This is a genomic window from Bacillus cereus group sp. MYBK195-1, from assembly GCF_051916605.1.
Taxonomy (GTDB): Bacteria; Bacillota; Bacilli; order Bacillales; family Bacillaceae_G; genus Bacillus_A; species Bacillus_A cereus.
The window spans coordinates 1,663,497-1,721,167 of the sequence record NZ_JBQAGZ010000001.1; the positions used below are offsets into that span (position 1 = coordinate 1,663,497).

Genomic DNA, 57,671 nt, shown 5'->3' on the forward strand with positions numbered 1-57,671 from the left:
GCCCGTTGGATTACCTCGTTTATCCCGCTCAATTAAGCAGCCTGGAGGGTCTGGTGTATCTTTTGTATATCCCAGTGCATGCAGCCCAGCACGATTTACAAGTGCTCTATCGTAAAGATGTAGCACAAAGACAGGAGTGTCTTCAGAAACGGCATTAATTTCTTCCAAAGTTGGCAACCGTCTCTCTTTAAATTGAAATTCAGACCAACCTCCAACTACCCTTACCCACTGAGGAGCAGGTGTACGCCTTGCCTGTTCTTTGAGCATTTCTAGAGCAATAAAAAGTGATGGCACGCCTTCCCAACGTAATTCCATATTATAATGTAGACCACCACGAATAACGTGTATATGAGAGTCATTCAGGCCTGGAATAGCTCTCTTTCTTTTAAGGTCTATTTTCTTTGTTTTTTCCGTGGCACTATTAAGAAGCTCATCTCCACCTACTGCAGTGACTAAACCATCAGTTATGGCGATAGCAGATACCTCAGGCTGAGAAGGGTCAAGGGTAGTAATTTTTCCGTTATATAAGATCATATCCGGTAAAGTCATGTTCACACCTCGTCTACTTTCTATTATTTTGTAACCATGGATGAAATAATTTACCGAAAATCGGCATGACTACCCATGATAGCAAGGACACTATACATACAGAAACGAAAAAAGCGGACATAATAGGATTCATATGTTTTATAATAGGTCCTATCACTTTAGGAACTAACATGCTAAGAGGCCATACACCCAGAAGGGTAACGATAGACATTTTCCATTTTGGCGGTGGAACTGGCGTTTTCGGAGTAACAAACCAATAAGCCAAACTACTTTCAGTTTTGTAACTTGGATTAGTAGCTTGAAATTGTTCTGCCGTTTTTAACAAATCCCGGCGAATGTCTGATTCTTGCCAAGCACGTAGATGCTCATACGTATCAAATCGAAAAATAACAGTATACTCTCTCGATTCGTTATTTGGAACTATTAGATTTACACCTAAATGCCCTGGGAATTTAGTAGCGGCAGCTTCGATTTCATGTCTCCATGTTTCAAACTGTTTTTCTCTACCTTCTTGAATTTCCCATGTAACAATCGTTGTTACTGGATCAGCAGCATCCATCGTGTTCCCTGTATAAGTCTCTTCGACAGCTACTCCTTCTTGTTTCATATTTTCCTGCTTGGAAGCGCCCCGTGCACCATAGTATATGCGTATTCTACTCCTTGACCATAAGCGCCAGTGTGCTCCTTTACAATTTCCATTACAGCATCATAAGTGTCTTTGTGTGCCCAGTCACGTTGGTATTCAAGTAAAACTTGAATTGCTGTCACTGGAATTGCACCAGCTTGTTCTACACGACGCATAGCAGCATTATGTGCTGTCAGACTAGTACCACCTGAAGCATCATCAACTGCATACACTTCATAGCCAGCTTTAATTGCTTCAAGCACAGGGAATGCAAGGCAAACTTCAGTCCAAAGTGCTGCAAATATTAATTTCTTTCTACCTGTTGCTTTAACTGCTTCAACAAATTTTGGATCTTCCCAAGAGTTCATTGAACTGCGTTCTATAATTTCATGGTTTGGGAATATATCAAGAATTTGTGGCCAAAAATAACCAGAAAAGCTGCGTGTCTCAACTGTAGTAAGAATAGTAGGTACGTTAAAAGTTTTTGCTGATTTAGCAAGTAGCATAACGTTATTAATCAATGTTTGTCTATCAATACTTGCAACCCCAAAAGTCATTTGAGGTTGAAAATCAATTAAAATTAAGGCACTGTTCTCCGGATTTAACAATTCTAAATTACTCATAATAAAACGCTCCTTTTTTAATTGTTTAAAATCAAGTTTTTGAAAGTAATATATTTTCTATTGACTAAAGCTGTAATCATAAAAATAAAAGCTTTGTTGTACTGTTTAATTTAAAATTTAGTGCCGATTTAATCGGCACTAAATTTATACTAGAAACTTTTTAAAAAGTGATAATACATTTATGCATTTTGTTTACTAAGATCGCGCTGAGCTCCCATATAGCTTCCAATTATATTTTGATAGCCTGGAAGATTGCTAGCAAGCAAATTGCCAAAACCTTCGACATCGTTGCGCCAATCGCGTTGTAATTCGCAAGCTACGCTAAACCAGTTCATAAGTTGCACACCACTATGTGCCATACGAGTATTGGCAGCATCTGCAACTTGTTTACTGAAAGTTCCTGAAGCATCAGTAACAGCAAATACTTCATATCCAGCTTTTATAGCGGAAAGTGCCGGGAAAGCAACACAAACGTCCGTAACTACGCCTGCGATGATAAGTTGTTTTTTTCCAGTGTCTTCGATTGCTTTTACAAAATCATCATTATCCCATGCGTTAATTTGTCCAGGTCGAGCTATTTTTGGTGCATGAGGAAAGAGATCAACCAATTCTTGCATTAAAGGTCCATTAGGCCCGTTTTCAAAACTTGTTGTTAAAATAACTGGTAAATCAAAAAACTTAGCAGTATGAGCAAGAGCTAAAACATTGTTCTTGAATTCATCAACACCATAGTCACGTACTAGTCCAGACATAAGACCAGTTTGATGATCTACTAAAAGCACGACAGCATCATCTTTGTTAATACGAGAATAGAGATCAGTCATTATGTATTCCTCCTAAAAATTAAGTAATCGAAGAAAGTTTTATTATAAGTTTCTTCGTTTATAACTAAGCTGACCAATAATATTGGTTATAGCAGCATTCACAGAACATGAAGTGCTATACAAATTTATAGTATTTGAAAATTGATTCGTTAATCAATTCTAAAATATCTATAATTTGTATAGGTCGTAACTATAGTTGTTTTCACTATAAAATAGATTGGTTTTACCTATACATCCTATAGATAGAACAATATTGATAGTCACCTATTTTTGTTATTATAATTGAATATGAGGAATGTTCAGAAATTATCTTATGATGAAAAAGGTATTAGAGGGGGAATTGTCCAAAAGGAGAAAATGAATTCTTTGGAATAATAGAGTTTCATACTTAGAGTTCACAACATAAACGTGCATGAATAGGTTATGAGATTCATCTGGATTATTGAAAAAAGGATATATATTAGAATATTTTTTGGAGGTAGAAGCATGGCTAAAATTACTGTAGGAACTGAAAATCAAGAACCAATTGAGATATATTATGAGGATCATGGCACAGGAAAACCAGTTGTACTCATTCATGGCTGGCCGTTAAGTGGTCGATCTTGGGAATACCAAGTTCCAGCTCTTGTTGAGGCTGGATACAGAGTTATAACATATGATCGTCGAGGATTTGGAAAATCATCTCAGCCATGGGAAGGGTATGAATATGATACCTTTACTTCTGATTTACATCAACTATTAGAACATTTAGAGCTTCAAAATGTTACACTTGTTGGTTTTTCTATGGGTGGAGGCGAAGTAGCCCGGTATATTAGTACGTATGGAACAGATCGTATTGAAAAGGCTGTTTTTGCTGGAGCAGTTCCTCCATATTTATACAAATCAGAGGATCATCCTGAAGGGGCATTAGATGATGCAACAATTGAAGCATTCAAAAGTGGTGTGATTAATGACCGACTTGCATTTCTTGATGAATTTACTAAGGGATTTTTCGCGGCTGGTAATCGAACAGATTTAGTTAGTGAGCCATTCCGTTTATATAATTGGGATATTGCAGCCAGTGCATCACCTAAAGGAACGCTTGATTGTATTACTGCCTTTAGTAAGACAGATTTTAGAAAAGACTTGGAGAAGTTTAATATACCTACTCTTATTATTCATGGTGATTCAGATGCAACTGTACCATTTGAATATAGTGGGAAATTAACACATGAAGCAATTCCTAATTCTAAAGTAACGTTAATAAAGGGTGGTCCACATGGGCTAAATGCAACGCATGCCAAAGAATTTAATGAAGCACTCCTATCATTTTTAAAGGACTAATTACAACTATATAATTGTTAATTGATAAATTATAAACAAGTAAAAATAAATCTAAAAAAAGATGCTCTTGGATAAATCCAGGAGCATTTTTTAAATGGTGATATTGAGATGTTAGGTTGATAAATCTCCATTAATTTTGGATTGAATACTCTTCTTAACAGCTAAAATATATTGATTAGAGTTTTTTAGATTTCTTAGAAGTATTGTTATATTACTATCAAGATAATATTTTGAATAATCCTCAAAACAAAGAAATATACATTTTTTTGAGGAAGAAATATCTTGTCAGAAAACAATAAAATCTTATTAATTTTTATAATTGGTAGAATTTTTGTGGAAATAATTCTCTTAATATATTAAAATAACATCGTATTATGTCAGATTTTAATTAGGGGAGAGAAATTTTATGTTGAAAAAAATCATTCCAGTTGCTTTAGCATTAAGTACAGTTACTTTTACTAGTGTATTTGCTATGCCTTCAGCCCAAGCAAGTACAGAACCAAACCGCTACATAGATGTACAAATGCTCGGTATTAACGATTTTCATGGGCAACTAGACACTGTAAAAAAAATTAACAATAAAGATGCAGGGGGAATTGAGTACTTAGGGGCTTATTTACGTGATCGTGAAAAACAAAATCCGAATACATTAAAGGTACATGCTGGAGATGTTGTTGGAGCAAGTACTCCTGTTTCAGCATTATTACAAGACGAACCTACGATTGAATTTCTAAATGATTTGAAATTCGATGTTGGAACGATAGGAAATCATGAATTTGATGAAGGTGTTGAAGAAATGAACCGCCTTATTTATGGTGGATACCATGAGAAAACAGGAAATTTTAAAGGAGCAAAATTTCCATATGTTGCTGCAAATTTCTATAATAAATCCACCGGTCGTTTATTTTTACCACCATTCACTATAAAAAAGGTACAAGGAGTTCCTGTTGGATTTATCGGAGTCGTAACAACGGATGTTCCTAACCTTGTTATGCCTACTATGCTAAAGAATGTAGAAATTACAGATGAAGTTGAAGCTATTAACAAATCCGTAAAGCAATTGAAAAAACTAGGCGTTAAATCTATCGTTGTTCTTGCACATAACGGAGGTATAACAGATGGGGACGGCGTAACAAATGGTGATATCGTCCGATTAGCAAATGAGACTGATCCAGAAGTCGATGTTATTTTTGGTGGCCATAGCCACACTTATGTAAATGGAACTGTTAATAATAAACTTGTCGTACAAGCAAATTCATATGGTATGGCTTTTGCTGATGTTGATGTAAAGATTGATCGTAAAACACAAGATATTGTTGAGAAAAAAGCAGAAATTGTTACAACTTATCATGAAGGCATAGAGCCTGATAAAAAAATAAAGAAGAAGATGGAGAAATATCAAGCAAAAATCGCACCTCTTGTTAATGAAGTTGTAGGTAAGTCTATTGCGCCACTAGATCGCAAACTCAATACGGCTGGTGAATCTACTCTTGGAAATTTAGTTGCTGATGCCCAGCGTACAACAATGCAATCCCAAATTGCACTTATGAATCCTGGTGGTATTCGTAATGACTTAGATGCTGGTGATATTACATGGGGAGAGATATATGGTATTCAACCATTCGGAAATCAATTAATAAAAGTAAATTTAACAGGTCAAGACATTCGTGATATTTTAAATCAACAATGGCAAAAAGACATAACAAGAATGCTTCAAATTTCAGGGATCCAATACACTTGGGATGCGAACAAGCCCAATGGAGAAAAAGTAACAAGTATTCGCTTAACAAATGGAGAAGAAATTATTCCTTCTAAAACTTACAGCGTCGTTGCTAACGCATTTCTAGCTTCAGGTGGAGATGGATTTGTATCCTTTAAAAACGGTAAAGATGCTGAAACAGGACCAACTGATTTTGAAGCATTAGTAGATTATATAAAAAAATCAAAAGAACCAATTCAGTCTGTTATTGATGGAAGAATTCAAAAAATAAATTAGGTTTTTATTAATCTCAAAAACAAATAGATTACCTGTGCACTATACTTTTTCGTGTGCAGGTAATCTATTTTTTTGATTTGAAATAGTCTAACTGTGGCCAATGGGTATACCGTCTAGATGCAGAGTGCCGAAAAAAATGAAGTGAACAAAAAATAACCCCTAAATTAACTCTATGATAAAGAGACTACAAACAATCAAAATTTGGAACTTCATATTAACCATATATTAACTACGTTAATAATACATACTGAAATTGAATACTTTAGATAACATCATTTATAACGAATATCTGTACATTATAATGTTATGCAATGAGGAATTTACAATACAATGAATTGAAGCTTATTTAGTTTTATATTCGTATAAGTGAATTAAGAATTTCTTAAGAACCTATTAAGAAATAAGTGAGTTTTAGGAACTAGAATAAATGTATCTTAACAGTAATAAGAAAATGAATGTTTTAAACGGAAGTTGGCAGAGTATGTAAAAAAGCTATAAGTAAATATTTCAGGAGGTTTTTTATGAAAAAGAAAATAATTATTGCAATTGTTGCTTCTGCTATAACAATGACTCATTTTGTAGGAAATACTTATGCAGATTCGAAAACAGAGGTTTCTGTTACAGCTCCCTATAATACAAATCAAATAGCGAAATGGTTAGAAGCACATGCAAAGCCTTTAAAAACAACTAATCCAACTGCATCTCTTAATGATTTGAAACCACTTAAGGATATGGTAGGTTCAGCTTCAATTGTAGGTTTAGGTGAAGCTACGCATGGGGCTCATGAAGTTTTTACGATGAAACACCGCATTGTTAAGTATTTAGTATCTGAAAAGGGCTTTACCAATCTAGTTTTAGAAGAGGGATGGGACAGGGCCTTGGAACTTGATCGATATGTTCTTACTGGTAAGGGAAACCCAAGCCAACATCTAACACCTGTATTTAAGACGAAAGAAATGCTAGATTTACTTGATTGGATTCGGCAATATAATGCTAATCCAAAACATAAATCGAAAGTACGTGTCATCGGGATGGACATTCAATCAGTAAACGAAAATGTTTATAATAATATAATAGAATATATTAAAGCGAACAATTCAAAACTGTTGCCTAGAGTAGAAGAGAAGATAAAAGGGCTTATTCCTGTAACAAAGGATATGAATACTTTTGAAAGCCTTACGAAAGAAGAAAAAGAAAAGTATGTTTTAGATGCTAAACAAATTAGTGCTTTATTAGAGGAAAATAAAAGTCATTTAAATGGAAAATCTAAAGAGTTCGTATGGATAAAGCAAAATGCTCGTATTATTGAACAGTTTACTACAATGTTAGCGACACCTCCTGATAAACCAGCGGATTTTTATTTGAAACATGATATTGCAATGTATGAAAATGCGAAGTGGACTGAAGAATATTTAGGAAAAACCATTGTATGGGGACATAATGGACACGTTTCGAAAACAAATATGCTTTCTTTTATATACCCTAAAGTAGCAGGGCAGCATTTAGCAGAATATTACGGAAAACGGTACGTATCTATTGGAACGTCAGTTTATGAAGGACAATACAATGTGAAGAATAGCAATGGTGAATTTGGCCCCTATGGAACATTAAAATCGGATGATCCAAACAGTTATAACTACATTTTTGGACAGGTCAAAAAAGATCAATTTTTTATTGATTTACGTAAGGCGAACGGCGTGACAAAAACTTGGTTAAACGAACAACATCCAATTTTCGCTGGAATAACTACCGAAGGGCCTGATATACCAAAAACTGTTGATATATCATTAGGTAAAGCGTTTGATATACTTGTTCAAATTCAAAAAGTGAGTCCATCTCAAGTACATCAATAAATTTAGAATCATGTGCCTTAATGACAAATTTCATAGTGTGTCATATAACACTATGAAATTTGTTTTATATAACAAGAAGAATAATCGCATTAGAAAAAATCAGCAGTTTAACCTGTTAAGAGTAAAACGAATCTTACAATATGTAAAGCGCAAAAACACTGAAGCGAAAAGCATCGGTGTTTTTTGCGCTTTCGGGCACAGATGCTACTTCAATCCTATTGTAGAAGTGATTTTGTATGTAAGGAATTTGTAAGGAATAGGTAAGAAAAAAGAGATTTTCATTGTGTAGGATAAAAATATAAGGAGGCATGAAGGGGGGAACAAGTACGGCCTACATATAAAACAAATAATCAGTAACAAGAGTGTTTTAAGGAAAAGAAGTAATTTCTATGGTTAATATGTATGTGGAAAAAGAGTGATTTAGAGATTGTTAGAACACAATGGTGTTTGTGAAAATAATGATTAGTACGTTGATTGTAAATTCAGTGTTGACTTTTATCATTAGGAGAGTTGATAGCTGTGTGGTTAGTATATGAGACAGCTATCAGCCATCAATACAATTTAAATAGAAGAGAGGAATTCTTTATGAAAACACGGAGTAAAATTACATGTGCAAGTCTAGCACTTTTAATAGGTGGAAGTTCCCTGTTATACATAACACCAACATTAATTATAAAAGCAGAACCTACGCAAAATGTATCTAGTTCGTTACAAACAAGTACGCAAAGCGATCGTACTTCCGTTAAGAAAGCAATGCGAGATGAACTGCAACTTGGATACCCGGGAATACTCGCTAAAATTTCTAAGGGGGGTAAAACTTGGAGTTATACAGCTGGGGTAGCGGATCTGAAAACTAAGAAACCAATGAAAGCAGATTTTCGCTTTCGCATTGGCAGTGTGACGAAAACGTTCATTGCAACAGTTCTACTTCAATTATCTGGAGAGAACCGTTTGAATCTAGACGACTCCATTGAAAAATGGTTACCTGGTGTTATTCAAGGAAACGGATATGATGGTAACCAGATTACGATCCGGCAAATATTGAATCATACAAGTGGTATTGCTGACTATATAAATTCAAAAGACTTTGATATTACGGATATAAAAAAATCGTATACGGCTGAAGAATTTGTAAAGATGGGGATTTCACTTCCCCCAGACTTTGCTCCAGGAAAGGGTTGGTCTTATTCAAATACAGGATATGTAATACTAGGAATCCTTATTGAAAAAGTAACAGGAAACAGCTATGCGGAAGAGGTTGAAAATCGGATTATTGAACCGCTTGATTTGTCAAATACATTTCTACCTGGTAATTCAAGCGTGATTCCAGGCACCAAGCATGCCCGTGGTTATTTGCAACTAGACGGAGCGAGTGAGCTAAAAGATGTTACTTATATTAACCCAGGTAGCTCGGATGGAGATGTGATTTCTACTGCTGACGACTTAAACAAATTCTTCTCTTGCTTACTAGGTGGCAAATTACTGAAGGAACAGCAGTTAAAACAAATGCTTACTACAGTTCCTACAAATAGAGAGGGAACCGGATATGGTCTTGGAATACTTGAAATTAAGCTTCCGAACGGTGTCTCGGTATGGGGACACAGGGGGGCCGTTCCAGGGTTTTCCACTTTTGCTGGTGGAACACTTGGAGGTAAACATACACTCGCTATCAATTCGAACAGTTTAAACCTTAATAACCCGGAAGTTTTTAAAAACATTTTACTTGCTGAATTTAGAAAGTAGGAAAAACGGATAAATTTTTTCATTTGTAATTTCCATCGGAATGGATTACCGCTTGAAAGAGTATAGAGGGATTAAGTATCTATAATTGTGTAGGAGGAGCATTTGCAAAATTAGAAATTGAAATAGATTCAACCATTAAAGATAATATTAGCGGGAAAAAATTGAGGGACATTAAGGATTTTGTGAAGAAGACTTCAAAAATGAACTGAAATCTAATAAACAACGTAAAAGCTAAAAGATTTTCACTGTGAGAACATCTCAAAATATTAAATTGATGGTAACTTTGTTGTAGCTCTTTAAACATACCTATATTAAAACCCAAATATCTCAGCATTAAATTGAGAAATTTGGGTTTTTCTAAAGGAATCAATTTTTTAAAAAATTTTTAGAAATTTAAAGATAAAGTATTGTATACATGTAAGTATGATTAAAAATGAAAAGTTGTAAATGCTAAATTTAATTAAATATGCCTTACTCTCTTTAACATTGGCCTGAATGAATAGTTTATAGGAGATTACACTGGCTAAAGATGCGATAATTGTTCCAAGTCCTCCAATATTTACTCCTAGTAATAAAGCTTTCCAATCAGAAGTAAAGTTTGATAGAAGAATTGAAGTAGGAAAATTGCTAATCAATTGACTCAAAAATATGGAACTAAAGAAGACTGAAGTATCTCCTCTTAAATTAGCGCGAGCAAATGTCCCCAGTGCATCGGAATGGGAAATGTTTCCGATAAAAATAAAAAAACAGACAAAGGTTATTAGAAGAAAGTAATCGATCTTAAATAGTAAGTTTCTATCTAACGTAAATGCTGCTATCAGTGTGACTATTAGCGCAATGTAATAATTAATGACACCAAAAATAGATGCAATGATAGTGATAAGTATCAAAATCCAGACGGTAGCTTTTTTTCGATTTTTCACGGTAATAACAGGTAGTTCTATTTTCAAATCTGTTTTTTGAAGTTTTTGAGTAAATATAAATAATAAACTAATTCCAAGTACAGCTAAAAGCAGAATTGAACCTAAAAATGGGATGAGCTTAATTCCATAGTAAGAATATAGGTATAAATTTTGTGGGTTTCCCATAGGCATCAAGCTACTACCGATGTTTGCTGCAATTGTCTGCAGGATGATTGTATCCATCATGTTCATTTGTGTTTTTTTACTAATGACAAGTGTTATTGGTACAAAAGTGAGGAGAGCAACATCATTTGTTACAAACATGGAGCAAATAAAGCATAACAAAATTAGAATAATAGATATTGACCTGCTGTTATTGCATTTATTTAAAATCACAACGGCAAGTTTGTCTAATATCTTTAGCTGTTCCAAGGCCTTAATGGCTACCATCAGATTAAATAAACTAATTAACACTTCAAAGTTAATATATTCGATCTTTGGCGAATGTATTAAGCAACTGACAATTGCTAGTATCAGTGAAATGGTAAGTACTAAATCCTTTTTAAAAAATTCGAATTTCATAAGGAGTCTTTTTTTATTTTGAACAAATACTATTTCTTTCACAATACACCACCTGTAATTTATGTTAGTAAATATACGTTTTTGGGATAACTCGATATTGCTAGAAAAGAGGATGACATAAGGTCCTAAATAAGAGTTTTGTAATGTTTCATCCCTTCAACAAAATCCTTTTTTTCTTAGTGTCTTTCATGTTGTAAATATGTGCAATATAGACGAATCCAGCTAGGGGGATTAATTGAGAAAACAAATGTTTTTTGTATGATACCATAAATAAATTAAATGTTTTATTTTTTAAATATTCCTATAATATTCCGTTGATTCTTGATTTCAAATAATTTATATGAACTTCTAAAAGAGAAAAAGTATGCATGTTTATATGAAGAAAATAGAGGCTTGTCAAAGGTTAGGTAGAACAGCATCCGCGACGTTTGGATACTGTATAAAATTCACAAAATCTCACTGTTTTTTTAGATGAAAAATCTTAAAAATTTTTTTGTTTTTATAAAAATCTGTACTTTTTCGTAACATTCTGTACTTTTAATTATAAATTAAAGACAAGCTTCTCTTAGTTGAAGATTGAAAGCGCTTCATAGTTTTTCTATAAATTTTTTATCTAGCCTATTTTTGAGATTAGTAGTGAGAAAGGAGATACTTTCATGTTCTTGAGAAAATTAACAAATAACCAGTTAATCACTATTGATTTTAGGATTTAAATGTAAATCACCGGTAAACGAAACAAACATAATAGTACAACAACATTAGTGGATAAGAATATTAGTTTTACAGAAGGGAATAGAGCAACGGGTGTATAAACGTTAAGTTCTTCAAAATTTCAGCTTTACAGTTACATGTTGTGATGTTTGCTTAACAGGTCAATCCTATTAATATAGAAAACTTTTATCCTTGTTGTATTTGAATATGAAAGAGGTATTTATACCAGGAAATATAGGTGATTTTATATAGATTATGATATAAAAATTTTGGCATGGAGTGATGATATGGAAAGGTTTTTTGTAGAGTTAGTCGGATCAACAAATGATTTTTTATGGTCTAAATTGTTAATTATTATGCTTGTTATTTGCGGAATTTATTTTACATTTAAATTGAATTTTGTACAGTTTCGAATGTTAAAAGAGATGGTCCGTGTATTAATGGAGGGGAAAAGTGGTTCTAAAGATCAAATCTCTCCTTTTCAAGCGTTTTGTATTGGTATGGCAGCCCGCGTTGGAACAGGGAATATTACAGGAATTGCGATTGCAATTGCATTAGGTGGTCCTGGAGCTGTATTTTGGATGTGGATTATTTCTATTATTAGCTCGGCCTCCAGTTTTGTCGAAAGCACATTAGCACAGATATATAAAGTAAAAGATAAAACTGGTTTCCGCGGTGGTCCATCCTATTATATGGAAAAAGGGTTGAATAAACGTTGGATGGGAGTATTATTCTCTATTTTAATCACAATTACTTTTGGTCTTGTATTCAATTCAGTACAATCAAATACAGTTACAATTGCTTTTCAAAACTCATTTGGTACAGATCGTCTAACAGTTGGGATAATCATGGCCATTGCTTTCGCTGCGATTATTTTTGGTGGTGTACAACGTATTGCAAAAATGGCTGAATACAAGGTGGTATTTTTAGCAGTATTATACATTGGAGTTGCATTATTTGTTGTAGTTACCAACATATCAAAAATGCCGGAAGTTCTTTCTCTTATTGTTCAAAACGCATTTGGTTTTAAACAAATAGCAGGCGGTTCAATTGGTGCAGCACTTATGAATGGAGTTAAACGCGGTTTATTCTCAAATGAAGCTGGTATGGGAAGTGCACCAAACGTTGCCGCAACAGCAACAACAAGTCATCCGGTGAAACAAGGACTGATTCAAGCATTTGGTGTATTAACGGATACACTAATCATTTGTACTAGCACTGCCTTTATTATTTTGCTGTCTGATGCATATAAACAACCGGGGTTAAATGGTATTGCACTTACACAAGCAGCATTAAGTGAACACATAGGTCCTTGGGCATCGGGTTGTCTTGCTATCTTTGTTTTTTTATTTGGATTTGGTGCGTTGATTGGCAACTATTATTATGGTGAAACAAATATTCGCTTTTTACATACAAGTAAAGTGTGGTTAATGATATACAGAATAAGTGTGTTGGCTATGATTGTATTTGGTTCTGTTGCAAAGATTCAAATTGTATGGGATTTAGCGGACTTATTTATGGGCTTTATGGTTATTATTAATTTAATTGCTATTACCTTACTTTCAAAAGTAGCATTTGCGGCGTTACAAGATTATATAAACCAGAAAAAAGCTGGTAAAGATCCTATTTTTTATAAAGAAAACATTAAAGGGCTTGAAAATATTGAATGTTGGGATAGTTATGAGAAAACTTCAAAAAAGAAAAGTGTGTAATAAGAAGGATATTCAGACTGCAATATGTCTGAATATTTTTCTTGGTTCTAGTGCAAATATTATTGATTATAGTAAAGAAAAAATCATTCTATATAAAGTTAATAGTACGGGGGAATATGATTAAATGATAAAGGATTCTAGCGTTCAAGTTGAGGGGCAAGAAAAAGTTTGCTTAGATCAATGGGTAGCTCATTATCGAGCGTATGCAGCTAAGGGACGAAGCGCCAGTTATATTCCCGCTCTGGGGGAAATAAATGTATCGCAGTTAGGTATTTGTATAGTAAAGCCAGATGGAACAATGATAAAATCAGGAGATTGGGAGATACCTTTCACATTACAAAGTATATCAAAAGTAATCGGTTTTATAGCCGCTTGTTTAAGTCGCGGTATTTCTTATGTATTAGAACGAGTTGACGTAGAGCCAACTGGAGATGCCTTTAATTCAATTATTCGTTTAGAGATACATAAACCAGGAAAACCTTTTAATCCTATGATTAATGCTGGAGCGATTACGATAGCTTCACTTTTGCCAGGGACATCGGTGCAAGAAAAATTAGAATCTCTATACCTATTAATTGAAAAAATGATAGAGAAGCGTCCCGTTATTAATGAAATAGTATTTCAATCAGAATGGGAAACGGCTCATCGTAATAGAGCATTAGCATACTATTTAAAGGAGAATGGTTTTCTAGAATCAGATGTGGAGGAGACACTAGAGGTTTACCTAAAACAATGTTCGATTGAAATAAATACAGAAGATATTGCCTTAATAGGGCTTATACTAGCACATGATGGATATCATCCTATTCGCAAAGAACAAGTGCTCCCTAAAGAAGTAGCTAGGTTAACAAAAGCTTTAATGCTAACTTGTGGAATGTACAATGCTTCTGGAAAATTTGCTGCTTTCATTGGATTACCAGCTAAGAGTGGGGTATCCGGCGGAATTATGACACTTGTTCCCTCAAAATCTAGGAAGGATTTATCGTTCCAAGATGGATGTGGTATTGGTATTTACGGACCAGCCATTGATGAATATGGGAATAGTTTACCAGGAATTATGTTGTTAGAACATATTGCAAAAGAATGGGATTTAAGTATATTTTAAAAAGGAGCACAGATATTTTGGTGTTAGAGCGAGTCCAAAAGTGTTCAGACCTTATATTGTGTCTGAACATTTTTGAGTTATAAAGTATCTTTCTAAAGTAGAAGGGTGTAATGAATACTCACAATCTATAATGCTTTCGTTTATATCTTATTTATCAGTTTTTGAAAAAAATAGAGTAAGTATTGTATTAATGCAAATAGGTTTGTATACTGACTGTTAGGCGAAAGTGAGAAGTGATTATTTTGAATCTTAGTAATTTAGTAAAAAAAGACATCTATATTCTCGTTTTAATGATACTTACAGTACCCTTAGTAGGTGAAATAAAGTCATTTCCTTTAAATGAAACATTTAGAATGAGCTTTGGCGCACCAACATTTTTCTTTTTTTTGTTATTGTTTCGACGAATTCCAGCATTTTTACCGGGTTTTTTAACAGCGATAGTCGTGGTAGTATTTCGTATCTCAATGGATGTCATTATAAAGGGAAATATGGATTGGCTAGCCGCTTTTCATACTCACTATCCTAGTTTTTTCTTTTATTTTACTTATTCGTATCTCTTTCATTTAGCAAAAATCAAACGTTTTTATCATCAACCACTAATGATTGGTTTTATTGGTTGCATGATTGAAATACTGTCAGACTGTGTGGAATTAATGATTCAATATTTTGTATTAAAAACATCAATCACATCCGAGGCAATAAATGAGATCATTGTTATCGCATGTTCCCATAGTTTTATAGTTCTAAGCTTTTTCAATATGATGAAATTGTATGAAGCGCAATCAAGGGAGAGACACATAAAGAAACAAAATGAACACATGCTCATGCTTATCTCTAATTTATATGAAGATGCTGTTCATTTAAAAAAAACATTACAAGATGCTGAGAATATAACAAAAAAATCCTATGATTTATATAAAACCTTAGACTCTTTTGAGCACAAACAGATGGATTTTCAGTTTGGGGATTTAAGGCAACAGGCATTACAAATTGCTGGTGAGGTCCATGACGTTAAAAAGGATAACCAACGTATTTTTGCGGGACTTTCAAAACTAATTTCTGATGAAAGTTTTACAGATTATATGTCTGTACATGAACTAGTAAATATCATTATACGGGCAAATACGAAATATGCACGCTTGCTAGAGAAAGACATCCAATTTTTGTATAAAATTGATGGTGTGCATCCTCATTATCATATTTACACAATCTTATCTATTATAAATAATATCGTTACAAACGCTGTAGAAGCTATCCAAGGTATGGGAACCATCACAATTGACATTAATAAAGACCACCATTTTGTTGAATTTCAAATAGGCGATAATGGTCCTGGTATTTCTTCAAAATATAAAGATTCAATTTTTGAGCCTGGGTTTACTTCTAAATATGATGATTTAGGCAACCCATCGACAGGTATCGGATTATCGTATGTTAAAGAAATGGTCGAACAACTTGAAGGTGATGTTACGCTTGAGGACAGAACCGAAGGAAAAGGATCAATTTTTATAATTAGATTAGGGATTGATCATATAATTTCGAAAGGGTGATTCTATGTATTTTTATATAGTAGATGATGAAAAAGCGGTTCGCTCAATGTTGGCTCAAATTATCGAGGATGAAGATCTTGGGGAGGTTATAGGAGAAGCTGAGGATGGTTTATCTTTAGAGCAACAAATGCTAATCCTTAAAAATATAGACATTTTATTTATCGATTTGTTAATGCCGATTCAAGATGGAATAAAAACAATCCGTCAAATAAAACCTTCGTTTAAAGGGAAAATCATCATGGTCTCTCAAGTAGAATCAAAAGAATTAATTGCTGAAGCTTATTCGCTTGGTGTTGAATACTATATTATTAAGCCAATTAACCGGATTGAAGTATTAACAGTTGTTCGGAAAGTCATTGAACGAATTCGTTTGGAAAAATCGATAAAAAACATTCAAGAATCGCTTAATATGGTACTAAAATTGGATAGTAATTCAAGTGCACAAGAAAAATACCGTAATGAAAAACATTTAAATACTTTTAATCATTTTCAAAATTCCATTCATTTTCTTTTGTCTGAATTAGGAATAGCCAGTGAAAGTGGAAGTAAAGATTTAATGGATATGCTAGATTATTTATATAAATATGAACAAGATAACACGTTGGAACAAGGCTTTCCCTCACTAAAAGAGATTTTTATGAATTTGGCTCAAAAAAAACTTGGGGATTCAGCTGAAGATGCCGAATTAAAAAGGTTCATAGAAGCTTCCAAACAACGGATTCGGAGAGCAATTTATCAATCATTAAACCATTTAGCATCCCTTGGACTTACTGATTTTTTAAACCCGAAGTTCGAAAATTATGCTTCTAGATTTTTTGATTTTACTACCGTAAGGAGAAAGATGACAGAATTGAATAATGAACCAACATTACCTGCTCGTATTGATACGAAAAAATTTATTCAAGTTCTTTATTTTGAAGCAAAACGAATACACCTGGAATTAAGATGATAAATGCTTGCTAATTATTATTTTCGATTAATAGATTGATAATTGTTTTCATGTTATTGGTTTTATATAGTTTTTCTAAGAGAGGATTTTCCTTTATTTCATATTGGTTTTAAAATCAGAAAATTCCGTATCGATTCGGTAGAAATGTACTAACTTAAAACAAAAGAATATGTATTTTTTACACATTAATATTCATTTAAAAAAACGAGTATTTCCACAATAAAATATAAATACATAGTAAGTTGAATTTAAAAAAAGATGCTATCTTCTAGCATCTTTTTTTCTTTAAGAGGAAATATCATTAATACTTATATTATTTGAAATTCAAATGCAGGCATATAAATAAGGGAAAAGGAGATAATATTTAACAAATTATAATTGGAAATGGTATTTTAGGTCAGAAATGTTTTTATACTAACTAGGTTATTTGTACTAAATAAGCATAATGTCTCGCTTTTCTGCTCTTTAATCTTATCGTTATTTTTTATTAAGTACATATCGTTTTTTAGAAATCTCAATCCTAGCAGAGTATATAAATTGGGTGATAAAAATGTGGAACATAATTACTTCTTATCTTCCAGATTGGAAAGTCTTTGTACAAGCTTTTATCTTGTTTTTAATTCCGTATACTATCTCAAGATTTTTTCATTGGGTTCGTATGTCAGAGAAAGAGTGGGAAGAATGAGTTGGTGGAAGTCAAGAGACAAACAAGTGAAAAAAAATAATATTCAAAGTAAAACGAAACAAGAGCATAAACCATCTCAAAATGCAAACGTTCATTTCACAAATGATTTTGCCTCTAACTTAGAACTTATAAAGCAACAAATCGGACATAATTCTGATGTTCGCTTTCGGAAGTTTAATATTGGACGCACAGACATTCAGGCTGGGATCGTTTTTGTTGATGGTCTATCAGATAAAGAGATAATTGACAAACATATTATGAAATTACTAATGGATGATTTTTCTGATGAATATAAAAATGAATCTTCTTATGTGGAGGGGACTGTTTCAAAAGAATATATTAAAAATAAAGTTCTTACAATTAGTGAAGTAGCAGAAGTCCATTACATAAAAGATTTAATACCCAAAGTATTGATAGGTTCAACAGCTCTTTTAATTGATGGTTTAGCAGATGTGTTTATTCTTGGTACAACAAAAGCAAATAAACGAAATATTGAAGAACCAGTATCGGAGGCATTAGTCAGAGGGCCACGGGTCGGTTTTACTGAAGTATTAAGTGATAATACCTCACTTTTGCGACGACACTGTGCGGATGAGAACTTATCATTAGTAAAGCTACCAGTAGGAGAACGTGCAAAGAAAGAGTTAGTTGTCGCATTTATTAAAGATCTTGCTAGTACAGAATTGGTGGATGAAATAAAAAACAGAATTCAGAAAATTGACATAGACAGTGTACTCGAATCTGGTTATATAGAGCAACTTATTGAAGATAATTATCTCAGTCCTTTTCCGCAGATTCAAAATACAGAACGACCTGATCGTGTTATTAGTGCTTTAATGGAAGGTCGAGTAGCTATTTTGTTAGATGGAACACCATTTGTTTTAATTGCGCCAGTTACATTTAGTATGCTGCTGCAATCACCAGAAGATTATTATGAAAGGTGGCTTCCTGGTACGCTTCTCCGTTTATTACGCTTCATGACAGCTTTTGTTTCATTATTTGCTCCAGCACTGTATATTTCTTTTATTTCATTTCATCCAGGATTAATTCCCACTAAGCTCGCTATTTCTATTATCGGATCGCGAGAAGGAGTTCCTTTTCCCGCTTTAATAGAAGCGTTAATTATGGAAGTAGCTATCGAAGTTTTGCGGGAAGCAGGTTTACGTCTGCCTAAACCAATTGGACCTGCAATGGGAATTGTGGGCGGTTTAATAATTGGTCAGGCTGCCGTAGAAGCAGGAATTGTTAGTCCAATAATGGTTATCGTTGTTGCGGTAACAGCTATTTCTTCTTTTACTATTCCGCAATATAGTGTGGGAATTACGTTACGCATTCTTCGTTTTATAGCTATGTTTTGTGCTGCGATATTTGGCTTGTATGGAGTTATTCTCTTCTTTCTTTTACTTTGCAGTCATTTAGTGAAACTGAAAAGTTTTGGCGTTCCTTATACCAGCCCTGCTGTTCCATATCGATTCAGTGACTGGAAAGATTTTATGGTTCGCATGCCATTAAAAATAATGAGACGTAGACCGAAAATAATGCATACCAAAAAAAATATCCGCAAAAGGTAGCTGATGACGAAAGGAAGTGGCCTTCAGTGATTACGAAACCTAAAGACCGAATAACAACTTCACAAGCAGTTGTTATTATTGTAAATTACATACTTGGGACAGGAATTCTCACTCTGCCCAGAGCATCTGTAGAAAAAGTGAAAACACCAGATGTATGGCTAAGTGTGATATTAGGTGGGATACTCGCAATGGTTTCAGGAGTAATTATGGTCAAATTAAGTCAACAGTTTCCAGGTAAAACATTTTATCAATATAGTCAAGATATTGTAGGGAAATGGATAGGCAGGTTGCTTAGTTTTCTTATTATAGGGTATTTTCTTACAACTTCAGCCTTTCAAATTCGTTCAATGGCAGAAGTAATAAGCTTTTTTTTGCTGGAAGGAACCCCCACATGGGCTATTGTTATGCCTTTTATGTGGATAGGTCTCTATTTGATTATGAGTGGTATTAATTCAATTGCACGGATGTTTGAAATAATATTTCCTATTACTTTTTTTATTTTTTTACTCATTTCCTTTATGAGTATCGGAATATTCGAGATAGATAATCTCCGTCCCGTATTAGGTTTAGGAATTAAACCAGTGTTAGATGGGATAAAAACAACCTCTCTCGCATATACAGGTCCTGAAATTATGTTGATTCTTTTGGTGTTTATGGAACAACGAAAGAAAGCAGTAAAAGCTATTTTAGTTGGAATTTCAATTCCGTTAATCTTTTATGTAATAACAGTTGTAATAGTCATTGGTGCATTATCAATTGATGGGGTTGTAACAAGAACATGGCCGACAATTGATCTTATGCGCAGTTTTGAAATTTCTGGATTGATATTTGAACGTTTTGAATCTTTATTGCTTGTAATATGGATTATGCAAATATTTGCTACCTATACGATTAGTTATTATGCAGCTGCATTAGGATTAGCACAACTCTTTAAAAAGAGAATTCATCCGTTTATTTTTGCTTTGATTCCAATCATTTACATCATTGCTATGACTTCGAAAAATATAAATGACTTGCTTAAATTGGGGGATATGCTCGGTAATGCTGCTTTATTTTTATTTGGTTTACTGCCACTGCTTCTTCTTATTATTACGCGATTAAAAGGAGGAGTAGTGTGAAAAATAAATTTAATTATATGCGGTTCTATTTGGCTTTGTTATGGACGCTTTTGCTTCTATTTTTAACAGGATGTTGGAGCAGTAAAGAAGTAGAAGAGTTGAGTTTAACTGCAGGTATAGCACTAGATAAAGGGAAGGATTCAACAATTGAGAAAGAGGATGAGGAAGGAGGTTATCCTAAAAGAAATCTTATAACAGCTACTTATCAAATTGTTAGTTCGCAAGCACAAAGTAAAGGAAATGGACAACAAAAACGTTATATAAATGTTTCTGAGACCGGTGATTCCATTCATCAAATTGTTCGTGAGTTTTCATTGAAAAGAGAGAGCACAATGTTCAGCCCACATTTAAAAAACATTGTTATTAGTGATAGTCTTGTACGTACATTCAGTTTAGAACAATTACTTGAACAGTATCTCCGTGACAATGAAGTTCGGCTTAGCTGTATGCTCTTAATTAGCAAGGGTCTAGCGAAGGAGGTACTGGAATCAAACAAAAAAGGAGAAATCCCAGCATTTCGTTTGTCTGGAATTGCAGATAATAGAAATAGAACAACAAGGATTTTACCTCCTGTATCGCTCGCTAAATTGGAAGGAAAGATGCGGTCAGGGTCCAGTTTTCTTTTGCAAAATGTAATCTCGATAAAAGGAGAAACAAAATTTGCAGGAGCTGCTGTAATTAAAGGGAAGACAAAAAAGTTGATGGGCTTTTTAAATGAACAGGAATTGGAAGGAGTAGTATGGATAAACGGAAAAAGGAATGGTGGTGTGGTAAAAACTTTTGATAAAGAATCAAAGAAACTCATTATATACGAGATAAAGTCAATAAAAAGCAAAATCATACCACATGTTAACGGAAATAATATTTCCTTTGATGTAAACATTGAATCAGAAGGGCGTTTGTCTGAAAATTGGATGCAATCAGGAAAAGATTTTGAAAATGAATTTTTAAAAAGGGAAGAAAAAGCTATTGAAAAAGAAGTAAAGCACTTAGTACATCATGTTACAAAAAAAATACAAAAAGAATACCAAGTCGATATTGCGGGTTTTGGCAACCAATTAAGAATTAAACACCCGAGAACATGGGAGAAAGTCAAAAAAGATTGGGATCAAACATTTAGTAAAGTACCGATTAAATATCATATAAATGTAACTATACAAGATTATGGAGCGTCAAGTTTAAAAAGGTGAGATACATTAATTGAAATTATATTTACATCAAAACAAAAAGTTATAAAAGTTTTAATTTGAAAATTTTTGTAACTTTTTGTTTTTTTATGTCCTTCTTATTATAGATTAAAGAAATGATTTTACCCTATACATTTCTTTTGCGTTATAAAAGTAAATCACAATAGTTACTATTGGCGTGTTATTTAACGTTAGGAAAGAGGAATCGCTATATGTCTTGAATAGGAGGGAGTTTGAAGTGCAAGCGAAAGCAGTGCAAATAGAAGAAATCTATCAAGAAATATTAGACGGTAAAAGAAGTAGGTTTCCACCGAATACATGGAAAGAAGATAGCAATAGAGAGCTATCTAAAAGGGTCACAAAATATTTAATTGAAACAATTTTAAAATGGAATGAAGAGGATATTAAACAAAAATGGAATACGCCTTTAATTATAAAATATCGATTACTCGGCGCGCTCAAACATAGTTATGATAATAGTCCCTATAAGATGATTGAAGACTTATATCCCAATAGATTTAAAGAGTGGGAGTTTGGTATGGCACCATTAAATTTTTGGACTAAAGAAAAAGCTCTTGAAGCATTAAAATGGACTGTTGAAGAAAAAGAAAAGCTAAGTAAAGTAGAACTACTCAAATTCTATAGTAAAAAATGGTTAGAGAAAAATAAACTCAGTGCACCATTAGTTATGTATTGGAATGGTAGTCCTTATGCAATGATAAATTCTTTATATCCTAATAAATTTAAAGAGTGGGAATTTAGTATGACTCCTAACAATTTTTGGACTAAAGAAAAAGCATTGGTAGCATTAAGGTGGACTATTGAAGAAAAAGAAAAATTAACTTCTTTTCAATTATTACAAGTTTACAGTGTAAAATGGCTGACTATTCATAATTTAATTTCTCCTTGTCAAATATTCTGGAATAACAGTCCGTACGCCATGATCAATGACTTATATCCTGGTCAAAATAAAGAATGGGAATATAAATTCACACCTACCGGATTTTGGACTGAAAAAAAAGCATTAGAGGCGCTGAAGTGGACTATTGAAGAAAAGGAAAAACTAACAGAGGGGCAATTACTATCTATTTACACACAAAGATGGTTGATTAAACATAAGTTATGGACACCATTAAGAAGATATTGGAAGGGAAGTCCATACAATATGTTAAATACTTTATACCCCAATCGTTATGCAAAAGATATGTTAAAAGGTTATAAAAATAAATAATGATTATATTAGAAGTCTTACTTATATCATACAATATCAAGTTTAAGATAGAGTTAATGAACTCTTAACTTAATTATAGGAGCGAAATTATATGTCACCTTTACGAGATGAAGCATTAAAAATGCATAAAGAAAAACAGGGGAAGATTGGTGTTTATTCTAAAGTTAAAGTACAAAATTCAACAGATTTAAGTCTCGCTTACTCACCAGGTGTTGCTGAGCCATGCTTAGAGATTTATAAAGATGAAAGCAAAGTATATGATTATACAATGAAAGGGAATCTAGTTGGAATTATATCTGATGGAACTGCAGTATTAGGTCTTGGGAATATTGGACCTAAAGCAGCTATGCCAGTGATGGAGGGAAAAGCTTTACTTTTCAAATCATTTGCTGAGATCGATGCTTTTCCTATTTGTTTAAACACTAATAATCCGGATAAGATTGTTGAGGTTGTTAAATTATTAGAACCAAATTTTGGTGGGATAAACTTAGAAGATATTGCGGCACCTCAATGCTTTGAAATTGAGGAGCGCCTAAGAAAATCTTGTGATATTCCTGTTTTCCATGATGATCAACACGGTACAGCTATTGTAACGATTGCTGGCCTAATTAATGCACTTAAGTTAACAAATAAAAAAATTGAAGATGTTCAAATCGTTGTAAATGGCGCTGGTGCTGCTGGGATAGCCATTGTTAAGTTGTTACTCCATATGCATGTGAAAAATATTATTTTGTGTGATACAAAAGGGATAGTATATGAACAGCGACCTATTGGAATGAATGCGCTTAAAGAAGAAATAGCTCGTATTACAAATATAGAACATAAGCGGGGAAGATTAGCAGAGGCCCTTATTGATGCTGATGTATTTATTGGCGTATCAGCTGCAGGTGTAGTTGATGAGGATATGGTTCGTTCTATGAATCATAATCCTATTATTTTTGCCTTGGCTAACCCTACACCTGAAATTATGCCTAATAAAGCAAAAATAGCAGGAGCACTAGTAGTTGGTACAGGACGTTCTGACTTTCCTAATCAAGTAAATAATGTATTAGCTTTCCCTGGAGTTTTTCGTGGAGCCTTAGATGTACAAGCAAAAGAAATTAATGAAGAAATGAAGCTAGCAGCTGTTTATGCAATAGCTGATTTAATTTCAGAAGAAGAGCTTCATGTCAACTATGTCATTCCAAATCCGTTTGATCCTAGGGTGGTGCCACATGTAGCATATGCTGTCGCACGTGCTGCAGTAGAAACCGGTGTTTCAAGAAAAAATATCAGCATGTCTGAAATTAAAAACAATCTATTCAGGTTAACAAAAGAGACAAATATATTAAAATAAATATTTTTCTTAAGAAAATATTATGTAGTAAAGGTTATCTACTTAGTTCTTAGCGTATAAAAAGTTAAATTATGTATACCTCCCTTTCTGATATTGGTAAAACGCATATATTTATTCCTTGTGAAGTATGAAAATTAACAAAATTTTAAAAGGAGCGAGTTTAAAAGATGATTGTTCTTCAGGTAGTTTTAGCAATTTTTATTGTAGTAGGGGGATTCATAAAAATTTTCCGTATATCTTTTCAGGTAGAACATTGGCAACAATATCAATATTCATTATGGTTTATGTCTATAATTGGTTTTGTTGAAATTGTTGGAGCAATAGGTATAATCGGTGGTATTTGGAATCAATACTTAGCGCTAGGAGCAAATACATTAATAGCAGTTCTCATGGTCGGAGCTATTCATGCTCATATGTTTCGAGCAAAACAATCTATTTTAATGGCAATTCCTGCATTACTTTGTTTCATACTATCTATGGGGATAATTATTTGGAATTTAAATACATTTTCTTAAGCTTAACTATAAATTGTTAAAATAAGTAATTATTAGAGGGATGTGTAAGCTCTATTTAAAATGTTGAATAGTTAAAGATTATTAATTCATAAAAATTATCACCATTTTACTCTCGTTTTTAATAGTTCTATGAATAGAAAGTCTCTTCATTTTTTTAATGCATGCTTGTAAACGAAATACGAAAACATAACTCATTATAGGAAGGAGAATTTTGAAATTCTATTGATAAACCAAGTAATTGTAATAGCCCTTATTTAGAATAATAATTTCAAAATCAATAAAATTTAGAGTAGAAGGAGTAAGAGCAAATTATTATGAATAAACAGATAGGATTCATCGGATGTGGAAACATGGGTATTGCTATGATAGGTGGGATGATTAAAAAAAATATAGTTTTTCCAGATCAAATAATTTGTTCAGATTTAAATGTCATTAATTTAAAAAATGCTAGTAATGAATATGGCATAACTATAACTACTAACAACAATGAAGTCGCTAACAGCGCTGACATTTTAATTTTATCAATCAAACCAGATTTATACTCATCGGTAATTAACCAAATAAAAGATCAAATAAAAAATGATGTAATCGTTGTAACTATTGCTGCAGGAAAAAGTATTAAGAGCACTGAGAATGAATTTGGTAGAAAGTTAAAAGTTGTTAGAGTAATGCCTAATACACCGGCACTTGTTGGAGAAGGAATGTCTGCGTTATGTTTTAATGAAATGGTTACAGAAAAAGATATAAAAGAGGTACTGGACATATTTAATATTTTCGGCCAGACGGAGGTCATAAATGAAAAACTAATGGATGTTGTTACATCTATTAGTGGTTCTTCTCCAGCATATGTGTATATGTTTATAGAAGCCATGGCAGATGCTGCTGTACTTGGCGGTATGCCGAGAAAACAAGCTTATAAATTTGCGGCTCAGGCTGTATTAGGTTCTGCAAAAATGGTATTGGAAACAGGAATACATCCAGGTGAATTGAAGGATATGGTTTGTTCTCCAGGTGGAACGACGATAGAGGCTGTAGTAACGCTAGAAGAAAAAGGTTTAAGAACAGCTATCATTTCAGCTATGAAACGTTGTACGCAAAAATCTATGGAAATGTCTAGTTTAACTAGTAAGTGAGAAGCGAATTTATATAATATTTTAAATCTATTTAATGTAAAAGAAATATTATGAGGCTAGTTAATAACTAAGTAAATTTATATACAACACTAACGAGAAGAATAAACCTTATTTTAAAGGGGATACAGAAAATATGAGTAATTTACTAAAAAAGAAATCCGTTACACAATTGTTAGAGCATAATCAAAGCAAGACTTTAACGAAAACATTAGGAGCATTTGATTTAATTATGTTAGGGGTAGGCTCGATAGTTGGAACGGGCGTTCTTGTGTTAACTGGATTAGTAGCAGCAAGAAATGCTGGTCCAGCAGTTGTTTTTTCATTTATACTTGCGGCAATTATATGTGGATTTATAGCATTATGTTACGCGGAAATTGCTTCTACACTCCCGGCGTCTGGTAGTGTATATACGTACTCATATGCAACAATTGGTGAGTTTGTTGCTCATCTAGTAGGTTGGTCATTGCTATTAATATATATCGTGGCAACAGCGGCTGTCGCTGCTGGATGGACAGGCTATTTCCACAATTTAATAAAGGGATTTGGATTAGAGATACCTAAAGCTCTAGTAACGATTCCTTCGCATGGTGGTATTGTGAATCTACCAGCAGTAATCATTACATTGATATTAGCATGGATGTTATCCCGTGGTACGAGGGAAAGCAAACGAATCAATAATACAATGGTATTGATTAAAATTGGAATGATTTTGTTGTTTATTACGGTTGGTATATTCTATGTAAAACCAATGAACTGGATACCAATTGCACCATACGGTTTAAGTGGAGTTTTTACGGGTGGAGCAGCTATTTTATTCGCTTTTACGGGATTTGATATATTAGCAACTTCAGCAGAAGAAGTAAAAGATCCGAAACGTAATCTTCCGATCGGTATTATTGCATCATTAATCATATGTACAATTATTTATGTTATGGTATGTCTTGTTATGACAGGAATGGTTTCCTATAAAGAATTAAATGTTCCTGAGGCGATGGCTTATGTAATGGAAGTTGTAGGACAAGGAAAAGTCGCTGGTGCAATTGCTGCAGGTGCTGTAATTGGCCTTATGGCTGTTATTTTTTCCAATATGTATGCGGCAACACGAGTATTCTTTGCAATGAGTCGTGATGGATTGTTACCGAAATCATTTGCGAAAGTTAATAAGAAAACTGGAGCACCCACTTTTATAACTGGATTGGCAGGAATAGGGAGCTCTATAATAGCTGGGTTTATTGATTTGAAAGAATTAGTTAATTTAGTTAATATCGGTAGTTTGGTGACGTTTGCGTTAGTTTGTCTATCAGTTATTATTCTACGTAAATCACACCCAAATTTAAAACGTGGATTTATGGTACCTTTTGTACCTGTATTACCATGCGTTGCAATTGTATGCTGTGTGTTTTTAATGCTAAATTTACCGTTAAGGACATGGGTGTACTTTAGTATTTGGATTACTATTGGGGTAGTAATATATTTCCTTTATTCGATAAAACACAGTAATTTAAATGAGGAAACGATCTCGAAATTACATGATAAAATTGCGAGATAATAACGATAGAAAATTTTATTAATAATCATATTGATAGTTGAGGAACATAGAAACAGTTTTTTGACATTTAGCAAGAGATAAAATAAGAGATGCTAGGGCAGCTAAGTACTTTTTTAGAAACCTTGCTTGTTTTTTACGATTTAAAACTGCTAAGGAGAGAGAAGTATGAGTGAATTGCATTTTATGAGTATAGAAGAGTTAGATAATAAATTGAAAAAATCTGACAGTGGTATTTATTTCATTAAAGATTATAATGACAATATTATTTATGTAGGCAAGGCTTTTAGTATAAAAAGTAGAGTATTAGCTCATTTTAATAGTTATTCCAATATTGAGGAATATGTACATTTATTTAATAAAGTAGCGTATCTCATTGAAGATAGTTTGTTAAAACGCTCATTGTTACAAGTTACTTATATGATTAAATATAAACCAGTATTAAACAAAGAAGTACAAAAAGAATTCCCAGAGTTGTATACTCAATACATTAAGCAGACAAATAAAAAATCTATGTTGTTAGAAATTGATGAAGCTAAAGAAAAAGGGGATGAGTTAAAGAATAAATTAGTAAAATTAGTGGGTGGAAAAACTATGTTTTATGACATAATTTCTCTGTTAAACAATGGATATAACTATCATGTCCTCGCAAAAGTATTGAACATAGAACTTCAAACTTTAATTATAATAAAAGAACACCGAAATAAATTCCCGATACCACATAATTATAAGAGGACAATAAAACATCAAGATATAATGTATGCTTTATCTGGAAAAAAGAATTTAAGTACTTCAAGGTTAAACACTTAACTTTAAAATAGTAAATTCGTTGCTTTTGTAGCTTTTATTGTTATATTGAAATGCAATGTACATTTGTGTTTCAAATTTAATTGGTGGAATAAGGGGAGGGAAAGGGTTCCTATAAAAATACTGGAATAAATTAGGTTGCTCATGCATAAATAGCATAATTAGGTACATGTTATTTATAAATATTCAAAGATGCGAAAGTAATACAAATGAAATTCTTATTTCTGCTACTACAAGTACTATTGAGCAAATGAAGTATGAAATTGCTTTTGAACTAGGAGTCACACTGGGACCTGATACATCACATCATCTGCAAATGGTTCGGATCGGTGGAGAGATTACAAAACGCTTAGTTCGAATGGCTGAAAAACAGTTCACAGGTCAATACAGAGTACACTAAGAAAATAATCCGTATATATATATGGATTATTTTTCCTTTAATTTACAAAAAAATAAATTTCGGAATTGAAAAAACCTCTCAGATTCCTTTGTAATAAACTTTTTTAGTTGTGTTAATGACATAGGTATCAAAAGATAATAAACCTGATATGAACGATGTATGATCCTTTAAAAGAGTTTTGGTGTTATTTGCAATTTTAATTTCATAATACTTAAGCCGATATAATAAAATGTTTTATGTCTAAATTGATATAAAGTAATAATTATTAAGTGATATTTCTTTTTTATAGAATAAGTAAAAACTGATACTGTAGTAATTACTGTTTTGAGGTCAATTTACTGTGCACCTTAATTATTGAAGTTTTTTTGTTGATTAACAACTATTGTATTTGGAAATTAATAATAAGTTTATCCCGCTATTTGCCGGGCAGTAAGACCTCCACCTCAAAATTCAGCGGAAGCAAAGAAGTTAGGTGGGGGGCGGGCTGCCCGTAAAAGCCCGATTGGTGAGGGCTAATAATCAGTGGGGATGAACAAAACCCCCACTGATTAAAGTTTCACTTTATGTGATGCGGTAATAAAACTATCTAGTTTGCTATTCTTAGTATTTGTAAAGTCTATATATTTTTTCCTCTTTTGTGGAAAGTAAAACTATTGTTACGACCAGTAATATAGTGTCATTTTTTTGAATATTCCATTCGTTTTTTATTTTTAGTTGATGAAAAGACCTTTCTCTCAATTAAATGTTTAATTGAGTACTTGAATTTCCTCCACCTTGTACTTTTCAAAGTATAGTGCTTCAAAAATAGCCGTATCGCTTTCATCTGTTTCCAATTTCACAACTTCTTTATTATCTTTTTCTAAAATTTGGAGCAAAATAGTTTTTCAGTTTCACATTTAAATTAGCAGTATTTATTTTTTGAATTCAATTTGTATAAATGATTGAATTGGAACTTTGACTGTTGTTTCTTGCGGTGGTACAGTACCTCTTTTTACTTTCGCTTTATTTTAAATCTTATTCCAGCTTGGTCCTCGCATTGACTACCACTGTATTTTGTAGTACTTCACTGTTTTCTCAAGTTCAATAATATATCTTGTAGAATTAAGAAAAGAACTTAGTGTATTTCCTTTACTTATCTACTCTGATATTTAGATGCTAACTACAATTAAATAATATATGATTTTTATAAAAAAGATATAGTAATATTTTGTTGTGAATTGTACTAATTTGATATTTTATAGTATTATTTGTCGTGAATTATTTATAACAGAATATATTTTATGGATCTATAAAGGAGAATGTAATGAATACTTCCATCGATATACAACACTTGTGTGATCTTGCACATAAAGCATTTAATGCCCCTGTGCATATTTTGTCTACAGACAGAAAAATTTTATATCATTCTACATCTGATAATGTTTGTAGTCCTTTTTATTCTTCAAAAGAAGAACATCTTAGTGATATTTATCAAGAAAACGATCCCTTTAACTTGCCACTTTTCCGAAGTAACAACTATCTTGAAAATTTTGTTCTAATTCATATAGAAAATCATGATGATATTAAAGGGACTATTATAATCGGTCCTACTATACATTCAAAAGATTCAGATGATATGATCATAAAATTTCAGAAAGAATTTAAATCAAATGATAACATTCAAGAAAGACTTGCCTATTATCAGTGTTTATCTGAGATTAAAAAAACTACATTAATTGATATGGGAATTTTATTACATTACATGATTTTCAATGAAAAGTTAGATGTAGATATTGTCTTGGAAAAAAATAAAGTACTAGAGGAAACTCCTAATAAAAATGTGAAACCTGATTTATATATTTTAAAACGTCGACAAAACAAACCTAAAACGCACAATATGGCATTAGTAAATGATTTCTTTTCGACTATCAAAGAAGGAAATAAAAAAAAGTTAATACAGTATATGTATGCGGTTTCGCAAGAAGATGTTGAACTTATGCTAGTAGAGGATCCGCTCAGGAATCAAAAAAACCTTGGAATTATTGCGATTACCTTAGCCACTCGATATGCAATAGAAGGAAATCTGCCACCAGATATTGCTTTTGCCCATAGTATTTTATATATACAAACCCTAGAACAATTAGATAATGTAGAATCTGTAAAGCGATTATCAGGGGACGCTTTACGTACCTTTGCAGATCGTGTGAAAGAATACAATGCAAAAAAGTATTCTTACGCGGTTACTACATGTATAAAACATATTAATAAAAATGTTTACGATGGAATATCTCTGAATGAACTTGCTAATCATTTAGAAATTACGCCTACTTATCTGTCTAAACTATTTAAAAAAGAAATGGGAATTACTTTAAGCGAATATATTCAAAGGGAACGAGTGGAAGAAGCAAAGAAATTATTAACCCTCACTACTTATTCGTTATCAGATATCTGTGCTTGGCTTAACTTTAATGACCAAAGTTATTTTATAAGAGTTTTCAAAAAAATCACTAGCATGACTCCTAGGCAGTACCGTGAAAAATATACAATAATATAAGCTTGTTATTTGCTGTCTCCAATGTAAAGACTTAAACATGGGTGTAAGTATCCCAAAAGATGAAAATACTGGACTTATTACTCTAGGAAGAGTTTGTGATTTGTCTAGAAAAAGAACTTGTATTCAAATAGACGTATGAGATTAACCAGATATTATCTTGTTAGCGGAACAGTTTCAATTTTTAGGAGTTAGAAAAATAATGGAGAAACAAAGTATATCTATTTTTTTAATAACAATCATGTGCTGAATTTATCCCGCTATTTGCCGGGCAGTAAGATCTCCATCTAAAAATTCAGCGAAAGCAAAGAAGTTAGGTGGGGGGCGGGCTGCCCGTAAAAGCCCGATTGGTGTGGGCTAATAATCAGTGGGGATGAACAAAACCCCCACTGATTAAAGTTGCACTTTATCGGTATAGTTCTGAATCAGATAAACTAGTCTGATGTCAGCTCAAACAAATAGCTCTTGAAGACTTTATAAACACATATGTGAGCAAAAGCTCAATGGAAATCTTTGTACCATATTGTTAATTTGAAAAAATACACTAACCGTTATTTTGCAAAAGGGAATAAAAATACAGAAGGCTGCAAAGTGTTCCAAGGAAGCTTTGCAGCTTTTTTGTAATTTAAAACCTATGTTTATAACGAAGATAAGTTTATAGACTAATATCTTCATATTAGATATTTATTAATAATGATATTAGGATTTTTTTGTGAAAAATCAACAATATAACATATATTACTAAATATATCTACATTTTATGCAATTATACATAAGTAAATAAAGGTAAAAAAGTATAAAAAGACCTATTATATTATTCTATAAGTATTTTTTCTAAAATAAAATTTCTTGGTTGAGCTAAAATAGTTATTTTTAACCGTATACACATTAATTTGTAATCATTCCAATTACAGAAATGAAATTTACGAATAACTATATTTATATAATTTTTTTCGGGACATATTTTTATTTAACAGTGAATTATCGAGCTTAATCGACAAAATTTTTCTATTTACGCATTAAAAATTTAATGTTTTAATGAACAACATAACTGGTATGACCAGACAGAAAGGAGAAGGTTACGCTAATAGGAATTATAGTGAAGTTGTAAGTAACATTATGTTGGAAATGTTTTTCTGAATAGTCTTTTTGTTTACGAGAGGTCAAGAATCAAATTGGTAATAAACGTGTTCTAAGTTTCTGCATAACAAAAGTGAAGTTATTCCGCAATAAAAGTATAAGCAATGTACAGTATAATTTCACCTTTTGTTGTCTAGTAAGGAGTTTGCTGACAAAACTAAGAGGGATATTAACAAATTGAAATTAAACAATGTTATGACAAGATTAACTGTAAGCATTGGTTTATTGATCCTCACGATTCTGTAAGTTAAACCGCAACTTTAGGAAAGAATTAATAATTTACTACTCATAAGGTGCCTGATTCAAATATAGTTAATAAATTTTTGTTATTTATATTTAAAAAAATAGAGTATCGAAATGAGAGATAAATAAAATCCTTACATCCTATTAGAAGTAAAAAACAACGATATTAACGTATCTGAAAGATTTCTCCTTCTTATCCAGTTTACAAAGAGAGCGGTCGTACAAGTTATATGAATTAAGTTATAAAAACAATGGTAAAGGAGTGTACGGAATGAAAACTAAAATAATGACAGGATTTTTAATAACATCCATTGTAACTGGAGCAACTATTCCTATCAATACTCTTGCAACACCAATCGTTCAAGCAGAAACTCAACAAGAAAACATGGATATTTCTTCATCATTACGAAAATTAGGTGCACATTCTAAATTAGTCCAAACGTATATTGATCAATCTTTAATGAGTCCTAATGTACAGCTAGAGGAAGTCCCAGCTTTAAATACCAATCAATTCCTAATCAAACAAGATATGAAGGAATGGTCATCGGAACTCTATCCACAGTTAATTCTATTAAATTCAAAAAGTAAAGGATTTGTAACAAAATTTAATAGTTATTACCCGACATTAAAATTGTTTGTAGACAATAAAGAAGATAGAGAAGGGTTTTCGGATAGACTTGAAGTACTTCAAGAAATGGCTATGACGAATCAAGAAAATGCGCAACGACAAATCAATGAATTAACAGATCTTAAATTACAGCTTGATAAAAAATTAAAAGATTTTGATACTGATGTGGCAACTGCGCAAGGCATACTAAGTACAGATGGAACAGGAAAAATAGATCAGTTAAAAAATGAAATATTAAATACCAAAAAAGCAATTCAAAATGATTTACAACAAATTGCATTAATACCAGGAGCTTTAAATGAGCAGGGATTTGCTATATTCAAAGAAGTTTATAGTCTTTCAAAAGAAATTATTGAACCGGCTGCTCAAGCAGGGGTGGCAGCGTATAACAAAGGAAAAGAAATTAACAACTCTATTCTAGAAGCGGAGAAAAAAGCGGCGCAAGAAGCGACAGAACAAGGTAAAACTGCTCTAGAGATTGAATCAGCAAAAAAAGCAGCTCGTGAAGCAATTGAGAAAAGCAAACAAGGTGAAATAGCAGCCGCAGCCGCAGCAAAAACACAAGAGTATGACCTGATGAAAGCCATTGATACCGAAAAGATTAAGAAAACATTTGGCGTTTTTGCTGAAGTAAATAAATTAACAGCAGAACAGCGAGCATATTTAGATGATTTAGAGAAACAAAATCAAAAAATATATGATTTAACAACGAAATTATCAATAGCTGATTTACAAAAATCAATGCTTCTTCTTACACAAAATGATTTGCATACGTTTGCAAATCAAGTAGATGTAGAACTTGATCTACTAAAGCGCTATAAAGAAGATTTAAATCTAATAAAAAATAGCATTACAAAATTATCTACTAATGTTGATACAACTAACGAGCAGTCTCAAAAAGATACATTAAGACAATTAAAAAATGTAATAAGTTACCTTGAAGAACAAGTATATAAATTTTAATATTGCGTTTTTTGGGAATTCATAAAGATTATAAGCATTTAGCGAAAGAAGGAGAATAGTCATGAAAAAATTTCCATTCAAAGTACTAACTTTAGCTACATTAGCAACTGTTATAACTGCTACTACCGGTAACACTATTCATGCATTTGCACAAGAAACGACCGCTCAAGAACAAAAAGTAGGCAATTATGCATTAGGCCCCGAAGGACTGAAGAAAGCATTGGCTGAAACAGGGTCTCATATTCTAGTAATGGATTTATATGCAAAAACAATGATTAAGCAACCAAATGTAAATTTATCTAATATCGATTTAGGGTCAGAGGGGGGAGAGTTGCTCAAAAATATTCACCTTAATCAAGAGCTGTCACGAATCAATGCGAATTACTGGTTAGATACAGCGAAGCCACAGATTCAAAAAACTGCTCGTAATATTGTAAATTACGATGAACAATTTCAAAATTATTACGACACATTAGTAGAAACTGTACAAAAGAAAGATAAGGCAGGTCTAAAAGAGGGTATAAATGATTTAATTACTACAATCAATACAAATTCAAAAGAAGTTACAGATGTGATTAAGATGCTACAAGACTTCAAAGGGAAACTATATCAAAATTCTACAGATTTTAAAAATAATGTTGGTGGTCCAGATGGGAAAGGTGGATTAACTGCAATATTAGCAGGTCAACAGGCAACGATTCCACAACTTCAAGCTGAAATTGAGCAACTTCGTTCTACTCAGAAAAAACATTTTGATGATGTATTAGCATGGTCAATTGGTGGTGGATTGGGAGCAGCTATTTTAGTTATTGCAGCTATTGGAGGAGCGGTAGTTATTGTTGTAACTGGCGGTACAGCAACACCGGCTGTTGTTGGTGGACTCTCGGCTCTTGGTGCAGCTGGTATCGGTCTAGGAACAGCGGCTGGTGTCACAGCATCTAAGCATATGGACTCCTATAATGAAATTTCTAACAAAATCGGAGAATTAAGTATGAAAGCAGATCGTGCTAATCAAGCAGTTCTTTCGCTTACTAACGCGAAAGAAACATTGGCATATTTATATCAGACTGTAGATCAAGCGATATTGTCTCTAACAAATATTCAAAAGCAATGGAATACAATGGGTGCAAATTATACAGATTTATTGGATAATATCGATTCTATGCAAGACCACAAATTCTCTTTAATACCAGATGATTTAAAAGCCGCTAAAGAAAGTTGGAATGATATTCATAAAGATGCAGAATTCATTTCAAAAGATATTGCTTTTAAACAGGAGTAGAACTGAAATTTAAAACCTAAATTGGAGGAAAATGAAATGATAAAAAAAATCCCTTACAAATTACTCGCTGTATCGACGTTATTAACTATTACAACTGCTAATGTAGTTTCACCAGTAACAACTTTTGCAAGTGAAATTGAACAAACGAACAATGAAGATACAGCACTTTCTGCAAATGAAGTGAGAATGAAAGAGACCTTGCAAAAGGCTGGATTATTTGCAAAATCTATGAATGCCTATTCTTATATGTTAATTAAGAATCCTGATGTGAATTTTGAGGGAATTACCATTAATGGGTATGTAGATTTACCTGGTAGAATCGTACAAGATCAAAAGAATGCAAGGGCACATGCCGTTACTTGGGATACGAAAGTAAAAAAACAGCTTTTAGATACATTGAATGGTATTGTTGAATACGATACAACATTTGATAATTATTATGAAACAATGATAGAGGCGATTAATACAGGAGATGGAGAAACTTTAAAAGAAGGGATTACAGATTTACGAGGTGAAATTCAACAAAATCAAAAGTATGCACAACAACTAATAGAAGAATTAACTAAATTAAGAGACTCTATTGGACACGATGTTAGAGCATTTGGAAGTAATAAAGAGCTCTTGCAGTCAATTTTAAAAAATCAAGGTGCAGATGTTGATGCCGATCAAAAGCGTCTAGAAGAAGTATTAGGATCAGTAAACTATTATAAACAATTAGAATCTGATGGGTTTAATGTAATGAAGGGCGCTATTTTGGGTCTACCAATAATTGGCGGTATCATAGTGGGAGTAGCAAGGGATAATTTAGGTAAGTTAGAGCCTTTATTAGCAGAATTACGTCAGACCGTGGATTATAAAGTAACCTTAAATCGTGTAGTTGGAGTTGCTTACAGTAATATTAATGAAATGCACAAGGCGCTTGATGATGCTATTAACGCTCTTACTTATATGTCCACGCAGTGGCATGATTTAGATTCTCAATATTCGGGCGTTCTAGGGCATATTGAGAATGCAGCTCAAAAAGCCGATCAAAATAAATTTAAATTCTTAAAACCTAATTTAAATGCAGCGAAAGACAGTTGGAAAACATTACGAACAGATGCTGTTACATTAAAAGAAGGAATAAAGGAATTAAAAGTGGAAACTGTTACTACACAAAAATAGGGAAATATTAATTCTGTTGTAAAGTGAACTAAAACATAGAAAGTCTATGATTACACTGTTAAACAGAAAAGTAATAATTAATAAATCCTTATATAACAGAAAGGCGGAGTCTCATTAAAGACTTCGCCTTTCAATTATATATAAGTATGATTCGAATAAAAAATAACCTTGTAGTTTAATTGCTTTTTTAAAATTTGCAACAGAATCGGTTAATTTGAAGCAGATTATATACATTTTCTTTAATACTTAATGATTTGAAGGCTGCTAAAGAAAGTTCAAACGATACTGATAAAAGATGTAGAACTCATTTTGAAAGACATCGCTTTTTAATAAGATTAGAACTTGAAACCATACCTTATATAGGAGGAAAACGAAATGATGAAAAAAATCCCTAATAAACTACTCGCTGTATCAGCGTTTTTAACTATAACAACTACTTATGCAGTCATACCACTAGAAACTTTTGCAATTGAAATTGAACAAACGAACACTGAAAATATGTCTCTTTCAGCAAATGAAGAACAGATGAAAAAAGCTTTGCAAGATGCTGGTTTATTTGCAAAAGCTATGAATGAATATTCTTATTTGCTAATTAATAATCCAGATGTGAGTTTTGAAGGAATAACTATTAATGGAAATGCAGATTTACCTAGTAAAATTGTACAAGATCAAAAGAATGCAAGAGCACATGCTGTTACATGGAATACACAAGTAAAAAAACAGCTTTTTGATACATTGACAGGCATTATAGAATACGATACAAAATTTGAAAATTATTATGAAACATTAGTAGAGGCGATCAATACTGGAAATGGAGATACTTTAAAAAAAGGGATTACAGATTTACAGGGAGGAATTCAACAAAATCAAAAGTCTGCAAAAGCATTAATAGAAGAATTAATTCAATTAAAAAATGCTATTGGAGAAGATGTTAGAACATTTGGAAGTCATAAAGAGACATTGCAATCGATTTTAAAAAACCAAGGTGCTGATGTGGAGGCTGACCAAAAGCGTCTAGAGGACCTTTTAGGACAAGTAAAATATCAGAAAGACATAGAATCTAAGGGGTTAGACATGGTGAAAATCCCCTTTATTCCAACCTTGATTGCTGGTGGCATAATGATAGGTGATGCAAGAGGTAAGTTAGGTTGGCTAGAACCTGAATTAGCAAAATTGCGTCAGACTGTAGATTATAAAATAACATTGAATCGTGTAGTTGGAGTTGCATTTCATAATATTAGTGATATGCATAGTATGCTTGATAGTGCTATCACTGCTCTTACTTATATGTCTACGCAATGGGAGGATTTAGATTCTCAATATTCGGGTGTACTGGGACATATTGATAAAGCTGATCAAAAAGCTGATCAAAATAAATATAAATTCTTAACCCCTAGCTTGAATGCAGCGAAAAACAGTTGGAAAACATTAAAAACAGATGTTGTCACTTTGCAAGAAGGGATAAAAATTGCAGAGAAAAAAGAACAGGATTTTTTGAATCAGCTTCGTCCATCAAACGTTTTCTACTTTTATAAAAAAATTCATAACGCATACACTTTTGAAATAAAGACTGGAACAAATGCGCCAAATGCGTCTTATAAAGTTATGAATTTAACTAAAAACACTGTTCATAATATGTGGAGTGGAGGGGCTAATACTAACATGTGGGCTGATTGGCTTTCATTCAATCCAAATGATGAATTTGCGGTAGTAGCAGTAGTGGATGGTAAAGAATATGTTGTGTATAAAGACAAAGTACAAAATATAATGAACTGAATCTGAAAGTAACGAAGTAATTGGAGCTGGAGAATAAACTAGACACCAAGTTAATTGAAAAATCTCCTTATATCCTAGAATATTTTGCTCAAGAAAAAGAATTTGTTCAGCGAAAAAGTAAATATTGAATCCAAGGAGTTAGTTGTATTATGTGTATGGTTTTACCGAAAGGTTTCAAGTACATTACTCATACAATTATGTAGTTATCCTGAAGCATCTACAGGTGTTCTTATCGACCTTGAAGAACTACTTAGCTTCCTAAGTGGAGTGATTTTATGCAAAATTAAGTGAACGTTTTTGTACATAGATTAGTTGACATTTATATAGTTTTTTTCCATTTTCATAGATAGTTTTGTTTTTTATGTTATTTTTCAAAAATGACTGCTGAAATTTCTATATTCATGACTCAGTATATAATCATTGTTTGATGAAATGACATACCATGTCCCTTAGAGTTTCAGACATATTACGATAACTTAAAGAAAAAAGATAATAGTAGTCAACGGTTACTATTATCTTTTTTGAACTATTTTTCATTAAAATATCTCATCTGCTGTGCCCCTTATTTATTTTTCTAGATTTTATCCTAGTTTAAAATTTATGCATTTGAACTGTTTATACAATTTGTAGGATTTTTAGCTTTTTTGTCGAATACACTTAATGCAAGGAGGGACATTACATGATTATTAAAGATTATTTCATCAACCTTTCTATTTTTTCTTTATTAGTTAGCGCAGCAATATTTATTCAAGTGTTTACAATTAATTCTAGTCGACATTTCGAAAAGCTCTATGGAGGGATTATTGCAGTTACGTTAATGTTCTTTTCTTTTCCATACATGGGATTTTCCTACGATCTTCGAGTTGTTCCTCTTATTCTATCTTTTATTTACTTTGGTCGTATTGCTGGTTGGATTACGTTAATTAGCATAATTGTAATGCGTATCTTTTACACTGGAGGGTACTGGGAACCTCCTGTGATTGCTTATTTAGGTATGGGGATTCTATTTTCTACCTTTAAAACTTATTTTAAAAAACTACATCCTTTTAAAAGTGCATCGTTATATTTTTCTGTTTTTATTGGAATAAAGTGGTTAGTTGGCGTATTATTTAATACTACATTACTTTACACAGGAGGCTTATTATATATAGCATTAGGACTTTTAATTGGGCTATTTCTTATGGAAGCCTACCAGAGATTGTATTATTTAACACAGGACTTATCTAAAATGAATCGAGAATTAAAAAAATCGAAGCAAGAACTTGCAGATACCGTACATGAGCTTCAAGGAGGAATTTTTAAATTTAAAAAAGTAGGTAAGCACTTTATACACACTTTATGTGATGGACAGTTTTATTATCAAAACGGATTTTATTCTGAACAGGTGGTAGGAAAAAGCTTACGTACTATTGATGCTTCTATTGTTCCTCCACATTTAGTTCCACAATTGATGAAGTACTATCTTCAGGCATGGGAAGGAAAAGAAATTATATTTGAATTACCTTGGCCAAATGATAAAACTATTATTCTTATTGCGCTTAGGCCGATTAAACGAAATGGACAAGTTATTGAAGTTGTTGGTTCTACAGTTGATATAACCGAAAGGAAAAAGGTAGAATCAGAATTAAGCGCTACCAAAGAATTATTGGAATCATTTATAAAGCACAATCTAGATGCTATTACCATTTCTGATCGAGAAGGGCATATTTTACAAGCGAATAAAGCTTATGAAAAGATATTTGGGTGGTCATCACAAGAAATCATAGGTAAGAGATTACCTTGTGTACCAGATTTTTTAATGGAAGAATCGCTTAAAAATATTCAGAAAATTCTAACGGGTGAATCTGTGGTTACTAGATTAGAAACTGTTAGACAAAGGAGCGATGGGAGTCTTCTTGATGTCAGTCTGACAGTTTCTCCTATACTAGATGTAAGAGGAAATGTGATAGCTTTATCAGCAATATGTAGAGACATCTCTGAAAGAAAACAAGCAGAAAGAGAACGACATCGATTACACCAGCAATTAAGAGATAGTGAAATGAAGTACCGTGCACTAATCGAACAAGCAACTGATGCGGTATATGTAGTAGAGCTGAATGAAGATAATGCTCCAAGTCGATTTATTGAGGTAAACCCTGTTGGGTGTAGAAGATTTGGATATAGTAGAGAAGAGTTGCTCTCATTATCATTTTCAAATATAGTACCACAAGATTCTCAAATGATCGTAAGGCTATTAGAAAAAATTAAAAAGGGACAAACTTCCTTCACTTTGCAAGATGAATATGTTTTTCCAACAGGAAAAGTAATAACAACTGAGTTTAGTGTTCGTGTTTTTAACTTAAATGGGAAAAAAGTTTTCCTAAGTATTTCTCGTGATATCACTGAACGGCTAAAAACAGAAGAATTATTACGAAAATCTGAAAAACTTGCTGTTGTAGGACAATTAGCGACTGTAATGGCTCATGAGATTAATAATCCATTAACTGCAATGAAAGGGTTCATGCAATTACTAAAATCAACGGAAAATGAAAATAATCAAGGTTATATAAATATAGTATCATCAGAGATTGAGCGTATAGAGAGTATTACAACTGAATTTATGGCGGTAGCCAAACCACAGGTGGTAAAAATAAAACCTAATGATATTAGTGTGCTAATGGATCAAGTTTTAATGCTACTACAACCTCAAGCAATGATGAATAATATAAAAATTAGAATCGATCTTAACCCTGGTATTCCATTGATTTCATGTGAAGGAAATCAATTAAAGCAAGTATTTGTTAATATATTGAAAAATGCAATTGAATCTATGCCGATGGGAGGAGAAATTCTCATTCAATTAAATATACTTGATAATAATCAATTAAGTATTCGTTTTATCGATCAAGGGTGTGGGATTCCAAAAGAACGTATACCATACCTCGGAGAACCTTTTTATAGTATTAAAGAAGAGGGGATTGGCTTAGGGTTAATGATCTGTTATAAAATCATTGAAACACATCAGGGAAAGGTATTTATTGAGAGTGAAGTGAATAAGGGAACTACAGTTGAAGTCACTCTCCCTATTTGTACACTTCAAAATTAATATGTTCTTTTATTGAAATTTTTTAAGAAACCATACAAAATGTAATGCTATTAAACAAAAACTGAATAGAACTTTCTATCGTTGTTTACAAGAGGAAATGACAAACGTAATAAGACATGGAGAAGCAGGAAACGATACAAGTCTTGTTACAATATCATACAAATCATGTAATACTTCCAAAACAAGATTGTTTGTATATGTCGAAGAGTTATATCCATATACGTCTCCCGATACACTTAATCAATTGATTATAGAAGCTGGTGAATAAAACGAAAATGCAAGTATCATAGGCATCATTTTCTATCTTCGTGTGTATGGTTAATCAACAAATCTCTTACTTAACTGCGAAGTCAGTTTAGAAATCATAACAGGGATTTTATTAAGCTTGGAGGGAATTAATCGACACTTTAACTTAGCTTCTGCAGCTGTCTACTGTTCAAAAAATAATTTCTGTATGTTATACCAAAAATAAAGAATGTACTTTTAGAATTTATAAAAAATATAATTAGGATTAAATTAAAACCTTCCAAAAAGCATGTTATAAAAACATCCTTTCTTTAGAACCAAAAGAAAGGATGTTTTTAATATCGTAACTATGTTTAAAAAAAATTCTTATTTTTACTTTTAATACATTTTTTAACTAATTTTGGTTAAGTTATTTTCAAAGAGGTTATTGCTAATTCGATGGATATATCTATATATCACTATGCCTGATTTTTAAAATAGAAATTTCTTAAAAACTATATGTAACTTCTTTCTGAAAGGAAGGTATTATCAATTGAAACCGTATGGAAAAATACCTGATAACTCTATAAAATCTTTACAGGATTTAATGCAATTACTAAAAAAATCTAAAGATTTTATAACGTTGGAAATTGCTTCTAATAATTCCTCTATAGTCATTTCATATTTTAGAACCTTAATCGATGTAAATATATTTCATGAAGAGGTTTTGACTTATATAAAAGAGAAGAGCTTCAATTCGTTACAAGATATTCACTCTGTCTTACCTTTTGAGAATTCAAAAATAACAAATCAAATTGAAGATATTCAGGATAGTATTTTAAATGGCTATATACTTATTCAGTACGATACAGATAAATTAAATTGTTTGTTAGTAAATGTGTCAAAGAAAGAAAAAAGGGATATTACAAAAGCTGAAATTGAATACAATATTGTGGGTCCGCAAATCGCATTTGTCGAAGATTTAGATGTGAATTTAAATTTAGTACGTAGAAAGCTTCCAACACCGTATTTACAAATGAAAGAATTGAAAGTAGGATCTCTCTCTAACACAACTGTTGCGATTGTATTTATTGAGGGAATTGTAAATGATCAAAATCTACAAGAAATTATAAAAAGGGTAAGTCAAATAAAAACAGACCATGTTTTAGATAGTACTTATTTGATGCAGTTAATTGCAGACAACCCGAATTCTATATTCCCTCAATTTTTGAATACAGAACGTCCGGACCGTGTGGCAGCTGTATTAGCAGAAGGGAAAATTGCACTTTTTGTAGATGGCTCGCCTTATGCCATCACTCTTCCAACAACATTAATTGATTTTTTTTCTACGACAGAAGATTACACCATGCCTTGGATTATAGCCTCTTTTTTTCGTCTATTAAGGCTTTTTGCTTTTATATTTTCTGTCTTAACGACTCCATTATATGTCTCGATCTTAACATATCATTACGAGCTTATCCCAAAAGAACTTCTTGAAACGTTAATCATATCGAGAAGTAAAGTACCTTTTCCTCCATTAATTGAAGCACTTTTTTTAGAAATAACAATTGAATTACTGAGAGAAGCGGGGGCACGTTTACCAACTAAAGTGGGTTTAACTGTCGGTATAGTAGGTGGTATTGTGATTGGACAAGCATCGGTAGAAGCAAGTCTTACAAGTAACGTACTTATTATCATTGTTGCACTTTCAGCTCTTAGTTCATTTACAGCACCAATATATCGTATTGGTAATACAATTCGAGTAATTCGTTTTCCTTTTATAATATCTGCACACCTATTGGGCTTATTAGGAATTGTTTTAACAAGCTCTTTGCTTTTAGCACGCTTATTACGTACAGAATCATTAAGACGTCCTTATTTGTTTCCTTTTTATCCTACACGCCCTACAGATTGGAAAGACAGTATTATACGTATGCCGATCTCAGCGATGTTTCGACGTCCTATTTTTTCAAGGTCTAAACAGCGTTTTCGCTTTAATCCAGAAGAGGTAGAGAAAAATAAAATACTATCAAGAAATGATTTCGATGATTGAATTTAACAGGGAGGAGCATTATGAAACAGATCCCAATTGAGTATCAAGTCTCTCCATATATGGTATTTTTTTTAATTATTACTATACAGATGGGAGTTGGTATGCTTGGTTTTGAAAGGATTAGTGCAAAATTAGTTGGAAATGATGCGTGGATTAGCACGCTACTTTTTGGAATATCTGTTAATGTTATGATTTGGATCATATATCAGATTTTAAATCAGGGTAATGGAGACATCATTGCAATCAATCAAAACGTACTTGGAAAATGGATTGGTGGATTGCTCAACTTCATTTTTTTATCCTATATTGTATTGTTAGGTGCAACAACACTACATACTTATATCGAAGTAGTACATGTTTGGATGTTTCCTTCAATTTCATCTTGGGTTATAGCGGGGGCTTTTTTGGGTCTATGTTATTACATTGTTACTGGAGGATTTCGTGTAGTTGCCGGAATCGGCTTCTTTGGAATCGTTATCCCAAGCATTCTAATCTTCACATTTTTTTATCCTTTGCAGTATGCAGATTTCCGGAATTTATTTCCAATTGCACAGCATTCATTCCTAGAAATTATGAAAGGAATGAAAGGAAATATGTTTAGTTTTTTTGGATTCGAAATGTTATTGTTGTACTATCCATTTATTAAAAAGGCAAGAACGTCTCAAAAATATGCGCACTATGCAAATTTAGTAACGACTATTGTCTACACATACCTTATGATTTTAACTCTTGCATTTTTTAGTGAAAAGCAACTTGCGAACGCGATATGGGCATATTTAAGCATGATTAAAATTATACAATTTCCCTTTATAGAGCGGTTTGAATACATTATTGTTTCTGTTTGGGCTTTTTTTATATTACCCAATGTTTCCTTTACATTATGGGGAGTAAGTCGTGGTATAAAAGAGGCACTGGGAATAAAGCAAAAATATGTTTTGCCAGTTATCATCCTATTCATCTTTATTTTGTCATTTTTCTTGAATAACCGTAATAAAATTAACTTATTAAATACTTGGACAGGTCAAATTGGCTTTGTATATATATATGTATACCTACCTGTACTATGGCTAATTCAAACGGCCAAAATAAAGTTAAGGAGATAAACATGAAGCGATGGATACTTTTCCTTATATTAAGTGTCTTCTTAATAGGTTGTGCTAAAACGAAAATTGTGGATGACATTGACTTAGTTCAGGTTGCGGCATATGATACCGAAGCAGAAGGTAAGCTAAAAGGAACCTTTGCGATTTCAGCTTATAAAGGAGGTGGGGAAGGTGAAACAAAAATCTATTCAGCATCAGGCCAGACTGGTAGAGAAGTTCTTGCAAGAGCATCCGAAAAATCTTCTGGACCTCTAGAGTTGGGTCAATTGCGTGTTATTATATTTAATGAAAAAATAATTGAAAAGGGAATGCAGGAAATTTTAGAGACTTTGAACCGAAATCCTAGTGTAGGAAATGCAATTTATTTAGCAATTACAAATGTAAAAGGGGAATCACTATTAAAGGGGAACTATTCTAAAGAAAAAGAAATTGCTTCTTATCTATCCTCTTTACTGGAGCAAAATATGAACAATGGGACGCAACCAAAAACAAACTTTTTTATGTTTTTAAATCAACTTGATGATGATGCGAGAGATTCCTATTTACCGATGATATCTAAAAAAGGGAATGTGTTGGAGTTAAATGGAATAGCACTTTTTAAAAGATGTAAAATGGTTGATAAAGTGAACCCTAAAGATTTATTTGTATTTAAATTGTTGACAGATAATTTTAAACAAGGTACATACCAATTCAAACTACCTGGTTCTTCAAACACTTATGCCACGATAGAGAATATAAAAGCTAGAACAAAATATAAGATGGAGGGGAATAGTAAGCATCCATTCGTAAATGCTCATATTCAAGTTAAAGCTGAAATTCAAGAATTTACAAAAACAAAAAATCTAGATAATCCTAAAGAAATAAAAAAATTAGAAAAAATTATGGGAAAAGAAATAGAAAAAAAAGCAACTACATTGATAAAGAGATTTATTAAAAAAGACACAGATCCTATAGGACTTAGAAAGCTTGGTAGAACTCACGTAAGAAAATGGAACAGTCAAGAATGGGAAGAATCCTATAAACATTTACGTTTTCGTGTAACTGCTGATGTAAAAGTAACCCAATCTGGTGTTACAGAATAAATCAAATAAGATATGGGAAATTTTAATAAAAAATATAGTCTCGCAGGAGATTAGGGAGAAGAGAAACTATTAACAAAGAATTTCATAAACATTAAGATGCTTTGTTAATATTTTTTATACCTGTAGCTTTATCACTTACAGTAATTATAATAAAAGAACACCGAAACAAATTCCCGATACCACATAATTATAAGAGGACAATAAAGCATCAAGATATAATGTATGCTTTGTCTGGAAAAAAGAATTAAGTACTTCAAGGTTAAACACTTTTAAAGTAGTAAATTCGTTGCTTGTAGCACTTCAACTAGACTGTGCCCCCGAAAGTTAGAAAGGTCGGTTTATTAAGTAGCCTCTAGGGAATGAGCCTAGTATAATACTGGATTCATTTCCTTTTATTTTTCCTTGATTCTTTCATGATTATAGTACTTTATATACTTTGCTAAGTCTTGTTTGAATTCTGTTATACTTTCAAATTCTTTCGATACAGAAATAGACATACAAAAACGCCATTCTTTTTTATAAATCTACAGAAAGAATGGCGTATTCTTCAAAAGTGAGTTCCTTTATTGAAAAGCTTTAGTTCTATATGACAGATAAAAGGGCAAGCAACGCTAAAATAGCGAGAAGTCCTTGTTTCATGATAATTGATTTATTGGATGTGAAACCTCCGAAAATAGCTACTACCACTACACAAATGATGAAAAATAATTGAATCATATAACCAATGGGATTGTTTCCAAGTATAAGTCCCCAAATGAGGCCAGCTGCTAAGAATTCATTATATAAACCGTTTACAAATTAATTGTCTAAGTATTTCTAAGTTTAAAGAGTGCAGTGTCTTCGTTTTTTATTGAATTAACTTTTACATGTTGGTTCAATATTTTCTATTCTCTTGGAACTTAGTTCTCGTTTACTTCTCACAAAAGCAATAAAATCTATTATCTCTTCTGTTGACAGTGCTTCTCCATCTATTAAAAGTGTTGAATCTGAATCGTTTAGGAGTCTTGTAATATCAATTACATCTTTGTTTTGATGTGAATGTTCAATTCGACCTAATATATAATCTACAGATGTATCAAATAAATCGGCTATTTTAGATAAAGATTGTAATGAAGGTAATCTATAACCATTTTCATAACCAGCATAGGTGCTTTTCGCAATCCCAAGTCGATCTGCTGTCTCTTGTAAGGACCATTTTTGATTTTTTCTTAATTTAGATAAACGTTCCAGCATTCGTCTCATACCCCATCTAATTTTATTAAATTAATTATAACATAGAAAAAGAATCAAGAATAGAAAAAAAGTACGCGTATTGAATACAAAATCTTGATTAATTCAAATTAAGTTCTATAATGATAAATATAAATACGCATTACGCGAACGATATATCGTTGTTTATTTTATGGAGGGGTTGTGTATGAAGAAAATTTTATTACTTGCAACTGGTGGGACAATTGCATCTGTGGAGGGGAATGAGGGGCTTGTTCCAGGATTGTCCGCTGAGGAATTATTGAATTATTTTTCGAAGTCTTCTCGAAACTTAGAAATAGATTGCAAAATCTTAATGAATATTGATAGTACCAATATGCAACCTGAGCACTGGAAAGAAATAGCTAATGCTGTTTTTAATCACTATGATGACTATGACGGGTTTGTGATTACACATGGAACGGATACGTTAGCTTATACATCTTCCGCGTTATCTTATATGCTTCAAGGTTTAAGAAAACCAGTTGTTTTAACAGGTTCACAAGTACCTATTAGTTTTAAAAAGACAGACGCAAAGAAAAATGTAGCTGATGCTCTTAGATTTGCCTGTGAGGATGTTGGCGGTGTGTTTATTGTTTTTGATAGTAGGGTGATTATTGGGACGAGAGCAGTTAAAATGCGAACAAAAAGTTATGATGCATTTGAAAGTGTGAATTATCCATATGTTGCTGAGGTAAATGAAGATGAAGTGAAATATCATTGGAAGCCAACGTCCTCCCATAATGAACTTTCAATAAATACTAATTTATGTACGGATGTTTTTCTTATGAAATTGTATCCAGGTACACAACCAGAGATATTTGATTGTTTAAAAGATTTGTATAAAGGGATTATTATTGAAAGTTTTGGTAACGGTGGATTACCTTTTGAAGGAAGGAACTTGCTTTCGAAAATTCAAGAGTTGACTGAAATGGGGATTGCTGTAGTGATTACTACTCAATGCCTGGAAGAAGGAGAAGACATACTTCTCTATGAAGTAGGACGGAAAGTGGCACAACATCAAGTAATATTGTCTGGAGATATGAATACGGAAGCAATCATAGCAAAATTGATGTGGGCGCTTGGGAAAACTAATAAATTAGAAGAGATTAAAAAAATTATTGAAGAGCCTTTAGCCTACGATTTAACAATAAAATCTGATAAGGATTGGTAATGACTTCATATGATTTATTTAGGTTTTACATTTAATATGGGGGAGAAATTAAAATGGCAATGACAAACAAGAACGTGCGAGTGGAGAATGATTTTTTGGGAGGAAAGGAATTACCTATTGAGGCATATTACGGAATTCAGACTTTACGCGCTGTTGAAAATTTCCCGATTACAGGGTATAAAATTCATGAAAGTTTAATTAGAGCGTTCGCAATTGTAAAAAAAGCAGCAGCGCTTGCGAATACAGATGTAGGAAGATTGGAATTGAACAAGGGCGGCGCGATCGCAGAAGCTGCTCAAGAAATTCTTGATGGAAAATGGCATGATCATTTCATCGTAGATCCAATCCAAGGCGGAGCAGGTACTTCAATGAATATGAACGCAAATGAAGTCATTGCCAATCGTGCTCTTGAATTATTAGGAATGGAAAAGGGAGACTATCATTATATTAGTCCAAATAGCCATGTAAATATGGCCCAATCAACAAATGATGCATTCCCAACGGCGATTCATATCGCAACGTTAAATGCACTAGAAGGCTTATTACAAACGATGGGTTATATGCATGATGTATTTGAATTAAAAGCAGAACAGTTTGACCATGTTATTAAAATGGGTCGTACACATTTACAAGATGCGGTGCCAATTCGTCTTGGACAAGAGTTTAAAGCATACTCTCGCGTACTTGAACGTGATATGAAACGAATTCAACAATCGCGTCAACATTTATATGAAGTAAATATGGGGGCAACTGCAGTTGGTACAGGCTTAAATGCAGATCCAGAATATATTGAAGCAGTTGTAAAACATTTAGCTGCAATTAGTGAATTACCGCTTGTTGGTGCAGAAGATTTAGTAGATGCGACGCAAAATACGGATGCTTATACTGAAGTATCTGCAGCGCTTAAAGTATGTATGATGAATATGTCTAAAATTGCGAATGACCTTCGCTTAATGGCATCAGGTCCACGTGTTGGTTTAGCGGAAATTATGTTACCAGCTCGTCAACCAGGTTCATCTATTATGCCAGGGAAAGTAAACCCTGTTATGCCAGAAGTAATTAATCAAATTGCGTTCCAAGTAATTGGTAATGACCATACAATTTGCCTTGCTTCAGAAGCAGGACAATTAGAATTAAACGTTATGGAACCAGTACTTGTTTTCAACTTACTTCAATCGATTAGCATTATGAATAACGGTTTCCGTGCTTTTACAGATAATTGCTTAAAAGGAATTGAAGCGAATGAAGATCGTTTAAAAGAGTATGTTGAGAAGAGTGTAGGAATTATTACAGCCGTGAACCCTCATATCGGTTATGAAGCAGCAGCTCGCGTTGCGAAAGAAGCAATCGCGACAGGGCAATCTGTTCGAGAACTTTGTGTGAAAAATGGTGTACTGTCACAAGAAGACTTAGAATTAATTCTAGATCCATTCGAAATGACACACCCAGGGATTGCAGGAGCAACTCTTTTAAAGAAAAATTAAAAGAAGAGGGGGGACAAGCCCTTCCTCTTTTTTTCAATATAGGGATGCTATATGTGAATAGAGGTAGGGATGTTATGAGTAGCTTCTAATGCTTCATTAGAAACGACATTAAGAGGAGCAGAATTATAATTAACATCACTTTTAAATAAAGAGGATTTATTTAAAACATCCTATCATATTAACAACAAGCTTACATGAATCTTTATAAAGAGCTATGGCCAACCACGAATAAATAGTTGGCCATAATGATCTTAAAGATCCATATCTTTTAATCCGGGACTATGCTCATTTGGCATTTCAGGAAGTTCTGGTACAGGAAAACCTTTTGGTGGGTCAGTTACTGTTAATGTTCCTTTATTTCTACTTGGAGATTCACCTTGGAATATTTCCCCCATTCTTGTTGGATCTAAACTAAAATTAAATTGTGCGTTATGGAATCCCATGTCTACATACTTTCTGCACTCTGGGTATTTATTAATATCATAGTTCGGCACAGGGAAGAGTTTCCCCCATTCAACGCCTAATGTTTCTAAAGCTTTTGCGAAAGCATTTTGATGTGCATTATCACGTACAATTAAAAATGCAAGTGTTTCTCTAAAAGTTTGATTGGAACTCATTTCATAAATTCTAGTTTTTTGAAGTACACCTGTAGATTCAAGTACTACGTTATCTAATAAATCGCTAATTAAATTCCCATGACTATATACCCAAGATCCATTCCATGGGTTGCCAGCTGCATCAACAGGCAATGAACTTTGAGCACCTACAATAAAGTGGTGAGGATTTGCATGTTTAACCGCTTCATCAAGTGGTGCGTTGTCAATACCAGCATTTCCTGGCGTAGGTTCACCAGATCCAGTTAATAGTTGATTAATTGTATGTTGTACAAGTTCTACATGGCTTATTTCCTCTAAAAAAACACCTCGAAGTAAATCGCGATATTGCTTCTCTTTGCCTCTAAAATTTGAGCTTTGGAAGAAATATTGCATCATTGTACGCATTTCACCATAATGCCCGCCTAATATTTCTTGTAAAACTTTTGCGGCAGCTGGGTCTGGTTTATCCGGCTTAATCATATTAATTATTTCTTCTTTATAATAAAACATGAAGGACACCTCTTTTTAAGTTAGTTAACATTGTTATCGTGTCCGCTAGTTGGTTACTTAATACTTAAATTCATTTTTTTACCAATAAATCGTTACCTTAAAATGCAAAGTCTTTTGAAATAACTCTTTTCGATGTGAGATGAAAGTGAGGGAATAGCTACTTAGCATGTAATAAAAAAAGATAAGATTATGGAGTGCAATCTTACCTTTTTATAAAGAATAACAAATTGTATCTTCAAGGTTTCAAAATGACTTTTATACAATCATCTTCACGATTATTAAAAATTTGATAACCGTAGCTCGCTTCTTCAAGGGGGATTTTGTGTGTAATAATCTCTTTTGGATCAAATTCTTTATTTGTTATTTTTTCAAATAGTTCTGGCATAAAATGAATGACAGGTGCTTGTCCCATTTTAAGATTAATATTTCTAACCCAAAATGCTCCGAGTGGAAATGCATTATAATTGCCACCATAAACGCCAGTCATTTGAACCGTTCCATATTTTCTTACAGCTTTTGTAGCAATTTGAATAGGGCCGAGAGTTCCGCCTTGTAATTTCAATTTTTGTTCCAGAAATTCTAGTGGCGATTTCTTTCCATCCATTCCCACGCAATCAATGACTACATCGGCACCGCCATGTGTAATTTCCTTTAAATGTTCTCCCATATCTGGAAATTTTGTAAACTCAAATACCTCAACGTTGTTAATCTTTTTTGCATAATTCATCCGATAATCTAAGTAATCCACTGCAATTACACGTTTAGCGCCTTGCATCCAAGCAAATTTTTGTGTCATTAATCCAACAGGTCCACAACCAAGGACGATAACAGTATCACCTGGCTTAACGCCTGCATTTATTACACTCCAATAGGCTGTAGGTAAAACATCTGATAAAAATAGTAGGGATTCATCTTCAAGCTCGCATGATTCCGGTATAACAAATGGAGTAAAATTTCCAAATGGAACTTTTAAATATTCTGCTTGTCCGCCTGGATGATTACCAAATTTCTCCGTATAACCAAAGTATCCACCAGAATCGTAATGAGGGTTTGAGTTATCACATTGACTTTCCATTTCATGTTGGCAATAGAAACAATGTCCACAAGAAACGTTGAAGGGGATGACAACACGATCGCCTTTTTTCACTTTAGTGACATCTGGCCCGACTTCTTCAACGATTCCCATTGGTTCATGGCCGATAATGTATCCTTGAGGTAAGGGCATGTTACCTTGATATAAATGTAAATCAGAACCGCAAATAGCGGTTGAAGTAATCCTTACAATAATATCATCTTTTTTCTCTAACTTTGCATCATCAACTTGTTTAACTTGTACTTGGTTTGGTCCTTGATAGGTTACAGCTTTCATCTCATATCTCCTTAGAAATCATTTTTCATAATTTATATGTATCTCTTGGCAAAACAGAAATCTTTAGTAAAGAGAAATTTACACATATTGTTGTTATGAAAGTACGTTATAGCAACTCTTCTTTCTTATGTCTTTTGCTCTATTTTAAGAAGAAACTCAATATTTATTCACAATAAAATTTCCATAAAAAGGATAATTATTATTTCATAATTTGTAACATATTAAAAACATCGGAGGTGAAATAATATGGCAAACAATAATAGTGGAAATCGTAATGAATTATTAGTTCGAGGCGCTGAACAGGCTCTTGATCAAATGAAATATGAAATTGCACAAGAGTTTGGTGTACAACTTGGTGCAGATACAACAGCTCGTTCAAACGGATCTGTTGGTGGTGAAATTACAAAACGTTTAGTAGCAATGGCTGAACAACAACTTGGTGGTAGAGCTAACCGCTAAGTAAATGGGCATACAATATAGCAGGTATGTAAATCAATTTCTTTTGTATATGTATAAAAACAAACCCTTATAGTAAATGAATTCTCACTCAAAGATTATCGATAATCTTCTTTCATAATCTTTGAGTATTTGATTTGTAAACTACTTTCCTAAACAATAAACACACAGTGTTGGAAAGGTGTTTTCCATGCATAGTAGAAAATCTTTTGCAGGAAAAAGCATACTTAAAAATTTGGTTTCAATATTGAAATCAATATTTATTATGATATTTTCGAAAGGGAGGAATTTAAAGATGGGTATTTTAAGTGGAAATCCTCAAAATGAACCGTTACATTACGGAGAAGTATTTGATATTTGGAGTTATCTTTTAGCTGCACAAGGTGCAATTGCAAGCCATCAAGTGTTTATGAATCATACAGGTGATGAAGATTTGAAGAAGTTTTTAGAAGGCTTAATTGAAAATGATATGAATTCGGAGATAGAAGAGTTAAAAACTCTTTTAAAGGTTAATGGCGTAGCTTTACCACCTGCTCCTCCAGAACGACCAGTTGCATCTATCGAAGACATTCCCCCAGGGGCACGTATTAATGATGTTGAAATAGCAGCAGCTGTTGCTACAGGATTAGCAGCTGGACTTGTGACATGTAGTCAAGTGATGGGAAAATGTCTTCGAGAAGATGTAGGCATGCTATTCGGACAATTTCATATGAAAAAGGCGCAAGCAGGTGTAACTTTGCTGCGTTTAAGTAAGAAAAAAGGGTGGGTAGTACCACCTCCGTTACATGTAAGAAATTCTGATCAAGCTTAATAAACAAAAATAAAAAAGTGGCGTTGGCCACTTTTTTATTTTTTAGATGTATCCTCAAGCTTGGATTTATTTATTGTGGAAGAATCCATATATTCATCTGACATTTCCATAGCATATTTATCATGGCGAATATGATTGTGATTTCTTAATTCATCGTCGTTATGCAGTACTAACCTCTTCATATAAATGTGGAAGAAAACCTCTATTCCGCCAATAATTAATGTGGCCATAAATGAAGAAAATCCAATATTACGAGTAGCATCTAAATTAGTAAATAAGGATGTTAAAAGCCAAATTCCGAAGAAGGTTAAGCCAAAATCTGCCATTGTAGCAATCATATTTCCGTATTTAGGCAAAATGAAGAGATCGCCAATTAAATAGGCAGCTCCTGTTAAGAAAAGAGAAATGAGTAATACTCTAGGAATGGAAATGCCTTGAAAGATACCAAGTACGATAAGTAATACTGCAGTTATCGCTGTGTATTTAATTAATAAAGCAACAATATGTTTCATTATTTTCCTCCATTGTTTAAACGTATATGGAATAAAAGATTTCATTAAAAACGGGTTATGCTATATAGCGTAACCCACTTTAATCAACCTTTAATGGTAAGAAGTACAACCTGGGTAAGAAGCAGGCTTATACTATGGATAGTATTTGCGGAATATCGAGCTTTATTCATAAAGGGTAGTTCCATTCTTATAATAGAGATGTTGCCTAAGTACAGTGTTTTTTCATATTAAACTTAATATTCGTTGGTGTTTTGATTCATTAATATAAAAATAAACAAAGTATTTCCGCATTTAATGCATCTTTTTATCTATATATTTTCCGTAATCAGGTACAGCAATTTTATCAAATTCTTGAACCAGTGTTTTGAGGCTTGTTGATAGCAATTCACCTGACATTGGTATCCCATGTCCAGTAATAGCGACTAGAGGCTTTAATTCTTCTAATTTAATGACTGATTCTTTAGCTGCTTTCCAGTCTGTTGTTAAATAACGAGGCGGACCGCTTATTTCCTGTTCTTGAGTTATTACTTTATACAGATACTCCTGTTTCACTGTAACAAAAGCGTCCCCAGCAATTAAAGTTCGGTCTTTCTCTCTGAATAATGAAATATGCCCAGGAGTATGCCCTGATGTATGAATCCATCTAAACTCTGGCATATGGGGAACAGTTCCATCGGTAGGTAGTGCTTTTACGCTATTTCCTAAATCAATCGGTTCATTAGGGAACAGGGGAGACATTTTCGCTACCATACCACCTTCAACTGTTGGATCTGGTTCAGGATAGCTTTGTTGTCCAGTCAAAAACGGTATCTCCATTTGATGGGCATAGACTGGAACATCCCAATATTTAATGAGTTCAATTATTCCTCCAACATGATCAAAATGGCCGTGAGTTAAAATAATTGCTTTTGGGCGACTATTGGTACCAAATCGATCCTCAGCGATAGAGATAATTTCATTTGCACATTTAGGCATTCCAGCGTCAACTAAAACAAAATCATCGGTATGCGGATTCCCAACAAAACATATGTTGACGATTTGAATCGTGTAGCAAAACAAATCAGGCAATACTTCGATGCCATGACCACTTTCAATTGAAGTTGCTGGAATAAACTTGTAATCACTTCCGTAATTCATCTCATTGTCCACTTTTTATCCCCCTTACTATATGTTCATACGACATTATAGTTCCCTAATTTCTCAAATCCATTTTGGAGGATTTGAGAAAAGAATGAGTGGGGGGATTAAAAAAGCAATAATTTACTCCTAGAATTAAGATGGAGACATATCAATTTATATAAAGTGCAAACAAAAAATATTGATTGTAAAGTCGTAGTTTCTACTATTATTTTGAGTTTAAGTGTATATCTTTTAAGAGGATATACCAAGTTCTTTTATTTTGATAATTACTTGAAACTTGAATAGGGAAAACATGATCAAGCCCCCATTCTAATTCGTTTATTTCATTTTCAAGTCCTGTTGGATAGAGTAAAAGAATCTTAAAATTATTTTTAACAATATTTGATAAAACGGTTTGTAATTCTAGTGCTTCAGTCAAGTTTCCGCCCCATCTAACAAATAAAATGGATTGTGAATGATGAATTTTTTCGTAAAAGTTATCAATTCTTCGATCTAATTTTTGTTTAAAATCATGGTATGTGATGAACCAATCTTCATTTGGAACAACAGGGAAATCATGATAAGATGTTACGTTATATTTTGTGTCTTTTATAATATGAGAAAAAACAGGTTGTATCACACCATCATTAAACACAATATTTTGTTCCTGCATTGCGTGCATGTTTTTTAAATCCATAAAGTCTATAAAATTATTTTTCAATAATGTGTTGATAGAAGAAAGATTCGGTGATTCAAACCAATCTAGAGGACCTGAATATTTCCGCAGCCTATATTTTTTTAGATGAATAGCGGTATAACAATTTTCCCCTAAACTAATAACATCATCATAAATTCCTTGAAGTTTTTTCATTTCCAATACAATCATCCTTTTTTTGGAAAGTGGGAGAACTAATTCATTATAAATAATATATGTATGTATAAAACCTCCTGTGAAAAGGCTCACAGGAGGTTAAACTAAAGCGTATTTCGAGTTATATACTATTTGTCGAGGTAAGAATTGTGTGTGATAATTAATGGCGTGTTATAAAAAAGGAGAAAAACAGAAGTACATTGAAGTTAGTTGTGAATAAATTATAATTTAAAATTGAGCGGAAATAAGGAGCCCCAGTTACTTCATTATGCAACTGGGGCATTTTTTAATCTCTTCCTAACTTAATTATATCATGTAAATCAAGTTCGAAATAGACTGTTTCTTCTCATTTACTACTGTTACAATCAAGTACACATGCAAAGTAAGGAGAGATGTTACATGAGTTCTTTCGTTCTCGATTTTCAGGAAATAGAAAAAACGCAGCTTTTTCTCGTCGGTGGAAAAGGATTGAATTTAGGGGAGTTAACAAACATTCAAGGTATACAAGTACCCGAAGGTTTTTGTGTTACAACGGTAGGATATGAAAAGGCTATCGAGCAAAATGAAGAGCTTCAAACTTTGTTGCAGCAGCTAACAAAGTTGAAAATGGAAGAGCGTGCTCAAATTGGTGAAATGAGTAAGAAGATTAGAGAAGTCATTATGGCAGTAGAAATCCCTACTGATGTAGTGGAAGCAGTAGCTCATTATCTCTCGCGTTTTGGAAATGAACATGCGTATGCCGTGCGTTCGAGTGCTACGGCTGAAGATTTACCGCATGCTTCATTTGCAGGTCAACAAGATACGTATTTAAATATTATTGGAGAAGAAGCGATTTTACAGCATGTAAGAAAGTGCTGGGCGTCTTTATTTACAGAGCGAGCAGTTACGTACCGCATGCAAAATGGTTTTGAACATAATCAAGTTTCTATATGTGTTGTCATTCAAAAAATGGTTTTCCCTGAGGCTTCAGGGATTTTATTTACTGCGGATCCGATTACTTCGAATAGGAAGGTGTTGTCAATCGATGCCAGCTTTGGACTTGGCGAGGCGCTAGTATCTGGATTGGTTTCTGCCGATAATTATAAGGTAAAAGAAGATGAAATCGTCGAAAAGGTCATCGCAACGAAAAAATTAGCCATCTATGGACGAAAAGAAGGCGGAACAGAGAGAAAGAAAATTGCTCCTAATCAGCAAAAACTTCAAACATTGTCTGAACAACAAATTTTACAACTAGCAAGTATCGGAAGACAGATTGAAGCTTATTTTGGTTGTCCGCAAGATATTGAATGGTGTTTAGCCCATAATACATTTTATATTGTCCAAAGTCGCCCCATTACGACTTTATATCCAATTCCTGAAGAAAATGATGGGGGAAATCATGTATATATATCAGTTGGCCATCAACAAATGATGACTGATGCGATGAAACCACTTGGGTTATCTTTTTTCCTGTTAACGACTAATGCTCCTATGCGTAAAGCGGGAGGACGGCTGTTTGTTGATGCTACGCAACAATTAGCTTCACCTGCTAGCAGAAATTACTTAATAAACACTTTAGGAAAATCAGATCCACTCGTAAGAGATGCATTAACGACTATAATCGAGCGAGATAATTTTATTACATTGTTGCCGGATGATGAAAAAGAAAAGATTGTTAGTAAAAATAAGCAA

The 57,671-nt window shown here is 32.9% G+C and carries 44 protein-coding genes and 5 pseudogenes (2 of these 49 cut by a window edge); 35 read left to right on the forward strand and 14 right to left on the reverse strand.

The window, feature by feature from the left end; genetic code table 11:
- From ACTFRY_RS08680 to ycaC, 4 genes are all read right to left on the reverse strand, one after another.
- Positions 1–549 carry the beginning of an amidohydrolase gene (locus ACTFRY_RS08680; RefSeq protein ID WP_136986573.1) on the reverse strand. Its footprint begins 1,287 nt before the window's first position, so 549 of the gene's 1,836 nt are visible here — the first part of the coding sequence; its start codon is at positions 547–549; the stop codon falls past the left edge of the window.
- A gap of 13 nt (positions 550–562) precedes the next feature.
- Positions 563–1,156, reverse strand: a complete 594-nt coding sequence (locus ACTFRY_RS08685) for an antibiotic biosynthesis monooxygenase (protein ID WP_098616803.1) — start codon at positions 1,154–1,156, stop codon at positions 563–565.
- On the reverse strand, positions 1,153–1,797 hold the full coding sequence (locus ACTFRY_RS08690) for a hydrolase (RefSeq protein ID WP_000067162.1): 645 nt from the start codon (positions 1,795–1,797) through the stop codon (positions 1,153–1,155). Before ACTFRY_RS08690 ends, ACTFRY_RS08685 begins: the two co-directional genes overlap by 4 nt.
- A 179-nt stretch (positions 1,798–1,976) precedes the next feature.
- On the reverse strand, positions 1,977–2,621 hold the full coding sequence (ycaC, locus tag ACTFRY_RS08695) for an isochorismate family cysteine hydrolase YcaC (RefSeq protein ID WP_000131210.1): 645 nt from the start codon (positions 2,619–2,621) through the stop codon (positions 1,977–1,979).
- A 486-nt stretch (positions 2,622–3,107) separates the two neighbouring features.
- On the opposite strand from ycaC, the gene ACTFRY_RS08700 reads away from it, so the two are divergent.
- From ACTFRY_RS08700 to ACTFRY_RS08720, 5 genes and pseudogenes are all read left to right on the forward strand, one after another.
- Positions 3,108–3,944 (forward strand): bromoperoxidase, encoded by an 837-nt coding sequence (locus ACTFRY_RS08700; protein ID WP_086409998.1) that lies wholly within the window; start codon positions 3,108–3,110, stop codon positions 3,942–3,944.
- Positions 3,945–4,350: 406 nt separating this feature from the next.
- A complete protein-coding gene (locus tag ACTFRY_RS08705; protein ID WP_016118211.1) occupies positions 4,351–5,940 on the forward strand; it encodes a bifunctional metallophosphatase/5'-nucleotidase in 1,590 nt (529 codons plus the stop codon).
- 521 nt (positions 5,941–6,461) lie between these two features.
- The gene (locus ACTFRY_RS08710) at positions 6,462–7,793 is read left to right on the forward strand and encodes an erythromycin esterase family protein (RefSeq protein ID WP_098616802.1); all 1,332 of its coding nucleotides are present in this window, start codon (positions 6,462–6,464) and stop codon (positions 7,791–7,793) included.
- Positions 7,794–8,378: 585 nt separating this feature from the next.
- On the forward strand, positions 8,379–9,536 hold the full coding sequence (locus ACTFRY_RS08715; RefSeq protein WP_000857797.1) for a serine hydrolase domain-containing protein: 1,158 nt from the start codon (positions 8,379–8,381) through the stop codon (positions 9,534–9,536).
- A gap of 110 nt (positions 9,537–9,646) precedes the next feature.
- A pseudogene (locus ACTFRY_RS08720) lies at positions 9,647–9,745 on the forward strand (cytochrome P450); the annotation flags it as partial.
- A gap of 165 nt (positions 9,746–9,910) precedes the next feature.
- On the opposite strand, the gene ACTFRY_RS08725 reads toward ACTFRY_RS08720, so the two are convergent.
- The gene (locus ACTFRY_RS08725; protein ID WP_016118209.1) at positions 9,911–11,062 is read right to left on the reverse strand and encodes an anion transporter; all 1,152 of its coding nucleotides are present in this window, start codon (positions 11,060–11,062) and stop codon (positions 9,911–9,913) included.
- A 956-nt stretch (positions 11,063–12,018) separates the two neighbouring features.
- Here ACTFRY_RS08725 and ACTFRY_RS08730 point away from each other — a divergent pair.
- From ACTFRY_RS08730 to ACTFRY_RS08795, 14 genes are all read left to right on the forward strand, one after another.
- Positions 12,019–13,443: an alanine/glycine:cation symporter family protein gene (locus ACTFRY_RS08730; RefSeq protein WP_000439283.1), complete on the forward strand. Its 1,425-nt coding sequence runs from the start codon at positions 12,019–12,021 to the stop codon at positions 13,441–13,443.
- A 124-nt stretch (positions 13,444–13,567) separates the two neighbouring features.
- On the forward strand, positions 13,568–14,548 hold the full coding sequence (glsA, locus tag ACTFRY_RS08735; protein ID WP_098616801.1) for a glutaminase GlsA: 981 nt from the start codon (positions 13,568–13,570) through the stop codon (positions 14,546–14,548).
- 233 nt (positions 14,549–14,781) lie between these two features.
- Entirely contained in the window at positions 14,782–16,098 is a 1,317-nt protein-coding gene (locus tag ACTFRY_RS08740; RefSeq protein WP_000584792.1) for a sensor histidine kinase, read from the forward strand.
- Between the two features lie 4 nt (positions 16,099–16,102).
- Complete coding sequence (locus ACTFRY_RS08745) at positions 16,103–17,047, forward strand: response regulator (protein WP_000274074.1); 945 nt, start codon at positions 16,103–16,105, stop codon at positions 17,045–17,047.
- A 681-nt stretch (positions 17,048–17,728) separates the two neighbouring features.
- A complete protein-coding gene (locus ACTFRY_RS08750) occupies positions 17,729–19,303 on the forward strand; it encodes a spore germination protein (protein WP_000119228.1) in 1,575 nt (524 codons plus the stop codon).
- Between the two features lie 26 nt (positions 19,304–19,329).
- On the forward strand, positions 19,330–20,421 hold the full coding sequence (locus ACTFRY_RS08755) for a spore germination protein (RefSeq protein WP_000628986.1): 1,092 nt from the start codon (positions 19,330–19,332) through the stop codon (positions 20,419–20,421).
- The gene (locus ACTFRY_RS08760) at positions 20,418–21,611 is read left to right on the forward strand and encodes a Ger(x)C family spore germination protein (RefSeq protein ID WP_000790799.1); all 1,194 of its coding nucleotides are present in this window, start codon (positions 20,418–20,420) and stop codon (positions 21,609–21,611) included. The genes ACTFRY_RS08755 and ACTFRY_RS08760 overlap by 4 nt, the downstream gene beginning before the upstream one ends.
- Before the next feature lie 235 nt (positions 21,612–21,846).
- Positions 21,847–22,839, forward strand: coding sequence for a DUF4046 domain-containing protein (locus tag ACTFRY_RS08765; RefSeq protein ID WP_001148034.1), 993 nt, complete (start codon positions 21,847–21,849; stop codon positions 22,837–22,839).
- Positions 22,840–22,930: 91 nt separating this feature from the next.
- On the forward strand, positions 22,931–24,175 hold the full coding sequence (locus ACTFRY_RS08770; RefSeq protein WP_086391521.1) for an NAD(P)-dependent malic enzyme: 1,245 nt from the start codon (positions 22,931–22,933) through the stop codon (positions 24,173–24,175).
- A gap of 167 nt (positions 24,176–24,342) precedes the next feature.
- Positions 24,343–24,690 (forward strand): DoxX family protein, encoded by a 348-nt coding sequence (locus ACTFRY_RS08775; protein WP_000636507.1) that lies wholly within the window; start codon positions 24,343–24,345, stop codon positions 24,688–24,690.
- A gap of 314 nt (positions 24,691–25,004) precedes the next feature.
- Positions 25,005–25,823 (forward strand): pyrroline-5-carboxylate reductase, encoded by an 819-nt coding sequence (gene proC / locus ACTFRY_RS08780; RefSeq protein WP_044795076.1) that lies wholly within the window; start codon positions 25,005–25,007, stop codon positions 25,821–25,823.
- Between the two features lie 133 nt (positions 25,824–25,956).
- Positions 25,957–27,372 (forward strand): amino acid permease, encoded by a 1,416-nt coding sequence (locus ACTFRY_RS08785; RefSeq protein ID WP_000067455.1) that lies wholly within the window; start codon positions 25,957–25,959, stop codon positions 27,370–27,372.
- 165 nt (positions 27,373–27,537) lie between these two features.
- The gene (locus ACTFRY_RS08790) at positions 27,538–28,179 is read left to right on the forward strand and encodes an excinuclease ABC subunit C (RefSeq protein WP_001292158.1); all 642 of its coding nucleotides are present in this window, start codon (positions 27,538–27,540) and stop codon (positions 28,177–28,179) included.
- Between the two features lie 166 nt (positions 28,180–28,345).
- Positions 28,346–28,576, forward strand: coding sequence for an alpha/beta-type small acid-soluble spore protein (locus ACTFRY_RS08795; RefSeq protein ID WP_098616800.1), 231 nt, complete (start codon positions 28,346–28,348; stop codon positions 28,574–28,576).
- A 746-nt stretch (positions 28,577–29,322) separates the two neighbouring features.
- Here ACTFRY_RS08795 and ACTFRY_RS08800 read toward each other — a convergent pair.
- Positions 29,323–29,451, reverse strand: coding sequence for a peptidase (locus ACTFRY_RS08800; protein ID WP_033694041.1), 129 nt, complete (start codon positions 29,449–29,451; stop codon positions 29,323–29,325).
- Positions 29,452–29,879: 428 nt separating this feature from the next.
- Here ACTFRY_RS08800 and ACTFRY_RS08805 point away from each other — a divergent pair, with 428 nt between their 5' ends.
- The 11 genes and pseudogenes from ACTFRY_RS08805 to ACTFRY_RS08855 form a co-directional block, all read left to right on the forward strand.
- The gene (locus ACTFRY_RS08805) at positions 29,880–31,109 is read left to right on the forward strand and encodes a helix-turn-helix domain-containing protein (RefSeq protein ID WP_001097929.1); all 1,230 of its coding nucleotides are present in this window, start codon (positions 29,880–29,882) and stop codon (positions 31,107–31,109) included.
- 1,651 nt (positions 31,110–32,760) lie between these two features.
- Entirely contained in the window at positions 32,761–34,080 is a 1,320-nt protein-coding gene (hblC, locus tag ACTFRY_RS08810) for a hemolytic enterotoxin HBL lytic component L2 (protein WP_000850224.1), read from the forward strand.
- Positions 34,081–34,141: 61 nt separating this feature from the next.
- Positions 34,142–35,362 carry a hemolytic enterotoxin HBL lytic component L1 gene (gene hblD / locus ACTFRY_RS08815; RefSeq protein ID WP_000714435.1) on the forward strand — a complete coding sequence of 407 codons (1,221 nt, stop codon included), beginning with the start codon at positions 34,142–34,144 and terminating at the stop codon, positions 35,360–35,362.
- Between the two features lie 36 nt (positions 35,363–35,398).
- Positions 35,399–36,526 carry a hemolysin BL binding component B gene (gene hblA, locus ACTFRY_RS08820; protein ID WP_098616799.1) on the forward strand — a complete coding sequence of 376 codons (1,128 nt, stop codon included), beginning with the start codon at positions 35,399–35,401 and terminating at the stop codon, positions 36,524–36,526.
- A gap of 375 nt (positions 36,527–36,901) precedes the next feature.
- Positions 36,902–38,302 carry a hemolysin BL regulatory component HblB gene (gene hblB / locus ACTFRY_RS08825; RefSeq protein ID WP_000976163.1) on the forward strand — a complete coding sequence of 467 codons (1,401 nt, stop codon included), beginning with the start codon at positions 36,902–36,904 and terminating at the stop codon, positions 38,300–38,302.
- Between the two features lie 679 nt (positions 38,303–38,981).
- A complete protein-coding gene (locus tag ACTFRY_RS08830; protein WP_000584278.1) occupies positions 38,982–41,387 on the forward strand; it encodes a PAS domain S-box protein in 2,406 nt (801 codons plus the stop codon).
- A gap of 151 nt (positions 41,388–41,538) precedes the next feature.
- A pseudogene (locus tag ACTFRY_RS08835) lies at positions 41,539–41,853 on the forward strand (hypothetical protein); the annotation flags it as partial.
- Positions 41,854–42,219: 366 nt separating this feature from the next.
- Complete coding sequence (locus ACTFRY_RS08840) at positions 42,220–43,665, forward strand: spore germination protein (RefSeq protein ID WP_372474159.1); 1,446 nt, start codon at positions 42,220–42,222, stop codon at positions 43,663–43,665.
- Between the two features lie 20 nt (positions 43,666–43,685).
- Entirely contained in the window at positions 43,686–44,768 is a 1,083-nt protein-coding gene (locus ACTFRY_RS08845; protein ID WP_000809707.1) for a GerAB/ArcD/ProY family transporter, read from the forward strand.
- 2 nt (positions 44,769–44,770) lie between these two features.
- On the forward strand, positions 44,771–45,850 hold the full coding sequence (locus tag ACTFRY_RS08850) for a Ger(x)C family spore germination protein (protein ID WP_000832864.1): 1,080 nt from the start codon (positions 44,771–44,773) through the stop codon (positions 45,848–45,850).
- A gap of 137 nt (positions 45,851–45,987) precedes the next feature.
- Positions 45,988–46,178: pseudogene (locus tag ACTFRY_RS08855) on the forward strand (hypothetical protein); the annotation flags it as partial.
- Between the two features lie 64 nt (positions 46,179–46,242).
- Here the strand turns inward: ACTFRY_RS08855 and ACTFRY_RS08860 are convergent.
- From ACTFRY_RS08860 to ansR, 3 genes and pseudogenes are all read right to left on the reverse strand, one after another.
- Positions 46,243–46,329: pseudogene (locus tag ACTFRY_RS08860) on the reverse strand (IS3 family transposase); the annotation flags it as partial.
- 103 nt (positions 46,330–46,432) lie between these two features.
- Positions 46,433–46,639: pseudogene (locus tag ACTFRY_RS08865) on the reverse strand (DUF1304 domain-containing protein); the annotation flags it as partial.
- A gap of 66 nt (positions 46,640–46,705) precedes the next feature.
- Positions 46,706–47,083 (reverse strand): HTH-type transcriptional regulator AnsR, encoded by a 378-nt coding sequence (ansR, locus tag ACTFRY_RS08870; RefSeq protein WP_000893572.1) that lies wholly within the window; start codon positions 47,081–47,083, stop codon positions 46,706–46,708.
- 184 nt (positions 47,084–47,267) lie between these two features.
- On the opposite strand from ansR, the gene ansA reads away from it, so the two are divergent.
- Both ansA and aspA read left to right on the forward strand, forming a co-directional pair.
- Positions 47,268–48,272, forward strand: a complete 1,005-nt coding sequence (ansA, locus tag ACTFRY_RS08875) for an asparaginase (protein ID WP_098616798.1) — start codon at positions 47,268–47,270, stop codon at positions 48,270–48,272.
- A gap of 53 nt (positions 48,273–48,325) precedes the next feature.
- Entirely contained in the window at positions 48,326–49,756 is a 1,431-nt protein-coding gene (gene aspA, locus ACTFRY_RS08880; protein ID WP_001251924.1) for an aspartate ammonia-lyase, read from the forward strand.
- A gap of 251 nt (positions 49,757–50,007) precedes the next feature.
- On the opposite strand, the gene ACTFRY_RS08885 is transcribed toward aspA, so the two are convergent.
- Together ACTFRY_RS08885 and ACTFRY_RS08890 are read right to left on the reverse strand one after the other, a co-directional pair.
- Positions 50,008–50,862 carry a manganese catalase family protein gene (locus ACTFRY_RS08885; protein ID WP_033693035.1) on the reverse strand — a complete coding sequence of 285 codons (855 nt, stop codon included), beginning with the start codon at positions 50,860–50,862 and terminating at the stop codon, positions 50,008–50,010.
- Positions 50,863–51,097: 235 nt separating this feature from the next.
- Positions 51,098–52,231, reverse strand: a complete 1,134-nt coding sequence (locus tag ACTFRY_RS08890) for a zinc-dependent alcohol dehydrogenase (RefSeq protein ID WP_000649092.1) — start codon at positions 52,229–52,231, stop codon at positions 51,098–51,100.
- 246 nt (positions 52,232–52,477) lie between these two features.
- On the opposite strand from ACTFRY_RS08890, the gene sasP reads away from it, so the two are divergent.
- Both sasP and ACTFRY_RS08900 read left to right on the forward strand, forming a co-directional pair.
- Entirely contained in the window at positions 52,478–52,690 is a 213-nt protein-coding gene (sasP, locus tag ACTFRY_RS08895; RefSeq protein WP_000002833.1) for a small acid-soluble spore protein, SasP family, read from the forward strand.
- 292 nt (positions 52,691–52,982) lie between these two features.
- Positions 52,983–53,498, forward strand: a complete 516-nt coding sequence (locus ACTFRY_RS08900; RefSeq protein ID WP_000512125.1) for a DUF3231 family protein — start codon at positions 52,983–52,985, stop codon at positions 53,496–53,498.
- A 35-nt stretch (positions 53,499–53,533) separates the two neighbouring features.
- Here the strand turns inward: ACTFRY_RS08900 and ACTFRY_RS08905 are convergent, their stop codons facing one another.
- From ACTFRY_RS08905 to ACTFRY_RS08915, 3 genes are all read right to left on the reverse strand, one after another.
- Positions 53,534–54,010, reverse strand: a complete 477-nt coding sequence (locus tag ACTFRY_RS08905; RefSeq protein ID WP_016118201.1) for a YndM family protein — start codon at positions 54,008–54,010, stop codon at positions 53,534–53,536.
- A gap of 291 nt (positions 54,011–54,301) precedes the next feature.
- Positions 54,302–55,159 carry an MBL fold metallo-hydrolase gene (locus ACTFRY_RS08910; protein ID WP_000368278.1) on the reverse strand — a complete coding sequence of 286 codons (858 nt, stop codon included), beginning with the start codon at positions 55,157–55,159 and terminating at the stop codon, positions 54,302–54,304.
- A 196-nt stretch (positions 55,160–55,355) separates the two neighbouring features.
- A complete protein-coding gene (locus ACTFRY_RS08915; protein ID WP_002000036.1) occupies positions 55,356–56,015 on the reverse strand; it encodes a DUF1796 family putative cysteine peptidase in 660 nt (219 codons plus the stop codon).
- 384 nt (positions 56,016–56,399) lie between these two features.
- Between ACTFRY_RS08915 and ppsA the strand changes: the two genes are divergently transcribed.
- A protein-coding gene (ppsA, locus tag ACTFRY_RS08920; RefSeq protein ID WP_098616797.1) for a phosphoenolpyruvate synthase crosses the window boundary here: on the forward strand, positions 56,400–57,671 show its 5' portion. Its footprint extends 1,335 nt past the window's final position; only the first 1,272 of its 2,607 coding nucleotides appear in the window; its start codon is at positions 56,400–56,402; its stop codon lies off the right edge, out of view.

Excerpts from the sequence above, each read along its gene's own strand:
- ACTFRY_RS08685 (WP_098616803.1), bottom strand. The coding sequence starts at position 1,156 with ATGAAACAAGAAGGAGTAGCTGTCGAAGAGACTTATACAGGGAACACG.
- ACTFRY_RS08690 (WP_000067162.1), bottom strand. The coding sequence starts at position 1,797 with ATGAGTAATTTAGAATTGTTAAATCCGGAGAACAGTGCCTTAATTTTA.
- ycaC (WP_000131210.1), bottom strand. The coding sequence starts at position 2,621 with ATGACTGATCTCTATTCTCGTATTAACAAAGATGATGCTGTCGTGCTT.
- ACTFRY_RS08700 (WP_086409998.1), top strand. The coding sequence starts at position 3,108 with ATGGCTAAAATTACTGTAGGAACTGAAAATCAAGAACCAATTGAGATA.
- ACTFRY_RS08705 (WP_016118211.1), top strand. The coding sequence starts at position 4,351 with ATGTTGAAAAAAATCATTCCAGTTGCTTTAGCATTAAGTACAGTTACT.
- ACTFRY_RS08710 (WP_098616802.1), top strand. The coding sequence starts at position 6,462 with ATGAAAAAGAAAATAATTATTGCAATTGTTGCTTCTGCTATAACAATG.
- ACTFRY_RS08715 (WP_000857797.1), top strand. The coding sequence starts at position 8,379 with ATGAAAACACGGAGTAAAATTACATGTGCAAGTCTAGCACTTTTAATA.
- ACTFRY_RS08730 (WP_000439283.1), top strand. The coding sequence starts at position 12,019 with ATGGAAAGGTTTTTTGTAGAGTTAGTCGGATCAACAAATGATTTTTTA.
- glsA (WP_098616801.1), top strand. The coding sequence starts at position 13,568 with ATGATAAAGGATTCTAGCGTTCAAGTTGAGGGGCAAGAAAAAGTTTGC.
- ACTFRY_RS08745 (WP_000274074.1), top strand. The coding sequence starts at position 16,103 with ATGTATTTTTATATAGTAGATGATGAAAAAGCGGTTCGCTCAATGTTG.
- ACTFRY_RS08750 (WP_000119228.1), top strand. The coding sequence starts at position 17,729 with ATGAGTTGGTGGAAGTCAAGAGACAAACAAGTGAAAAAAAATAATATT.
- ACTFRY_RS08770 (WP_086391521.1), top strand. The coding sequence starts at position 22,931 with ATGTCACCTTTACGAGATGAAGCATTAAAAATGCATAAAGAAAAACAG.
- ACTFRY_RS08775 (WP_000636507.1), top strand. The coding sequence starts at position 24,343 with ATGATTGTTCTTCAGGTAGTTTTAGCAATTTTTATTGTAGTAGGGGGA.
- proC (WP_044795076.1), top strand. The coding sequence starts at position 25,005 with ATGAATAAACAGATAGGATTCATCGGATGTGGAAACATGGGTATTGCT.
- ACTFRY_RS08785 (WP_000067455.1), top strand. The coding sequence starts at position 25,957 with ATGAGTAATTTACTAAAAAAGAAATCCGTTACACAATTGTTAGAGCAT.
- ACTFRY_RS08790 (WP_001292158.1), top strand. The coding sequence starts at position 27,538 with ATGAGTGAATTGCATTTTATGAGTATAGAAGAGTTAGATAATAAATTG.
- ACTFRY_RS08795 (WP_098616800.1), top strand. The coding sequence starts at position 28,346 with ATGTTATTTATAAATATTCAAAGATGCGAAAGTAATACAAATGAAATT.
- ACTFRY_RS08805 (WP_001097929.1), top strand. The coding sequence starts at position 29,880 with ATGAATACTTCCATCGATATACAACACTTGTGTGATCTTGCACATAAA.
- hblC (WP_000850224.1), top strand. The coding sequence starts at position 32,761 with ATGAAAACTAAAATAATGACAGGATTTTTAATAACATCCATTGTAACT.
- hblD (WP_000714435.1), top strand. The coding sequence starts at position 34,142 with ATGAAAAAATTTCCATTCAAAGTACTAACTTTAGCTACATTAGCAACT.
- hblA (WP_098616799.1), top strand. The coding sequence starts at position 35,399 with ATGATAAAAAAAATCCCTTACAAATTACTCGCTGTATCGACGTTATTA.
- hblB (WP_000976163.1), top strand. The coding sequence starts at position 36,902 with ATGATGAAAAAAATCCCTAATAAACTACTCGCTGTATCAGCGTTTTTA.
- ACTFRY_RS08830 (WP_000584278.1), top strand. The coding sequence starts at position 38,982 with ATGATTATTAAAGATTATTTCATCAACCTTTCTATTTTTTCTTTATTA.
- ACTFRY_RS08840 (WP_372474159.1), top strand. The coding sequence starts at position 42,220 with ATGCAATTACTAAAAAAATCTAAAGATTTTATAACGTTGGAAATTGCT.
- ACTFRY_RS08845 (WP_000809707.1), top strand. The coding sequence starts at position 43,686 with ATGAAACAGATCCCAATTGAGTATCAAGTCTCTCCATATATGGTATTT.
- ACTFRY_RS08850 (WP_000832864.1), top strand. The coding sequence starts at position 44,771 with ATGAAGCGATGGATACTTTTCCTTATATTAAGTGTCTTCTTAATAGGT.
- ansR (WP_000893572.1), bottom strand. The coding sequence starts at position 47,083 with ATGCTGGAACGTTTATCTAAATTAAGAAAAAATCAAAAATGGTCCTTA.
- ansA (WP_098616798.1), top strand. The coding sequence starts at position 47,268 with ATGAAGAAAATTTTATTACTTGCAACTGGTGGGACAATTGCATCTGTG.
- aspA (WP_001251924.1), top strand. The coding sequence starts at position 48,326 with ATGGCAATGACAAACAAGAACGTGCGAGTGGAGAATGATTTTTTGGGA.
- ACTFRY_RS08885 (WP_033693035.1), bottom strand. The coding sequence starts at position 50,862 with ATGTTTTATTATAAAGAAGAAATAATTAATATGATTAAGCCGGATAAA.
- ACTFRY_RS08890 (WP_000649092.1), bottom strand. The coding sequence starts at position 52,231 with ATGAAAGCTGTAACCTATCAAGGACCAAACCAAGTACAAGTTAAACAA.
- sasP (WP_000002833.1), top strand. The coding sequence starts at position 52,478 with ATGGCAAACAATAATAGTGGAAATCGTAATGAATTATTAGTTCGAGGC.
- ACTFRY_RS08900 (WP_000512125.1), top strand. The coding sequence starts at position 52,983 with ATGGGTATTTTAAGTGGAAATCCTCAAAATGAACCGTTACATTACGGA.
- ACTFRY_RS08905 (WP_016118201.1), bottom strand. The coding sequence starts at position 54,010 with ATGAAACATATTGTTGCTTTATTAATTAAATACACAGCGATAACTGCA.
- ACTFRY_RS08915 (WP_002000036.1), bottom strand. The coding sequence starts at position 56,015 with ATGATTGTATTGGAAATGAAAAAACTTCAAGGAATTTATGATGATGTT.